The organism is Candidatus Krumholzibacteriota bacterium (assembly GCA_016931295.1).
Lineage (GTDB): Bacteria > Krumholzibacteriota > Krumholzibacteriia > Krumholzibacteriales > Krumholzibacteriaceae > JAFGEZ01.
In genome coordinates this window covers 57,548-115,218 of sequence record JAFGEZ010000004.1, presented here as the reverse complement: position 1 = coordinate 115,218, position 57,671 = coordinate 57,548, and the positions used below count along the sequence as shown (strand labels likewise).

39 protein-coding genes (2 of these 39 running past the window's edge) are annotated in these 57,671 nt (G+C 69.0%); 16 read left to right on the top strand and 23 right to left on the bottom strand.

Going from position 1 to position 57,671, the window contains the following annotated elements; genetic code table 11:
- Positions 1-988: the 3' portion of a 2,3-bisphosphoglycerate-independent phosphoglycerate mutase gene (locus tag JW876_02040; GenBank protein MBN1884290.1), read on the top strand. Its footprint begins 218 nt before the window's first position; 988 of the gene's 1,206 nt are visible here — the last part of the coding sequence; its start codon lies off the left edge, out of view; the stop codon is at positions 986-988.
- 17 nt (positions 989-1,005) lie between these two features.
- Here the strand turns inward: JW876_02040 and JW876_02035 are convergent, their stop codons facing one another.
- The 4 genes from JW876_02035 to JW876_02020 all read right to left on the bottom strand — a co-directional run bounded on the left by JW876_02035 (position 1,006) and on the right by JW876_02020 (position 4,717).
- Positions 1,006-2,403 (bottom strand): MBL fold metallo-hydrolase, encoded by a 1,398-nt coding sequence (locus JW876_02035; GenBank protein MBN1884289.1) that lies wholly within the window; start codon positions 2,401-2,403, stop codon positions 1,006-1,008.
- Between the two features lie 13 nt (positions 2,404-2,416).
- Positions 2,417-3,853 carry a glycosyltransferase family 39 protein gene (locus tag JW876_02030; protein ID MBN1884288.1) on the bottom strand — a complete coding sequence of 479 codons (1,437 nt, stop codon included), beginning with the start codon at positions 3,851-3,853 and terminating at the stop codon, positions 2,417-2,419.
- A gap of 179 nt (positions 3,854-4,032) precedes the next feature.
- Positions 4,033-4,362 carry a thioredoxin gene (gene trxA / locus JW876_02025; protein ID MBN1884287.1) on the bottom strand — a complete coding sequence of 110 codons (330 nt, stop codon included), beginning with the start codon at positions 4,360-4,362 and terminating at the stop codon, positions 4,033-4,035.
- Positions 4,355-4,717, bottom strand: coding sequence for a winged helix-turn-helix transcriptional regulator (locus tag JW876_02020; protein ID MBN1884286.1), 363 nt, complete (start codon positions 4,715-4,717; stop codon positions 4,355-4,357). Before JW876_02020 ends, trxA begins: the two co-directional genes overlap by 8 nt.
- A 137-nt stretch (positions 4,718-4,854) precedes the next feature.
- Here JW876_02020 and JW876_02015 point away from each other — a divergent pair, with 137 nt between their 5' ends.
- Both JW876_02015 and JW876_02010 read left to right on the top strand, forming a co-directional pair.
- Positions 4,855-5,742, top strand: coding sequence for a 4-hydroxy-tetrahydrodipicolinate synthase (locus JW876_02015; protein MBN1884285.1), 888 nt, complete (start codon positions 4,855-4,857; stop codon positions 5,740-5,742).
- A 1-nt stretch (position 5,743) separates the two neighbouring features.
- A complete protein-coding gene (locus JW876_02010; protein MBN1884284.1) occupies positions 5,744-6,538 on the top strand; it encodes a 4-hydroxy-tetrahydrodipicolinate reductase in 795 nt (264 codons plus the stop codon).
- Between the two features lie 97 nt (positions 6,539-6,635).
- Here the strand turns inward: JW876_02010 and JW876_02005 are convergent, their stop codons facing one another.
- Entirely contained in the window at positions 6,636-7,886 is a 1,251-nt protein-coding gene (locus JW876_02005; GenBank protein ID MBN1884283.1) for a DUF4097 family beta strand repeat protein, read from the bottom strand.
- 258 nt (positions 7,887-8,144) lie between these two features.
- Between JW876_02005 and JW876_02000 the strand changes: the two genes are divergently transcribed.
- Positions 8,145-9,887 (top strand): NAD+ synthase, encoded by a 1,743-nt coding sequence (locus JW876_02000; GenBank protein MBN1884282.1) that lies wholly within the window; start codon positions 8,145-8,147, stop codon positions 9,885-9,887.
- A complete protein-coding gene (locus tag JW876_01995) occupies positions 9,884-10,390 on the top strand; it encodes a GNAT family N-acetyltransferase (protein MBN1884281.1) in 507 nt (168 codons plus the stop codon). The genes JW876_02000 and JW876_01995 overlap by 4 nt, the downstream gene beginning before the upstream one ends.
- A 97-nt stretch (positions 10,391-10,487) precedes the next feature.
- On the opposite strand, the gene JW876_01990 is transcribed toward JW876_01995, so the two are convergent.
- Entirely contained in the window at positions 10,488-12,890 is a 2,403-nt protein-coding gene (locus tag JW876_01990) for a T9SS type A sorting domain-containing protein (GenBank protein MBN1884280.1), read from the bottom strand.
- A gap of 220 nt (positions 12,891-13,110) precedes the next feature.
- On the opposite strand from JW876_01990, the gene JW876_01985 reads away from it, so the two are divergent.
- Complete coding sequence (locus tag JW876_01985) at positions 13,111-13,986, top strand: hypothetical protein (GenBank protein MBN1884279.1); 876 nt, start codon at positions 13,111-13,113, stop codon at positions 13,984-13,986.
- A 36-nt stretch (positions 13,987-14,022) separates the two neighbouring features.
- On the opposite strand, the gene JW876_01980 is transcribed toward JW876_01985, so the two are convergent.
- The 4 genes from JW876_01980 to JW876_01965 form a co-directional block, all read right to left on the bottom strand.
- A complete protein-coding gene (locus JW876_01980) occupies positions 14,023-16,197 on the bottom strand; it encodes a VCBS repeat-containing protein (GenBank protein ID MBN1884278.1) in 2,175 nt (724 codons plus the stop codon).
- Positions 16,198-16,355: 158 nt separating this feature from the next.
- On the bottom strand, positions 16,356-17,630 hold the full coding sequence (locus JW876_01975) for a glucose-1-phosphate adenylyltransferase (protein MBN1884277.1): 1,275 nt from the start codon (positions 17,628-17,630) through the stop codon (positions 16,356-16,358).
- 132 nt (positions 17,631-17,762) lie between these two features.
- The gene (locus JW876_01970; protein MBN1884276.1) at positions 17,763-19,187 is read right to left on the bottom strand and encodes an insulinase family protein; all 1,425 of its coding nucleotides are present in this window, start codon (positions 19,185-19,187) and stop codon (positions 17,763-17,765) included.
- Positions 19,184-21,106 carry an insulinase family protein gene (locus JW876_01965; GenBank protein MBN1884275.1) on the bottom strand — a complete coding sequence of 641 codons (1,923 nt, stop codon included), beginning with the start codon at positions 21,104-21,106 and terminating at the stop codon, positions 19,184-19,186. Before JW876_01965 ends, JW876_01970 begins: the two co-directional genes overlap by 4 nt.
- 316 nt (positions 21,107-21,422) lie before the next feature.
- Between JW876_01965 and JW876_01960 the strand changes: the two genes are divergently transcribed.
- Positions 21,423-24,407, top strand: coding sequence for a hypothetical protein (locus tag JW876_01960; protein MBN1884274.1), 2,985 nt, complete (start codon positions 21,423-21,425; stop codon positions 24,405-24,407).
- Here JW876_01960 and citF read toward each other — a convergent pair.
- From citF to pyk, 3 genes are all read right to left on the bottom strand, one after another.
- Positions 24,404-25,942, bottom strand: a complete 1,539-nt coding sequence (citF, locus tag JW876_01955) for a citrate lyase subunit alpha (GenBank protein ID MBN1884273.1) — start codon at positions 25,940-25,942, stop codon at positions 24,404-24,406. The two genes, JW876_01960 and citF, sit on opposite strands and share 4 nt — an antisense overlap.
- Positions 25,943-25,981: 39 nt before the next feature.
- Positions 25,982-27,193 (bottom strand): HpcH/HpaI aldolase/citrate lyase family protein, encoded by a 1,212-nt coding sequence (locus JW876_01950; protein MBN1884272.1) that lies wholly within the window; start codon positions 27,191-27,193, stop codon positions 25,982-25,984.
- A 618-nt stretch (positions 27,194-27,811) separates the two neighbouring features.
- A complete protein-coding gene (pyk, locus tag JW876_01945) occupies positions 27,812-29,302 on the bottom strand; it encodes a pyruvate kinase (protein MBN1884271.1) in 1,491 nt (496 codons plus the stop codon).
- Positions 29,303-29,398: 96 nt separating this feature from the next.
- On the opposite strand from pyk, the gene JW876_01940 reads away from it, so the two are divergent.
- From JW876_01940 to JW876_01930, 3 genes are all read left to right on the top strand, one after another.
- Positions 29,399-30,514 carry a glycosyltransferase gene (locus JW876_01940; GenBank protein MBN1884270.1) on the top strand — a complete coding sequence of 372 codons (1,116 nt, stop codon included), beginning with the start codon at positions 29,399-29,401 and terminating at the stop codon, positions 30,512-30,514.
- A 24-nt stretch (positions 30,515-30,538) separates the two neighbouring features.
- Positions 30,539-31,546, top strand: a complete 1,008-nt coding sequence (locus JW876_01935) for an aldo/keto reductase (GenBank protein MBN1884269.1) — start codon at positions 30,539-30,541, stop codon at positions 31,544-31,546.
- Between the two features lie 403 nt (positions 31,547-31,949).
- Positions 31,950-32,519 (top strand): hypothetical protein, encoded by a 570-nt coding sequence (locus JW876_01930; protein ID MBN1884268.1) that lies wholly within the window; start codon positions 31,950-31,952, stop codon positions 32,517-32,519.
- 128 nt (positions 32,520-32,647) lie between these two features.
- Here JW876_01930 and JW876_01925 read toward each other — a convergent pair whose 3' ends face one another.
- The gene (locus JW876_01925) at positions 32,648-33,562 is read right to left on the bottom strand and encodes a hypothetical protein (protein ID MBN1884267.1); all 915 of its coding nucleotides are present in this window, start codon (positions 33,560-33,562) and stop codon (positions 32,648-32,650) included.
- A gap of 180 nt (positions 33,563-33,742) precedes the next feature.
- Here JW876_01925 and JW876_01920 point away from each other — a divergent pair, with 180 nt between their 5' ends.
- From JW876_01920 to JW876_01905, 4 genes are all read left to right on the top strand, one after another.
- The gene (locus tag JW876_01920) at positions 33,743-35,194 is read left to right on the top strand and encodes a response regulator (GenBank protein ID MBN1884266.1); all 1,452 of its coding nucleotides are present in this window, start codon (positions 33,743-33,745) and stop codon (positions 35,192-35,194) included.
- A 137-nt stretch (positions 35,195-35,331) separates the two neighbouring features.
- Positions 35,332-35,727, top strand: a complete 396-nt coding sequence (locus JW876_01915) for a hypothetical protein (protein MBN1884265.1) — start codon at positions 35,332-35,334, stop codon at positions 35,725-35,727.
- A 62-nt stretch (positions 35,728-35,789) separates the two neighbouring features.
- Positions 35,790-36,473, top strand: coding sequence for a hypothetical protein (locus JW876_01910; GenBank protein ID MBN1884264.1), 684 nt, complete (start codon positions 35,790-35,792; stop codon positions 36,471-36,473).
- A 58-nt stretch (positions 36,474-36,531) separates the two neighbouring features.
- Positions 36,532-37,068 carry a hypothetical protein gene (locus JW876_01905; protein MBN1884263.1) on the top strand — a complete coding sequence of 179 codons (537 nt, stop codon included), beginning with the start codon at positions 36,532-36,534 and terminating at the stop codon, positions 37,066-37,068.
- A 45-nt stretch (positions 37,069-37,113) separates the two neighbouring features.
- Here the strand turns inward: JW876_01905 and JW876_01900 are convergent, their stop codons facing one another.
- A complete protein-coding gene (locus JW876_01900) occupies positions 37,114-38,295 on the bottom strand; it encodes a reductive dehalogenase (GenBank protein ID MBN1884262.1) in 1,182 nt (393 codons plus the stop codon).
- Positions 38,296-38,507: 212 nt separating this feature from the next.
- Between JW876_01900 and iorA the strand changes: the two genes are divergently transcribed.
- Both iorA and JW876_01890 read left to right on the top strand, forming a co-directional pair.
- The gene (gene iorA, locus JW876_01895; GenBank protein MBN1884261.1) at positions 38,508-40,280 is read left to right on the top strand and encodes an indolepyruvate ferredoxin oxidoreductase subunit alpha; all 1,773 of its coding nucleotides are present in this window, start codon (positions 38,508-38,510) and stop codon (positions 40,278-40,280) included.
- Between the two features lie 41 nt (positions 40,281-40,321).
- Positions 40,322-40,903 (top strand): indolepyruvate oxidoreductase subunit beta, encoded by a 582-nt coding sequence (locus JW876_01890; protein ID MBN1884260.1) that lies wholly within the window; start codon positions 40,322-40,324, stop codon positions 40,901-40,903.
- A 110-nt stretch (positions 40,904-41,013) separates the two neighbouring features.
- Here JW876_01890 and JW876_01885 read toward each other — a convergent pair whose 3' ends face one another.
- The 8 genes from JW876_01885 to JW876_01850 form a co-directional block, all read right to left on the bottom strand.
- Complete coding sequence (locus JW876_01885) at positions 41,014-41,736, bottom strand: hypothetical protein (GenBank protein MBN1884259.1); 723 nt, start codon at positions 41,734-41,736, stop codon at positions 41,014-41,016.
- Positions 41,723-46,507: an efflux RND transporter permease subunit gene (locus JW876_01880; GenBank protein ID MBN1884258.1), complete on the bottom strand. Its 4,785-nt coding sequence runs from the start codon at positions 46,505-46,507 to the stop codon at positions 41,723-41,725. Before JW876_01880 ends, JW876_01885 begins: the two co-directional genes overlap by 14 nt.
- Positions 46,500-49,601, bottom strand: a complete 3,102-nt coding sequence (locus tag JW876_01875; GenBank protein ID MBN1884257.1) for an efflux RND transporter permease subunit — start codon at positions 49,599-49,601, stop codon at positions 46,500-46,502. The genes JW876_01880 and JW876_01875 overlap by 8 nt, the downstream gene beginning before the upstream one ends.
- A 25-nt stretch (positions 49,602-49,626) precedes the next feature.
- Positions 49,627-50,700 carry an efflux RND transporter periplasmic adaptor subunit gene (locus JW876_01870; protein ID MBN1884256.1) on the bottom strand — a complete coding sequence of 358 codons (1,074 nt, stop codon included), beginning with the start codon at positions 50,698-50,700 and terminating at the stop codon, positions 49,627-49,629.
- 22 nt (positions 50,701-50,722) lie between these two features.
- Positions 50,723-52,219: a TolC family protein gene (locus tag JW876_01865; GenBank protein ID MBN1884255.1), complete on the bottom strand. Its 1,497-nt coding sequence runs from the start codon at positions 52,217-52,219 to the stop codon at positions 50,723-50,725.
- Positions 52,220-52,268: 49 nt separating this feature from the next.
- Positions 52,269-55,601 carry a hypothetical protein gene (locus tag JW876_01860; GenBank protein MBN1884254.1) on the bottom strand — a complete coding sequence of 1,111 codons (3,333 nt, stop codon included), beginning with the start codon at positions 55,599-55,601 and terminating at the stop codon, positions 52,269-52,271.
- A 43-nt stretch (positions 55,602-55,644) separates the two neighbouring features.
- A complete protein-coding gene (locus tag JW876_01855; GenBank protein MBN1884253.1) occupies positions 55,645-56,529 on the bottom strand; it encodes an ABC transporter ATP-binding protein in 885 nt (294 codons plus the stop codon).
- A gap of 277 nt (positions 56,530-56,806) precedes the next feature.
- Positions 56,807-57,671, bottom strand: partial view of a hypothetical protein gene (locus tag JW876_01850; protein ID MBN1884252.1) — the 3' end only. 2,453 nt of this gene lie beyond the right edge of the window; the window shows 865 of its 3,318 coding nt (coding positions 2,454-3,318); its start codon lies off the right edge, out of view; it ends in the stop codon at positions 56,807-56,809.

Here is a 57,671-nt window from a genome sequence, read left to right as displayed (position 1 = left end):
CGGCTACGACCCGCTCGCGCCGGAGAACGACGCCGGCCGGGGCGTGGTCGAGGTGACGGGCGTGGGATACGAGCTCCTCGACGACGACATCGCGATCCGCGGCAACTTCGCCACCGTCGACGCCGGCGGCGTGCTCGTCGACCGCCGGGCGGGCCGGATCCCCCACGAGGAGGGGGTGCGCATCTGCCGGAAGATGCAGGAGGCGATTTCCGCGATCGACGACGTCGAGACGATCGTCATGCCCGTCCGCGAGTACCGCTTCGGCCTCGTGCTGCGCGGGCCCGGCCTCTCGCCCGAGGTCGAGGAGACCGATCCGCAGGCGACGGGGCAGGCGCCCCTGCCGCCGGCGGCATACGATCCGAAGGCGGAGAAGACCGCCGCGATACTCGCGTCCTTCGTCGAAAAGGCCCGCGCGGTCCTCGCCGACGAGAAGAAGGCCAACGCGATCCTGTTGCGCGGCATCTCGCGCAAGCCGGTCATCGCCTCCTTCCAGGAGAGATACCGCCTCGATCCCGTCGCCGTCGCCGCCTACCCCCTCTACCGGGGCGTGGCGCGGCTCTGCGGCATGGCGCTCGCCGAGACGGGCTTCACCGTCGAGGAGGAGTTCGAGACGGTCCGCTCGCTGTGGAAGAAGGACCACGATTTCTTCTTCGTCCACGTGAAGAAGACGGATTCGTACGGGGAGGACGGAAACCACGAGAAGAAGGTCGGGGTGATCGAGGAGGTGGACCGCCTGTTGCCGATGCTGCTCGACCTCGAGCCGGATGTGATCATCGTCACCGGGGACCACTCGACGCCGTGCGCGCTGAAGAGCCACTCCTGGCACCCGGTGCCGTTCCTGATCCGGTCGGCCGTCTGCGGCCCGGACGACGTCGCCGCCTTCCACGAGAACGCCTGCGACCACGGGGGCCTCGGGATCTTCCCGGCGACCTCGATCATGACCGTCGCCCTGGCGAACGCGGGGAAACTGATGAAGTACGGGGCCTGACCGCCGTCAGGCGCGGATCAGGGCCCGTCGGCGCGGAACCGGAAGGTCGCCGCGATCGCCTGGAGCGTTTCCATCCCCCGCCGCTCGGCCGCCTCGTCCTTGTTCGCGTTGACGGAGAGCTGGACCGTGTAGGAAACGCCGTCGCGGAGAATCGCTCCCCACGTCCAGATACCGCCCCCCGAACGGCCGCTCTCGGGCGTGAACTCCCACCGGCCGTGCGCGCCGACCGCTTCCACGCCGCCGATCGACACCGTCTCCGGCCCGGCGACGTGCATCCGGTGCCGCTTCGTCGCGGCGGTGTAGCGCGACACCTCGTCGTAGACGTCCTGCGTGATGACCTCGCTCCGCACCGTCGGCTGCCATCGGACCTCGATCTCGAGGTAGCCGTCCGCGGTGTCGGCGGCCCAGTCGATCCGTCCGCCCCTGCCCTCGACGGCCCCGTCGGTCGTCCGGAACCCGTCGGGCAGATCGAGCGTGAAGGGCGGATCGACGATCGCCTGGACGAGGCGCACGTAGACGGCCCGGACGTTGAAGGGGACGAGGTTGGCGAGGAGGTCGCCCTCGGTGCCCGGTACGGCGACGCTCGTCGCGACGTCGAAGGCCGAGCCGCCGCCCCTGATGTGTCTCTCGCAGAGATCGAGAAGGTAGCGGATGTAGTCGGCCGTCTCCCCGAGGACGCCGGGGCCGGAGACGAAACCGTTCCCCGGCACGACGCGCCGCGGGCCGGTCGCCTCGATCTCGCCGATAATCCGTAACCAGTTGGCGAGATCGGCGCCGTCGTCGCCGAGGTTCGGATGATAGCCTGCGGCGGCGAGCCCGCCGGTGAAGACGACGCGCTCTTTCGGCACGAAGACGACCGCGTCGCCCGCCGTGTGCCCCGGTCCGAAGTACCGCACGAGGACCATGATGCCGCCGAGGTCGATCTCCAGCATTTCGCCGAGAAGCGAGTCAGGCGGGGCGATCTCGACGTCCCGGAGCAGCGCCCACGCCTCGGGACGGTAGGCGCGGTAGTAGTCGAGGTAGACGGGCGAGAACCGGCGCAGATCCTCGGCCGTCTCGGGACGGGCGAGGATCGTCGCGCCCGCGTCTCGGAAGACGGCGTTCCCCCACGCGTGGTCCGGGTGGTAGTGGGTGTTGACCGCCCAGCGCACGGGGAGGTCGGTGACGCCGCGGATCGCCTCGAGCAGCTCCCGCGCGAGGGCGGGGGTGTACCGGGTATCGACGACGAGAACCGCCTCGTCGCCCACGACGAACCCGCTGTTGGCTCCGAGCCCCTCGGCCGCCGAGGGGCCGTCGGCCACCATGGCATAGACGTGCTCCGACACCCTGACCAGGCCGGGGCCGCCCGATTCCCGTCCGCACCCCGCCAGCACCGGCAGGATGGCCAACGCCAGTGCGATCGCTCGTCTCGTCATATCCACCCTTCCGTCATCGTTCGCCGCCCCGCTCCTCGGTGAAGAGCACCCAGTCGCCGGCACGATAGACCATCGCGAGGGCAACGGGGAATCCCGGCTTCCGCCGGAGGTCGGCCATGTCACGCATCGTCGTCAGCCAGAGCCGCCCGGGCTCGCGTTCGATCGCCCGGGCGAGGTCGTCGGGCGTCTCGATCGCACGCCGGTCGAGCGAGCGTCCGCCGTAGAAGAGGAGCCGCGCCGCGCCGATCTCCCCGGGCTGCCGGAAATTCGCCACGCTTCCGCCGGCGGGCAGGAGCCGCGCCGTCATCCCGGCGATCTCGTCGATTTGGTCGTCCACGCGCCGGTGCAGGTCGAGCGGCGTGATCACGATGAGCATCATGAGGAAGAGGAGGACCATGACGAGGACGCGATCGAGCGACCGGAGCCGCTCGCTGCCTCCCTGGCCGGTTTTCCGCCGTGCGGCGAGGAGGCGCGCCGCTTCCCGCGCCGCCATGATCGCGGCGGGCGGGGCGGCCGCGAGAAAGCGTTCGGCCCGCGCGCCGCCCGCCAAACCGAAGAAGATGGCGAGGAGCGCGGCGAAGACGAGGAGGAGGCGGTCGGCGCCCGCCGTTCCGCCCGCCGCGCGCGGCAGGCACGTCCGGATTGCCGCGGCTGCCGCGAGGATCGACCAGGGCAGGCTCGCCGCCCATGCGCGCCATGCGTCGCGGACGGCATCGCCGGCCGCGACGAGCGGGAAACCGCCGAGGCCGCCGCCCGCCCCCGCGCTCCAGGCGAGGCCGGCGGCGAGGGCTCCCGCCGTGGCGACGAGAAACGCCGGCCGCCCGAACGCCGCCCGGCGTCCCTGGTCGGCCGCGAGGGCGGCGAGTCCCGCCGGGAGGAGGAAAAGCCCGGCCGCGCCCGCCGAGAAGACCGCGCAGGCGACCCCCGCGCCCCACTCCCAGGCGCCGTCCGGCGCGGGAAGCCGCAGCAGGCCGAGAAGCGCGAGCGCGACGGAGAGGGCGAGGAAGACCTCCGGCGACGCGTGCGGCGCATACCTGCCGAAGAAGGGGCTGGCGACGAGGAGCAGGGCGGCGAGGAGCCCCGCGGCAGATCGGTCGTCCGCCGCCGCGGCCGCGGCGGCGGCCCGCACGAAAGCCACGGCGGCGAGCGCGAGGAAAACGAAGGGAAGCCGGACTGCCCAGCCGCTCGCGCCGAGGAGGCGGATCGACGCGGCCGCCGTCCAGAGGGGAAGCGGCGGCGTCCCCGGAACCGCCTCTCCGTCGAACCGCGCCGGCCAGAGGTTGCCCCCGGCGGCCTCTCGGGCCTGCTCGGCGAAGACCGCCTCGCCGGTGGCGGGGAGCGTGCCCTCCCAGATCCCCCATCCCGTCACGACCAGGGCCGAGAGGAAGAAGAGGAAGAGGAGAAAGGATCCCCGGCTGTCCTCCCCGGCGAGAAACGGCAACTCCTTCACGGCATCCTTCCCTTCCAGGCAGTTGCGCCCGGCCCGGGGCGCGTCGATGCGGGCCGTCGCGTGAGTATACCGCCCCCCGGCGGCGGCGCATACAAAAAATGCCCGGCCGGGCGTATCCGTGCCGCCCGGCCGGGCCGATCATTCTCCGTTCGTTGCGACCGCGGGGGCCGGGCGGAACGCTATCCGAGGTGCTTGTCGATGAACTTCTTGAGGATCTCCTTGGGCGCGGCGCCCGACATCGAGTCGACCTCCTCGCCGCCCTTGAAGACCTTGAGCGTGGGAATCCCCATGATCCCGTAGCGGATCGCGATCTCCCTGCTGTCGTCCGTGTTGAGCTTGACGAACGAGACGGCGGCGCCGTACTCGCCGGCAAGCTCGTCGAGGACCGGCGCGATCATCTGGCAGGGACCGCACCACGGGGCCCAGAAATCCACGACCACGGGAACGGTGCTGTCGAGCACCTCCGCCTGGAAGGTATCCTCGCCGACATGCTTGATGTTGTCACTCATCGTTTCCTCTCCTTGCGTCCGATTGCCTGACGCCGCACCTGCTCAGACACGAGAGCATGGTGGCGACGTTCTTCTCAGTGAGACGATAGTACGACCGGGGCATCTCCTTGCGGTTCATCACGATCCTGTTGAGCCGGAGGATCCGGAGCTGCTGCGAGACGAGCGACTGCTTGAGCCCCGTTTTCTCGCAGATCTGCGAGACCGTCAGCTCGCCGTCCGCCAGCAGGTTCACGATCCGCAGCCGGGCCGGACTCGACAGGGCCTTCAGGATCTCGGCGAACCGCTCGATCCGGTCGACGGGCAGCGGGCCGCTCCCGCTTCCCCGTTCCGCCTTTCTTGCGTCGTTCCGTTTCATATGAATATTATAATATCATAATATCAATACTTGTCAAGAAAAAACGTCCGGCGCTTGACACCCCCGGCGGGGAGCGCCTAGAGTCGAGGCGCGCCGGCCGGAACGGCCCGGCGAAACCGGAGAAGGAGGTCCCCAGCATGCTCCACGGTCTCTTCGTCGCCCTCGTCACCCCGTTCACGCGCGAGGGCGCGCTCGACGAGGCCCGGCTGACCGAGCTCGTCCGCCTGCACGTCGAGGCGGGCACCGACGGCCTCGTCCCGTGCGCCACGACCAGCGAGAATCCCGCCCTCGAGGACGCGGAATGGGCCCGCATCGTCGAGATCGCGGTCCGCGAGGCGGCGGGGCGCCTGGCGGTGTACGCCGGGTGCGGCACGAACTCGACGACCCGCTCGATCGCGAACATCCGCCGCGCGCGCGACCTCGGGGCAAACGGGGCGATGGTCGTCACCCCCTACTACAACAAGCCGACGCAGGAGGGGCTCTACGCCCACTTCTCCGCGCTCGCCGACGAGGGCGGGCTCCCGCTGATGCTCTACAACGTGCCGGGGCGGACGGGCGTCAACCTCGCCGCCGGCACCGTGGCCCGCCTCGCGCCGCACGAGCGGATCGTCGCCGTCAAGGAGGCGAGCGGCGACCTCGAGCAGATGTCGGAGATCGTCCGCCTCTGCGGCGACCGCGTGTCACTCCTCTCGGGGGACGACGGGATCGTCCTCGCCGTCCTCGCCGTCGGCGGGCGCGGCGTGGTGAGCGTCGTCGGCAACATCGTGCCGCGGGACATGCTCGGTTTGATCGACGCCTTCGAGCGCGGGGAGATGGCGGAGGCGCTCGAGCGTCATCTCCGCCTGCTCCCCCTCTGCCGGGCGATGTTCCTCGAGACGAACCCGATGCCCGTCAAGACGGCGATGAACCTCCTCGGGCGCGACGTCGGCGAGGTGCGGCTCCCCCTCGTGCCGATGCGCCCGGAGACGCGCGCGGCGCTCGCCGAGGCGCTCGCCGCCTACGGCCTCGAGCCGGGGGAGGCGTGAGATGGGCAAGCCCGTGCGGATCGCGGTCTGCGGCGCCCTCGGGCGGATGGGCCGCGCCGTCGCCGAGGAAGCGGCCAACTGGCCCGGGATCCGGATCGCCTCGCTCGTCGAGGCGCCCGAACACCCGGGGATAGGCGAGCTGATCGGCGGCGTCGCCGTCGCCGCCGACGGCCCCGCGATCCCCGGCGACGCGGACGTCCTCGTCGATTTCACCAGGCCGGCCTCGGCGGCGAAACACGTCGAGGCCTGCGCCGCGGCGGGCACGGGCGCGGTCGTGGGCACGACGGGATTCTCCCCGGCGGAGACCGGCGCGATCCACCTGGCCGCCGGGCGCATCCCCCTTCTCCTCTCCCCGAACATGTCGATCGGCGTGAACCTCCTGCTTCGTCTCGCCGGCGATGCGGCCCGCGCCCTGCCCGGCTTCGACGTCGAGATCGTCGAGATCCACCACGGCGGCAAGAAGGACGCCCCGAGCGGGACGGCGGCGGCCCTCGCCGCGGCCGTCGAGGAGGCGCGCCCCGGCCTGCGCCGCGCGCATGGCCGCGAGGGACTCACCGGCCCGCGCGATGCGGCCGAGATCGGCATCCACTCGCTGCGCGGGGGCGACGTCGTCGGCGAGCACACCCTCGTCTTCGCCGGCGAGGGGGAGCGGGTCGAGCTGACCCACCGCGCGCACTCGCGCCGGACCTTCGCCCGCGGCGCGCTCGCCGCCGTCCTCTTCGTCGCCGGCCGGGTTCCCGGGCTCTACAACATGCGCGACGTCCTCGCCGCGGCGGCGGCGGACACGAACGGGTGATCGCCGCGCCCGGGCGGAACGGATTGGACGCAACGAGGGCCCGGCGCTGCTCCCGGGCCCTCGTCACTGCGTCGGGTCGCTGTTCTCTCCGGGGTTCTCAGTCTCCCTTGCGAATGATCACGTTGCCGTTGATCGTCCGGATTTTCACGCGGTGCTCGCCGCCGTTGACCTCTCCCGTGCCGTAGATGTACTTGCGCTTCTGGCCCCACTTCCGCTTCCACTCGGTCGTGCGCTCGATCTTCATGTCGAAGTCGCTCTCGATGCGGCACTCGCGCCGGTGATTTTTCGTGTAGGCGATCTCGACGTCGAATTCCATCGAGAGCCCGGGGGGGACGGTGAGCTCGATATCGCCGCCCATCGATTTCAGCTCGACGTCGCGCTTTCCCTCGCCGGGATCGCCGACCATCGTCACCTCGACGTCACCGCCCATCGTCACCGCGCTGATCCAGCCGTCGACGGCGTCGAGCTCGATGTCGCCGCCCATCGTCTTCGCCTTGCAGAAGCCTCCCGCGCTGCCGACGTGGATATCGCCGCCCATCGTCATCACGCTCGCGCCCACCGGGGCCTCGTTTACCCTGATGTCGCCCCCCATCGTCGTCACGTTCACCTTCTCCGCGCGGCCGACGTCGATGTTGCCTCCCATCGTGCGGAGCGTGACGTCCCGGGCCGGATAATCGACGTCGAGATCGCCGCCCATCGAGGTGATCGAGACGTCGCGGTCAGGCGAGTGGCCCTTGCCGCCGCCTCCCGTGACGTCGGTGTAGGTGACGTCCCCGCCGAGCGTCGAGCCGGTGAGGTCGCCGACGACCCGTTCGATTCGCACGTCCCCGCCCAGCGTCTTCACCTTGCCGTCGACGCGGGAGTCGGCGACCTCGACGTCGCCGCCGTATGTCGTCATGCGGATCGTCCCGTCGATCCGCGAGAAGGTCATGTCGCCGCCGAGCGTGCGTCCGGTCAGCCGGCCCTCGATCCCCTCGCACGCGATGTCGCCGCCGTAGGAGCTGAACTCGATGTCGGTCTCACGCGGAACGCGGAGGACGATGTCGGCGTCGGCCCGGCACCGGTGCATCCAGTTGTTTGCCTCGATCTCGATCTCGAGGCCGCGGCGCTTCCTGTCGAAGTCGACGTCGACGTCCTCGCGTTCTGTGCCGGTGATCCGGACGACCGCCTCGGCGCGGTTCTCGTCCCATCCCTCGATCCGGATGTCGCCGCCGCATTTCATCGTGATCTTCACCGTGCCGCCGGGATCGAGGTCGAAGCTCTTCTCGACGTTCCGTTCCCGGCCGCCGCCGAAAACGATCGCCGGGACGAGCAGAATCGCCAGGAGGATCGGGAGTGCGCGTCTCATCGCCGTGGTCCTTTCGTGTGCGGGGGACGGAACGGGCCGGCAACCCGAAAGGGGCCTTTCGCCGGATCCGCGATCACCTTGCTCCACGTCACCGTTCCGTTCCCCCGTATCGTCGTGTCCTGTTCCATATCCGGATTACGGCCCCGGGCGTGAAGAGGTTGCATCCCCCGGGAGGCTTTCGCTTTTCGCCCGCCCGGGGCGCGTGGTACAATCCGCCCGCCGGGAAAGGAGCGCCGCGTGAAAACGACAAACGGAACGGTGCGGATCGGTCTCGCCCAGGTGAATCCCACGGTCGGCGACCTCGCGGGAAACGTCGGGCTCGTCGGGCGTCTCGTCGCCGAGGCGAAGCGGGCCGGCGTCCAGCTCCTCGCCTTTCCCGAGCTCGTCATCTGCGGCTATCCCCCCGAGGATCTCCTGCTCAAGCCCCGCTTCCTCGCCGACTGCGAGGCGGCGCTCGCGCAGGCGGCCTCGCTGGCGCGCGGGATCGCGCTCGTCGTGGGCGCGCCGGAGAAGCCCGACCACCGCGGCGGCCATCCGTACAATACCGCCGTCCTGCTGTATCGCGGCAGGATCGCCGCCCGCTACCGCAAGATCCATCTGCCGAACTACGGCGTCTTCGACGAGCAGCGATACTTCTCGGCGGGCGAGGCACCCCTCGCCGTCGATCTCGGCGGCCTCCGCGTTGGCCTCAGCGTCTGCGAGGACGTCTGGGTCGACCGCGGCCCGGTCGAGGCCCTCGCCTCGGATGCGGAGACGGGCGTCGTCGTCAACATCTCCGCCTCTCCCTACCACCGGCGGAAGGGCCCCGAGCGGGAGCGCCTCATGCGGCGCCGGGCGAAGGAGAACGGCATCTGGCTCTTCTACGTCAACCTCCTCGGCGGGCAGGACGAGCTCGTCTTCGACGGGAGCAGCGTCATCGCCGATCCCGCGGGCCGCACCGTCGCCCGCGGGCGGCCCTTCCGGGAGGACCTCATCGTGGCCGACGTCCCCGTGCCCGCGCGTCCCGCCGCCCCACGCGGCCGCCGGCCGCGCGCGGCGGCCCGCCCCGCGATCGTTCGCCTGCCGGCCCTCTACCGGCCGGCGCGCCGCCCGCCCCTCCGGCGCCGGCGCACCGGGCACCTCGCCCCCGTCGCCGAGGTCTACGAGGCCCTCGTTCTCGGCACCCGCGACTACGTGGACAAGAACGGATTCTCGCACGTCGTCCTCGGGATCAGCGGCGGGCTCGATTCGGCGCTGACGGCCGCGATCGCCGTCGACGCCCTCGGCCGCGACCGCGTGACGGGGGTCACGATGCCCTCGGGATACACGTCGGAAGAGACGCTGGCCGACGCGCGCCGCCTCGCCGCGTCCCTGCGGATCGAGCTGCTCGAGCTGCCGATCGGTCCCGCGCACGACGCCTACCGCGGCATCCTCGGCGACGCGGGGATCGCGGCGCGCCTCGATGTGACCGAGGAGAACATCCAGGCGCGGATCCGGGGGAACCTCCTCATGGCCCTCTCGAACGCGCGCGGCTGGCTCGTCCTTACCACGGGAAACAAGAGCGAGACGGCGGTCGGATACTGCACCCTCTACGGCGACATGGCCGGCGGCTTCGCCGTCCTCAAGGACGTCCCCAAGACGCTCGCCTGGGCGCTCGCCCGCGACCGCAACCGCCGGGCCCGGCAGGAGACGATCCCCCGCTCGATCATCCGCCGCCCCCCCTCGGCCGAGCTGCGCCCCGGCCAGTGCGACCAGGACTCCCTTCCCGCCTACCGGATCCTCGACCGCGTGATCGAGCTCTACGTGGAGCACGACCTCTCCGTGGACGAGATCGTCGCTCGCGGGATCGAGCCGGCGACGGCGCGGCGGACCGTCGACCTCATCGACCGCAACGAGTACAAGCGGCGGCAGGCCCCCCCGGGGATCAAGATCACCCCGAAGGCCTTCGGACGCGACCGCCGCCTCCCGATCACCAACCGCTACCGCGACCGCGGCCGGCGTTCGGGCCCGACCGGGCCATGAACCGGGCCGGCGGGATCGTCGAGGGGCGCTTTCCCCACATCCGCCCCTATCGCCGCGAGGACCACGGCGGCGTCGTCGCCACGATCCGCGCAACCTACGCCGACCTCGCCTACACGATGGACTTCGCCGCCTTCGACCGGGATCTCGAGGACATCGAGATGAGCTACCGCGACGGGGGTGGCGAGTTCTGGGTGCTCGACGACCACGGCGACGTCGTCGGCTGCGTCGGCGTCACGCCGGTCGACGTCGAGACGTGCGAGCTGCACCGCCTCTACCTCCGCCGCTCGATCCGCGGGCGCAACTGGGGCCGGCGGCTCCTCGAAACGGCGGTCGACTGGGCGCGGGAGGCGGGCTTCCGGCGGATGGTCCTCTGGTCGGATATCCTCTTCGCCCGTGCGCGCGAGGTGTACGAGAAGAACGGTTTCACCGCGACGGAGCGGACGCGGGCCGTCGACCCGGTCAACCCGACCAGCGTCGAACGGCTGTTCACGCGAAACCTGTGAGCGGGGAGAGGCCGGACGCCGTCGAGGCTCGCCCGGCGGCCGTCTCCCGCCGCGGAGGGCCGGCATGCGCCGGAAGGGAACGCATGCCGCCGCCTTGTCAGCGCAGCAGGATCATCTTCTTCGTCTCGCCGAACGCGCCCGCGTCGAGCCGGTAGAAGTAGACGCCGCTCGCCGCGGTCGCGCCGCCGGCGATCCGGCCGTTCCATTCCACGCGGTGCCTCCCCGCCGGCCGCTCCCCGTCGACGAGCGTCGCCACGAGACGTCCGGCGACGTCGTAGACCCGGAGCGAGACGCGCCCGGCCTCGCCGAGGTCGAAGGCGATCACGGTGCGGGGATTGAAGGGGTTCGGCACGTTCTGCGCGAGGAAGGTCGCGCCGGCCGGCGGCGGCGTGTCGCCGCCGGTGACGCCTTCCGGCGAGACCGAAGCGAAGCCGCTCTCGTTGCCGTGGACGTCGACGGCGGCGATCCGGTACGAATACCCCGCGTCCCACCGCCACTCGGCGTCGAACCACGCGGCCTCGCCGGGCGTGGCGACGAGGTTCTCCGGCGAGGGCTCGAAACCCGGATCCGTTTCCCGGTAGATCGCGTAGTGATGGAGATCGGGTTCGGCGTTCTCCTCCCATGCGAGGTTCAGCCCCTCGGGGACGTAGCTCTGCTCGGCGACCGCTCCGACCGGGGCGGCGGGGGAGAGGTTGTCCACCGAATAGCCGCTGTCGACGGGGGAATCGAAGAAGAGATACTGCAGCGGCGTATGGGCGGTGACCATGAAATGCTGCCATCCCGGATCGGCTCCCGTCGAGTCGTACAGGCTCACGGCCGTGAAGGCGTAGCTCTCGACGTACCGGGCGGGGACGGTGGCGAGCCATTCCCACGAGTACCCGCCGGAGCCGAGGCGCACGGCCGGCCCCTCGAAGCCGGGCGGCACGTCCGGTATCCCGCCGGCGGCGTCATCCCCGGGGGCCGTGACCGCCGCAACCGGGGCGGACAGCCGCCGCCACACCGAGTAATGGGTGATCTCGGTCAGCGGCAGGACGTCGCAGGCGCTCGCGTCCCAGTGGATCGTCAGCTTGCCCCCCTGGTCGCGCGGGACGTCGAGGACCCCGGCGATCAGCGGCTGGTCGGGCAGCAGTCCCGCGGGGGAGACGCGCCGCGCGTAGATGTCGTGGTTTCCGTCGCGGAGATCGTCCCATGCGACCATCGCACCGCCGTCGCCGTCGAGGACGAGCGCGGCATCCGTCTGATTCCCCTCGACCTCGCAGATCGCGACGCCGTCCGCGGTCCACCGCGCGGCGCCCGAGGCGGCGATGCGCTGCGCGAAGACGTCGTAGTCGCCGCCTCGCACGTCGTTCCACGTGACGTAGGCCCCGCCCTCGCCGTCGGCCGCGATCTCGATATAGTACTGCCCCACCGCCAGGGTGCAGACGGGCATGCCCGTGCCCGCCCAGAGGACCGTCCCCGCGGCGCTGACGCGCTGGACGTAGGCGTCGTAGTTGCCCGCGCGGCTGTCGTGCCAGACGACGATCGCCCCGCCGGCGCCGTCGGTCGCGATCCTTGGGTACTGCTGGTTCGCCGTCGTCGAGCAGAGGGGGACGCCGCTCGCCGTCCACAGGAGATCCCCCTTGTCGTCGATCCGCTGCGCGTAGGCGGCGTCGTGCCCGGTTCGGGGATCGTCCCACGCGACGATCGCGCCTCCCGAACCGTCGGCGATCATGTCGACCGACTCCTGGTCGGCGGCGGCCACGCAGAGAGGCGCGCCGCCGGCGGCCCATTGCGCGGCCCCCGAGGCATCGATCCGCTGGGCGTAGAGATCGTCGTTTCCGTTCCGGTCGTCGATCCACGCCACGACGGCCCCGCCGGCGCCGTCGGAGACGATCCGGGCGTTCATCTGGTCGTACTTCGCGTCGCAGACGATGACGCCGCCGGTTGTCCACTGCATGACCCCCGAGGCGCTCACGCGCTGCGCATAGATGTCGTAATCGACATCGCGGAGGCATTCCCACGCCACGATGGCGCCCCCGGCGCCGTCCGGGGCGATCCATGGCCTGTTGAACATGTCGGCGACGGCGCAGACGGCCACGCCGTCGGCTCCCCACAGCACGTTTCCGGCCGCGTTGACGCGCTGGGCGTAGATCTCGGGAGAGAATCCGTTCCGGTTGTCGCGCCAGACGACGATCGCCCCGCCGGCGCCGTCCGAAACGACCCGTTGAGAGTACTGCGCCCCCGTCGCGGTGCAGAGCGCGACGCCGTCGGCCGTCCAGAGGACCTCTCCCGTGGCGTCGATGCGCTGGGCGTAGATATCGTCGTCCACGCCGCCGCGATGATCGCTCCAGACGACGATCGCCCCGCCGTCGCCGTCGGGAATCATCTCGACGTATTGCTGCGTGCCGCCGGCCGTGCAGACGGGCAGGCCGTCCGGCATCCAGACCGCGCCGAGCGGCGGCGCGGCGAGAACCACGAGACACATGCCCGCCAGGATCGATGTCTTCCAGTTGCCGTTCATTGTCGTCACTCCCTGTCGAATCGTCCGTCGTCGCCGTGGACATGCCGATGCCGCATCCGGCGCCCCGCCGCGCGTCCCGCGTCGGGCAACACATTCTCATATTGTACCACATGTTGCGACGATTCCGGTTGACAGAATCCGGCTCCGCCCCCAGGATGTCTCGCGAGTTCGCCTCCTCCCGTGTTCGATCGAGGTCCCGGCACCCGGAAAGGATGCGCCGATGAAACCATCCCGGACGATTCTCACGGCGATCGCATGCATCATGCTGGTCGTCGCCGCCGGCTGCAGCGACGACGACACCGTCGGGCCCGCGCCCGAGGAGGCGCTCGACCGCCCGCCCATTCCCGAGCCGACGTACTATGCCGGCCCGGTTCCGGAGAAATCGATGGAGCTCGTGGTGAAGACGGTGAAACTGTCGACGTACATCGCCTCGGTCGACAGCGTCTGGCCCAGTCCCGGCTGGTGCTGCGACGGGCCCGGCTGCGATTTCCAGTGCAGATTCTCCGCGACGTACCCCGGCCCGAACCGGATGAAGCTCGTCGAGGGCGACACGATCGTCACGGCGTACGACTCGCTCTTCACGAACATATATTACACGTATCCATCAAGTTACGGCGTGATGAACTGCAACCAGCTCTCCGCGTCCCCCTACATCCAGCACGTCCGCTACTGGGTGCGGCTCGGCAGCGTCGAGCGGTACTCGGGAAGCACGTCGGTCACGGTGACGCGGTCGACGACGCGGGGCGTCGAGACGACGAAGGCCGAGGAGTTCGGGCGGACGATCGGGATGTCGGCCACCGTCTCGGGAGGCCTGTTCGTGAACTTCTCGGCGACCCTCAGCGCGGAGTTCTCCTACTCGTCGTCGACCTCCATCACGGTGAGCGAGGAGGAGACGGTGGAGGAGTCCTTCACGATCGCCTGCCCCGATAACAAGAACATCGTCTACTGCGTCTGGCAGCTGGTGGACGATTTCCGGATATTCGGCCCCGGCGGCGAGCCGTACGAGGATCCCAACTACCGGTTCACCCCCGGCACCCACAGGGCCGTCTGCCCGACGGCGGAGTTCGTGCCGATGACGACGTACTTCGACAACTAGCGCCCGGCGATCCGCGAACGCGCGCCGGCGCCGGCGCTAGTCGGCCGTCGTGTTCATCATGACCGAGATCGCGCCCGATGCCGGGTTGGTGACGGCCAGATCCGGGTCGCCGTCCCCGTCGAGATCCCCCGCGGCCATGCCGGCGGGCGCCGTGCCGCCCCAGAATCCGCCCAGGAACGAGAAATTCCCCGCACCGTCATTGAGCAGGATCGAGACGCATTCGCCTTCTCCGTTCAGGGAGGCCAGATCGGTGTCGCCGTCCAGATCGAAGTCGCGCGCGGCGATGCGATAGGGCCGGCCGTTCGTAGAGACCTCGCGCGCCGGATCGAAGGTCCCGTCGCCATGTCCCGTGAACAGCAGCACGCAGTCGGGGTACATGTGCACCGCGGCGAGATCGACGCGGCCGTCGCCGTCGAGATCCTCGACGACGAGGTACATGGTGTTTCCGTCGACGTCGAGCACCGAGGTCGCCTGGAAGGTCGCGTTGCCGTCGTTCGACAAAATGAACACCTCTCCCTGGTTCGCATCGGCCACGGCCAGGTCGGTGTCGCCGTCGCCGTCGAAATCGTGCCCGGCGATCGACGTCGGGTATCGCCAGTCGCCGAGGCCGTGCTCGCGGGGCGGATCGAATGTCCCGTCCCCCCCGTTCATGAGGATCGAGATGTACGTCGCCATGTAATTCGCCACGGCCAGGTCGGCATGCCCGTCGCCGTCGAGGTCGCACGCACAGGCGGCGTGGGGCGAGTCGCCGGCGTCGTATTCGACGGGAGGGTCGAACGTCCCGTTCCCGGCATTCAGCATGACGGCGACGGTGTTCTTCGGAGCGGAGCAGGTGACGACGAGATCCGCCTGGCCGTCGTTGTCCAGGTCGCTCGCGAAAATCGAACCGAGCGCGCCGTCGATCGGGTATCCGGGCCCCGGCGAGAAGGATCCCCTGCCGTCGTTCATGAACACCGACACGCCGTTCCGGCTTGCCGCGACGGCGAGATCGAGATCGCCGTCGTTGTCGAGATCGGCCGCCACGATCGATTCCGGCGATTCCCCCGCATCGTACCGCCGCCGGTCCGTCGGATAACGGCCGGTTCCGTCGTTGACGTAGATCACCATCGTATTGCTCGTGGCGTTGACGGCCGCGAGATCCGTCGCGCCGTCCCCGTCGAAATCGGCGGCGCACACCGAGCGCGGGCCGGCGCCCGCCTCGTACGCGTCGTGCGACGCGCCGTGATCCTCCGACCGGAAGATCCACAGGTCGTATGAATACGTATTGACCGAGATCAGCTCGTTTTGCCCGTCGTCGTCGAGATCGGCCGCCACGAGATCCCCCGGCATGGCGCCGGCGCCGAAGACGGTCGGCGCGCCGAACGTGCCGAGTCCGTCGTTCTCCAGGCAGAACAGGTACGGCCCGTTGAGATCGGCTCCCACCAGGTCCTCATCGCCGTCCGCATCGATGTCCAGGGAAACAAGGGCGGACGTGCCGTACGCGGATCCGCCTTCATACCCCACCGAGTCGGCGAACGTCCCGTTCCCCTCGTTCAGCAGCACGGAGATGCCTCCCATGAAGTCGAGCGTCGCGAGATCCTCGTGGCGGTCCCCATCGAAATCGGCCGTGCAGACGACCCCGGGTCCGGGCCGCACGTCATGGCAGGTCGTCGTGTCGAAGACGCCGTTCCCGAGGTTGTCCAGCACGCATACGTCGAGGCCCAAGCCCACGTACACGGCGTCGGGAATGCCCGCGCCGTAGACGTCGCACATGGCGAACGACGAGATATAGCAGTCGACGGAATAGTCGAGTCTCCTCGTGAACGTCCCGTTTCCCCTGCAGAAGTACGTCGAGATGGAGCGGGACGACCTGTTCGCCACGACCAGGTCCTTCACGCCGTCGCCGTCGATGTCGCAGGCGCTGATGCCGATCGGATCCTGCCCCACGTCATAGGTCCCGGCCTCGCGGAACAGACCGCGGCCGTCATTCAGGAATACCGAGAGGTCCTCGGAATCGGAGTTCGCCGTGACCAGGTCGACGTCGCCGTCGGAATCGAAATCCCCGGCCGAGATCCCGCACGGTTCATCGCGGACCAGGTACACGAGCCGCGTATCGAACATCATGAAGAAATCGTCCGGGGGAGACGGGTTCGGGGGCGCGACGGCCGAATCCTCGCTGCACGAGACGGACAGGGCCGCGAATGCAAGAATGCACGCAATGACAGGCTTCATTGCGAGCCTCCTCTCCGGTTCGCACGCACTATCAAAGGATCGTCGCGTCATTGTAGCACTGATTTCATAAAAGGTATCGTGGTTTATCTCGCGAACGCTCGCCGCCCGCCCGGCACGAAACCGACCGGCCGTTCTCAGGTGAGGCCAGTTGATCGGCCTCAGATCCGCAGGCCGTCCGGGAGGACGGCGCCCTTGGGGACGACGACGATGCCGTCGCGGATGTAGTAGCGCTCCTCGGGGTCGTCGTAGCGGTCGAGTTGGCGGCGGTTCTCGATGACGACGTCGCGGCCGATGAGGACGTTCTTGTCGACGATCGCCCGGCGGATGCGCGCGTTCGGGCCGATCCCCGCCCGAGGCTGCTCGGCGCCGCAGTCCTCCGCCCCCTCGTAATGGTCCGCCCCCATCACGAGCGAATCGGCGACGACGGCGCCGGGGCCGATCCGGGAGCGCACGCCGACGATCGAGCGGACGATCCTGGCGCGGCCGATCTGGCAGCCGTTGTTGATGATCGATCGCTCGATCGTCGCCTTCTCCAGCTTCGAGCCCGCGAGAAAGCGCGGATGAGTGAAGAGGGGCGAGCGCGGATCGAAGAGGTTGAACGCCGGATCGGGCGCGAGCAGGTCCATGTGCGCACGGTAGAACGAGCGGATCGTCCCGATGTCCTCCCAGTACCCGTCGTAGAGCCACGCGTTCACGCGGAGCCGCTCGAGGGCCTGGGGGATGAGCTCCCTGGCGAAATCGACCACCGTCGGCTCGCGATCGAGCGTCTCGCGGAGCGCCTCGGACCGGAAGACGTAGATCCCCATCGAGCCGAGGTAGGGCCGGCGGCGGGCCTCGCCGGCGGTGAGCCCGAGAACGCGCGTGTCGGTCTTCATCCGGCTGAGGACGCTCCGTTTTGGCTTCTCGCGGAACTCGACGATCCGCCCCGAGCGGTCGGCGCGCAAAATGCCGAACTCCCCGGCGCGCGACGCGGAGACCGGTTTGACGGCGATCGTGATGTCGGCGCCGCTCTCCCGGTGGTGCCTGAGGAACTCGCGGAAATCCATCCGGTAGAGGTGGTCGCCGGAGAGGATGACGACGTCGCGGCAGGGATAGTCGTCGAGGTGTGGCAGCGCCTTGCGCGCCGCGTCGGCCGTCCCCTGGAACCAGTCGCGCGAGGCGTGCGTCTGCTCGGCGGCGAGGATCTCCACGAAGCCGTGGCTGAAGTTGTCGAAGCGGTAGGTGGACGAGACGTGCCGGTTCAGCGAGGCGGAGTTGAACTGCGTGAGGATGTAGATCCGGTCGATCCCCGAGTTGATGCAGTTGCTCACCGTGACGTCGATCAGCCGGTAATTGCCCGCCACCGGCACGGCCGGTTTCGACCGCGTCTTCGTGAGGGGGAAGAGCCGCGTGCCGCGCCCCCCGCCGAGCACCACCGCCGTCGTCGATTCCATCCCGATCGCCTCCCGTTGATGTCTCCCCGCCATTCTACCCGGAACGAACGCGGGGCGCCACCCGTTCCAACCAAAAAAAGCGGGGACGCCGGCATCCGCCGGCATCCCCGCGACTGGCGTGTTCCGGCGGCGCTACTCGGCCTCGAGATCGATCGTGTCGACCTCGCCGAACTCCTCGAGTGGCCGGTCGAACTGATCGCGGTCGCCCACGACGAGGATGGTGAGCCGGTCGGGGTGCAGGTAGGTCCTCGCCACCCGGCGGATGTCCTCGACGGTCATGGCCGCGTAGGCGGCCATATCGCGCTCCGGCGTATCGAGCGGGCGCCCCTGGAAACGCAGTTGGACGAGTCGCCTGACGACCTGCGCCTTCGACTCGTAGTCGAAAACCTGGCTGTTGACGTAGGAGTCGACCGCCTTGCGGACCTCCTCCTCGGTCGGCCCCTCGTCGCGCATGCGCTCGATCTGCTCGATGATCAGCTGCATCGCCCGGCTGTACTCGTCGGCCTTCGTCTGCGCGTAGGCGCGGAAGACGCCGACGGTCCAGGGATCGGCCGAGTACCGCGAGCCGGTCGAGTAGGCGAGCCCCGCGTCGGAGCGGACCTTCTCGGTGATCCACGAGGTGAAGCTGCCCCCGCCGAGGATGTAGTTCATGATGTCGACGGCGCAGCGGTCCTCGTTGTTCGCGTTGATCCCCTCGTGTCCGATCGCCATGTAGGCCTGGTTGATGTCCTTGTAGGCGTAGTGCCACGATGCGGGCGGAAGCAACCGAAGGGGCGGGACCTCGGGGATCTCGGCGGCGCCCGGCGCCCAGTCGGCGAAGGCGCCGTTCAGGGCGAGGACGATCTCGTCGCGCGTGACGTCCCCGCTGATCCCGATGACCGCGCTCCCCGGCCTGACGTATGCCTCGTGGAAGGCGGCGAGGTCGTCGCGGGAGATCGCCGACACGCTCGCCGCGGTCGCCTCGCGGGCGTAGGGGTGGTCGCCGTAGATCAGCCGGTTGAACTCGCGGCTCACGATGCGGCGCGGCTGGTCGTTGCGCCGCAGGATCTCCTCGAGCATCGTCTTCCGCTTCATCTCGACCTTCTCTTCGGGGAAGGCCGGGTGGATGAGCAGGTCGGCGAAGATCCCGAGGATCGCGTCGAGATCCTTCTTCAGGCAGTTGAAGGAGAAGGTGGCGCCGAGGGCGCCTCCCTCGAACTCGATCCGGGCGGCGCGGAACTCCAGCTCGTCGTTGAGTCGGTCGGAGGGCCACGCCTCGCTCCCGCCGTTGCGCATCGTCCAGACGGCCATGTCGTTCAGCCCCGTCTTCTCCGGCGCGGGGAACCACGTCTTCACCTGGATGACGACGTCGACGACGGGGATCTCGTGATCCTCCACGAGGAAGCCCGCGAGGCCGTTGTCGAGCGTGATCTCGGCCACCTCGGGGGTCTTGATGTCGAGCGGTTCGTACTCGAGATCGCCCGGATGGGGGCGCGTGTCCTTCCCGGCGGGCGCCGGCGTCGCGAGTGCGAGCACCGCGGCCGCCGCCAGGATCGTGAAGAGGAGTCTTTTCGTCATTTCGATTCTCCCTTCTCCGCCCCGCCGTCATCGTCCTGGACGAAGCCGGCGGCCTTCGCTCGCTCGTAGAGCTCGAGCCCGAGCGCCTGCCGCTCCTCGTCCGACCGCAGGCTCTGGAACCGCTGCATGATCTCCATTCGCTCCGCCTGGTCGAGGCTCATCACGTAGGCCTGGATCGCCTGCATGTCCACCTCGGGCTCCCCGCCTCCGGCGGCGTCGGCGTCCTCCTCCACCTTGACCCGCCAGCCGACGGTGCGGTTGCGCTCGGTGAAATACGTGCCGGCGACGCGCATGACATCCTCGGCGGTGACCTCCTTGATCCGCTCGTACCGGTCGAAGATCTTCCGGTAATCGCCGAGATAGAGCTCGCCGAAGAGCACCTGGAAGGCGATCCCCAGGTTGGAGCCGAGCTGCCGGATCGTCTGGGCGTCGATCTGGTTCTTGATCCGCTGCAGCTCGCGTTCTGTCACCGGCTCGGTCTTCAGCCGGTCGATCTCGGCGACGATCGCCGCCTCGACCTCCTCGATGGTGTGCGGCGCCCGCGGCTCGGCCGAGACGATCACGAGGTTGTCGTAGCGGTTGCCGGGACCCGTGGAGCAGTTCGGCGGGTCGGCGGTGAGCTCCTGCTTTTCGTAGATCGAGGTGTACAGGCGGCTCGTCCGGCCGCTGGCGAGGATCTCGGTGATGACGTCGAAGACGACCTCGTCGGGATCGGGGTGGCTCGGCTTGTGCCACGCGAGCATCAGCCGCGGGTTGGCCGTGTGCTCGATGACCACGCGGCGCTCGCCCTGCTGTTCCGGCTCGCGCGTCTCGACCGGGGTCGTGGGCTCCTGGGCCGGGATGGGGCCGAAGTACCGCCTGGCGAGCTTTTTCGCCCGCTTGTAGTCGATGTCGCCGACGAGAACCACCGTGGCGTTGTTCGGCGCGTAGAAGCGGCGGTTGTATGCGGTCAGCTCCTTGCGGTCGATCGTGAGCAGGTCGCTCATCCAGCCGACGACGGGCCACTTGTAGGGACAGGCGGTGAAGGCGACCGAGTAGAAGGCCTCCTCGAGCATCTCGTCGGGGTCGTTCTCGCTGAGCCTGCGCTCCTCCATGACGACGTCCCGCTCGGACCAGAACTCGCGGAAGACCGGCTCGGCCATGCGGTCGCTCTCGAGATCGAGCCAGAGCTCGAGCCGGTTGGCCGGCAGGTAGGCGAAGTAGACGGTGAAGTCGTACGAGGTGCCCGCGTTGAGGAAGCGGGCGCCGTTGTTCATGTAGGTCTCCCACAGCTCGTCCTTCACCATGAACCGGCGCTGCTCGTCGAGCAGGCGGTGGATCTCGCCCCACGCCTCCTCGTACTCGAGGTAGAGGGCGAGGTAGTCGGTGTCGCCGTCGGCGAGCAGATACTTCATCGCGGCGAGGGAGTCGGGCATGCGCTCCATCGCGCGCACCTTCTCGACGAGCAGGGCGTTCTGGGCGGCCTTCGACGCGCCGAGCGCCTCGTTCTCCTCGTCGGTGAAGGTGGCGAGGACATCCCGCGAGAAGCCCTTGAAGACGCCGAAGCGCCATTCGCCGAGCTGCTTGCGGAGCTCGATCGTCCGCTCGCCGAGCTCGTCGGTCTTCTCGATGTAGGGGATCTCGCTGTCGTAGTCGGTCGTTCCGATCATCTTCGTGCCCTTGAACATCATGTGCTCGAGCAGGTGGGATATCCCCGTGACGTTCGGCCACTCGTTCGCCGAACCGACGTTGAAGACGACCGCGCAGAAGACCACCGGGGCCTCCGGCCGCTCGACGACGAGGAATTTCATCCCGTTGTCCAGCTCGAACTCCTTGACCTTCTCGACCAGGGTGTCGGCGGTCGCGGCCGTCCCCGCGAGAACGAGCGCGACCAGCGCGACGAGAACCGGGACGAAACGGCCCCTTCTCGATCCAGACATGCCTCCTCCTTTCGGAAGCCGTGCGCCGCGGCGAACGCGGCGGCGTCGACGCCGCCGGCGCCCCCCGCGGGGACGCCGCGGCGCGGTGCGAAGAACGCCGCCTCCAGGGCGCGGCGGGAACGGATATCCTAGCAGCACCGCCCGCTCCGGGCAACCGGATTCATTGCGATGAAACGTTTCCGCGGCGCCGGTTGTATACGTACGGACGCCCCGCCTGGCGCGGGCGGCATCTGCCTTGCGCCTCTTCGCGGGCCTGTGCTACGCTCTCGGAACCGACGAGCCGGATCGGCATCCGGCCGGGGAGGAAGGGAAACCGATGCGACGCGCCGGAACAGCCATCATACTGCTTGCCGCGATCCTCTGTATCGCCGCGGGCGCCCCGGCCGTCGAGCCGGGGATCCGCGAGACGAGCCGCATTCCCGGTATCGACGAGGAATACTGGCAGCAGCGGGCCGATTACGAGATCGACGTCTCCCTCGACCCCGCGGCGAAGATTCTCGCGGGCCGGGAGCGTATCCGCTACAAGAACAACTCGCCCGACACGCTCGAGCGCTTCTACCTGCACCTCTACGCGAACGCCTATCGCGACAAGGTGACCCCGCTGTGGCGCGATTTCCATCCCGGGATCCTTTACTTCTTCCGCGGGATCGACGAGAGCCGGCGCGGGTGGATCGAGATCGATTCCCTCGCGGTCGACGGCGTGGCCGCCGCCTTCACGGTGGACGGAACGATCCTCGAGTGCGCGTTCACCCGCCCGCTTCCCCCGGGCGCGACCGTGACGATCGACGCCGCCTTCCGGGAGAAGATCCGGCGGCGCACCGGTCGGGCCGGATGGTCAGGCTCGAACTTCGCCCTCGCGCAGTGGTACCCGAAGATGGTCGTCTACGACACGGACGGCTGGCATCCCGACCAGTTCAGGCTCGGCGAGTTCTACGGGGAATTCGGCGACTACGACGTCCGGATCACCCTTCCCGAACCCTGGGTCGTCGCGGCGACGGGGCTCCCGGTGGAGGGGGATCCCGGCTGGGACCGCAACGCGCCGCCGCGCGCGCGGGCCGGCAAGCCGGCCCGGGGCGGCCACCCCGGCGGGCATCCCGGGGGCCATCCCGGGGCACGGCCCGGCGGAGCCGCGCCGACCGAGGCCGCGGCATCCGCGGGCCCGCCGAAGACGGTGCGGTTCACCGCCGAGCGGGTGCACGATTTCGCCTGGGTGACCGACCCGACCTTCGCCGTGCAGGACACCCTCTGGCACGGGATCCGCGTGATGAGCATCTTCCGCTCGTGGAACGCGGCCTGGGCCGACACGACCCTCGCCCACACGCTGCGCGCCCTCGCGTGGCTCGAGAAGACGGCGGGGCCCTGCCCCTGGCCGCAGATCACCGTCGCCGACTCCCCCGGGCACGGGGGGATGGAGTACCCGATGCTCTGCATGAACGGGTACGTCGACGAGTCGCTCGTCCTGCACGAGGTTGCGCACAACTGGTTCTACGGCGCCCTCGCCAACGACGAGCGCGACGAGGCGTGGCTCGACGAGGGATTCGTGCAGTACCTGATGTTCCGCCGCGCCGGCGAGCGCGGAACCGGAGGCGGTCACGGCGCCTCCATGTGGGAGGGGATCTCGCGGCCCGTCATAGAGCAGCACCGCGACGGCTTCGCCGAGCGGACCGCGACGCCGCACCACGAGCTCGTCAACGGCGCGCACACCACCGTCTACCTGAAATCGGCCCTCTTCCTCCGGGCCCTCCGCTACAGGATGGGTGGGGAGGCCTTCGACGAGGCCCTCCGCCTCTACGTGGATCGCTGGAAGTACAAGCACGTCGACGAGGAGGCCTTCCGCTCCGTCTGCGAGGAGGTGTGCGGCGAGAGCCTCGGCCTCTTCTTCAAGGAATGGCTGCACACGACGAAGACCTGCGACTACCGTCTCGCGCGCTTCACCCGAGAGAAGACGGCCGGGGGATGGAAGACGCGCGTGCTGATCGAGCGGAAGGGCGAGATGATCATGCCCCTCTCGCTCGCCTTCCGGCTCGAGGACGGCAACACCGTCGTCGAGCGGATCGACGGGATGCCGCGGACGATCGACCGGACCTTCGATTTCCAGATCAGGCCCCTCTCGTGCGAGATCGATCCGGACAACGAGATCCTCGACACCTACGAGCTCGACAACCGCCTGCCGCGGCGCCGGTCCCTCGCGCTCGACCTTCGCCCCGGCGCGCCCTGGCCGCACGACGCCTACGAGTACCGCGTGCTGCCCTTCGGCTTCTACAACGACGTCGACGGGGGCGTCGCCGGTCTTCGGCTCCGCGGCTCCTACGACGGGTCGTACAACAACCTGACGCTGCAGGGCACGTACGGCTTCGAGAGCGGAAAGGCCGGCGTCTACGCCGCCTGGGAAACCCCCTTCGGCTACCTGGGAAAGGAATCGCGGTTCGGTGCGGACGTGTTCGTCCGCGAAGGCCGCCGGGGCGCGACGGCCCGGATCTCGACGATCCGCCGGTCCTCGCTCGCCGAGCCGCTGGCGAAGCACATCTCCGTCTACCTCCGCTACCACGAGCTGACCGATTCGGCCTACGTCTTCCCGTGGACCTACGACGAGGGACAATTCATCGAGGCGGGGCTGACCTTCGCCCTCTACCCGCGCACCGACATCGCCGACGGCGCCGTCCGCCTCGACCTCTCGCGCTCCACCTGGGGGAGCGACGACTCGTGGGAGCAGGCCGTCTTCGAGGCGACGCTCGTGCCGACCCGCCGCTTCCCCGGCCCCGTCGATCCCTCGCTGCGGCTCTGGTTCGGCCACAGCTCGATCGACCCGCCGCTGCAGGAGCGCTTCAACCTCGCCGGCGCGGGCCCGCTCGACAAGGAGCGCTATTTCTGGCTCAGGAGCGTCGGCGGCTTCCCGAAGGACGACTACGGCCGCTTCCACGTGCCGGGGGACGCGAACCTGCGCGGCTACTACGCCGGCGACTTCAGCTTCAAGCGCATCGTCGCCGCCAATGCCGAGCTCTCCATTCCCTTCCCGCTGCCCGGCGCGCGCCGCTGGCGCCCGCTTGGCGACCGGCGGCTCTACCTCTTCGGCGACGCCGGGTCGGTCCTCGACGCCCGGCCCCTCGAGGCGCTGCCCCCGGCGATGCGGGCGGGATTCGACGAGACGATCTTCGACGGCTTCCTCGCCGACGCGGGCGTGGGCATCAGGATCTGGCGCATCACCGTGGAGCTGCCCGTCTGGGTGAGCAATCCCGTGCTGAACGGGGAATCAAACGAGTGGGACCTGCGCTGGACCGTCGGGATCGACAGCCTCTTCTAGGGAACGAGCTGGCGGACGGCGTCGATCACGGTGCCGTCGCGATACTCGACGAGGCAGACGACCCGGTCGCCGAAGGTCGGCTTCCGCGGCTTCCCCGTGATACCGATCGCTATCTCGTGCAGCTCGCCGATCGTTTTGAGCGGCAGCGCGCTCCCCTTCAGGCGGTCGAGGATGTCCCCCCGGGCCGGGTTCACCGCGATCCCGTACTCGGTGACGACCACGTCGATCGTCTCGCCGGGCGTCGTGATCGAGACGACCTCGTCGACGATCGTCGGCACGCGGCCGCGTACGACCGGCGCGGTGACGATCGTGATGCCGGCGTCGCAGACGTCCTGGAAGCCGCCGATGCCGTGCAGCAGCCACCCGTCGGAATGGGTGTTGACGTTGACGTTGAAATCGACGTCGATCTCGGTGGCCCCGAGGACCGCCGCCTTCACGCGCGTCGCGAAGCAGCCCTTCGTGTGGTAGCAGTAGGAGGTGAAGGGGCTGGTCTCGACGTGGCGCGGGTTCTCACGCAGCGACCGCACGCCGTCGAGGTCGAAGCACTGCCCGTCGAGAATCCACCCGATGAGGCCCTCCTCGAGCATCTCGACCATGTACTTGTTGGAACCGCCGCGGGCGAAGTCGGCGCGAAGCCCCTTGCGGCGCATGATGTCGGCGAGGTACTTGATGAAGGCGAGCGATATCCCGCCCGCGCCGGCCTGGAAGGAGAAGGCCGGCTCCTCCATGATGCCGATCGCGTCGACGAAGGCGGCCGCGTACTTCGCGATCATCAGCCTCGTGGGCGACCGGGTGATGCGCGTCGTCCCCGAGATGATCTGCTCCGGGTCGCCGAGCCGGTCGACCGTGCAGACGTGATCGACGTTGCCCCCCATGATCGGCCACGGGTAGTTGGGGAAGGGCACGAGGTTGTCCGTCACGACGACGACGTTCTCCGCGTAGAGGGAGTCGGCGAGCCCGTAGGAGACCACGCCGCACGCCGAGGGCCCGTCGAGGCCGTTGACGTTGCCGTGCTCGTCGGCCTGCGGGGCGGCGATGAACGCGGCGTCGACGTGGATGTCGCCGTCCTGGATCGCGCGGTAGCGGCCGCCGTGCGAGCGGAGGATGCAGCAGCGGGACATCTTCCCGAGCGAGCAGGCCTCGCCGACCGGTCCGTTCATCGACCCCTCGATATGCGAGATCACGCCGCTCTCGACGTGGCCCACGAGCGGCTCGTGCACGGGGAAGAGGGCCGAGGGGGCGAGGGTCAGGTTCCGGAGGCCGCGTGCGGCGAGACGGTCGACCACCATGTTGACCAGGCCGTCGCCGTTCCTGAGGTGGTGGTGGAAGGAGACGGTCGCGCCGTCGGCCAAATTGCACGCCTCGATCGCCTCGTCGAGGGACGCCCGCAGCTTGTTCCCGTAATCGGCGACCGCCCGCACCGGCGGGGCGGCCTTCCGCCCGCCGCCGCGATCCGCGTGCGCCCCCGCGAAGGGGCGAAGACGGCGCCCGTCGATCTCCTCGGGGATCATCCGCCCCGCCGCGTTCCTGACCATCTTCATCGCTGACATCCTTTGGTCGTCGAATCCCCGCGCTCAGCCGGCGTCCCCCTCGTCGAGGAGGCCGAGGGCCCCGGCGAGACGCAGGATCTTCCGCGCCCGCATCTCGATGGGTCTGTCGATCATCTTGGACTTGATCGTCGCCACGCCGCTTCCCTTCGCGCGCGCCTCCTCGATGGCGGCGACGACCGATTTCGCGTACTCGATCCGCTCGGGGGTCGGCCTGAACACCTCGTGGATCGGCTCGATCTGCGAGGGATGGATGACGCCCTTCCCCTCGAAGCCGAGCATCATCGCCTCGCGCGTGCTCTCGACGAGCCCCTCGGTGTCCTTGAAGGCCGAGTAGACCGTGTCGATCGCCTGGACGCCCGCCGCCTTCGCGCCGAGGACGATGAGCGAGCGGGCGACGAAGCTCTCCGTCCCCTCCCGCGTCCGCTCGACGCCGAGATCGGCGGTGAAGTCCTCCGCCCCGAAGCAGAGGGCGCAGACCCGGTCGCTCGCGGCGGCGATCTCCGCGGCGTTCAGCACGCCCCGCGCCGTCTCGATGAGCGGCATCAGGAGACGCGGCTCGGCGATCCCGTGTTCCGCCTCGACGCGCGCGACGATCTCCTCGACGGCGGCCACGTCCCCGGCGCAATCGCACTTCGGGATCAGGATGGTGTCCGGGCCGGCGGGGACGATCATCCGGATATCCGCCGCGCCGTACTCGGTGGAGAGGGGATTGATGCGGACGATCCGCTCGGCGCCGGCGTAATCGACGGAGAGGAGCGTGTTCCGCACGAGAACGCGCGCGGCGTCCTTCTGGGCGGGCGCCACGGAGTCCTCGAGGTCGAGGATCACCGTGTCGGCGCCGTAGCGGCCTCCGCCGAACATGAGGTTCGGGTCGTTCCCCGGCATGTAGAGGCGCGTCCGGCGGAGCCGGTCGCGCACCGGCGACGCCACCGGCACCTTCCGCGCGGGCGGGCAGCCCGGTTCGGCCACGTCCCACAACCGCCTCGCCGCCGCCTCGATCCGCGCCATGATCACGTAATCGTAGGCGCCGTTGTCCTCGGCGACGAGATGCGCGTGCTCGATGCCGAGTTCCCGCAGCGTCTCCCCGGCTCGCTCGCGGATCTGCTCGCCGAAGAGCGCCTCGACCGTGCTCGTCGCCTCGATCGACACGCCGCCGCTCGTTTGCTTCTCGAGCACGACGAGAATGTCGCCCTTCTTCTCCCCGCTGCCCGTTCGGGCCGCTTTCGTCTCGCTCATGACCCTCTTCCTGTCTGTATCTTCCCCCGAAACCGCGGCGGGAGAACCCGCCCGCCGCCCGCGACGGCAGGCGGCCGCCGCGGCACCAGCCTACTGTAATGAATTCGCCTCCCCGTGTCAAAGAAACACGGCGCGGGGCGGCGCCAACATGCGGGGGCGTATCGTGTTGTCGGAGAAACGGTGTGCCGGAAACAAAATCCGGGGCGGGCTCGCTGCAAACCCGCCCCGTTCTTTCCGAAGGAGGTTCAAAGGATCTTGCTGCTCAGGCCACCTTCGGCAGGCCACTCTCGAGCCTATTCCCTTAACGATGGGGGGAACGCCCAGCGTCGGAAATACAGAGGGGAACCGCGGGCTCGTTATGGCTCTTGCGCTTCGCATATAAGCGCAAGTATCGTGCCAATGAGGCGTTCGCGTCGACGGCGCCCCGATGCGTCAAGCGAGCCCGTGGACAGCCGTGGAAAATGCACGCAGCCTCTTGCCATGATGCATGTTACGGCATGGGCCGCCGCCGAACGCTTTCCAGTAACCGCGCATGATGCGCGATCTTAGCATCGTCGTCCCACACCTCCGCCCATAAGGAATCTTGACAAACTCCCTGCAAGCGTAAAGATTCTTTCCCTAGATGTGAACGACGTGGACGGTGTTCGTCGGTGTCCGCTCGCGCGTCGGGATCCCGGCGGTGAGGACGATCGTCCCCTCGAATCCCGCTTCGCGCATCTTTTCCCGGACGACGGGAAAGACCGTTTCGGTGGCCTCGATGCTGCCCACGGGGATCGCCTCGACCCCCCAGACGAGCGACATCCGCCGGACGACGGGGAGAAAATCGGTCATGGCCACGACGGGTACGCCGGGGCGCAGTGCCGCCATGAGCCTGGCGGTGCGGCCGGAGTGGGTGAGAACGGCGATCGCCGACGCGCCCGTCTCCGCGGCGATCGTGGCCGCCCCCGCGCAGACGGCCCCGTCGAGATCGCCCTGCGAGGCGGGCGCGTACGCGGCGTTCTCGATCCGCCGCGTTCCCGCCCCGGCGGCGAAGGCCTCGATCCGCCGGACGATCCGGTCCATCATCGCCACCGACTCGACGGGCAGGTTCCCCATCGCCGTCTCGGCGCTGAGCATGAGGGCGTCCGTGCCGTCGAGGACGGCGTTCGCGACGTCGCTCGCCTCGGCGCGCGTGGGGCGGTCGTGATCGATCATCGATTCGAGCATCTGCGTGGCCGTGATGACGGGCACGCCGCGGGCGAGGCAGGCGGCGATGATGCGCTTCTGGGCGACGGGAACCTCCTCCGGCGGGATCTCCACGCCGAGATCCCCCCGGGCGACCATGAGCGCATCCGACGCCCCGATGATCCCGTCGAGGCGTTCGAGGGCCTCCCGCTTCTCGATCTTCGCCACGATGCCGGCGTGCGATTCGTGTCGGCCGACGAGTTGCCGGAGTTCCTTTACCTCCGCGACGTCTCGGACGAAGGAGAGGGCCACGTAATCCACTCCGAGCGACAGGCCGAACTCGAGGTCGCGGCGGTCCTTTTCGGTGAGGGCCTCGACACCGAGGCGCACGCCGGGAAGATTGACCCCCTTGCGGGAGGTGAGAACGCCCCCGTGCACGACCTCGCAGAGGACCTCGCCCCGCTCGATCGCCCGCACGACGAGATGGATGCTCCCGTCGGCCAGGAAGATCTCGTTTCCCTGCCGGGCGTCGCGCGACAGATCCGGGTAGTTCACCGGCACGCGCCCCGTCGCGGTATCGCCCTCGCCCGCGACGAGCCGCACCTCGTCCCCCTCCGCGAGGCGCAGAGGCTCCGGCCCGATGTCGCCCACGCGGATCTTCGGCCCGCTGAGATCCTGCATGATCGCCACGCGGTCGCCCACGCGCCGTACGATCTCGTAAACGGCGCGGTGCTCCTCGTATGTGCCGTGGGAGAAATTGAGCCTCGCCACGTCCATCCCCGCCTCGACGAGACGGCCGATCGTCTTCTCGTCGCTCGAGGCCGGCCCGATCGTGCAGACGATCTTCGCCCGTCTCACCGTCCGTTCTCCTCCCGTTCCGGCAGGCGGCTCCCTGGCGGCCGCGTCGCCTGATTGTACCCGCCCGGCGCCCGCCTGCACAGTCATTTCGTCGGAAAGCGGGGCGTTTGCATCGCCGGCCGCCATGTGCTATTCATAGGTGGTCGGCCCCGCAACCGGGGCCGGCGGAAACGGGGAGGCGCGGTGAAGCGGCGAGTGTTGCATGTCATCTATTCCCTCTACCGGGGCGGCGCCGAGCGTCTCATCGAATCGCAGGCATCCGCCTCGGGGGGCGACTTCGACTACACGGTGTGCGCGCTCGCCGGGGGCGGCGACCTCGCCGACGCCCTCCGCACGATCGGCGCGTCGGTCGTCATCCTCGGCAAACGCCGCCGCGGCGAGTTCGGCGCGATGCGGGCGCTCGTCTCGCTGATGCGCCGCGAACGGCCGGCGCTGCTCCACCTGCACAACGCGCCCGGCCTCGTCTGGGGCACGGCGGCGTCGATCGCGGCGGGGATCGGCGCCCCCGTCGTCGCGACGATGCACAACCCCTGGTCGCCGGCGGGGATGCCTCTCGCCTACCGCCTCCTCTTTCCCGTCGGCCTGGGCCGTGCGGCGCGGATCGTCTGCGTCTCGGAGGACGCGCGGCGCTCCTTCGCCGCCCGGTTTCCCCGCCGGACCGGGCGTCTCGTGACGATCCCCAACGGGGTCGCACTCGCGCCCTTCGGCGCCCTGCCGCCTCGCGAGGAGTGCCGGAGACGGTTCCGCCTCCCCGTGGGCGTCCCCGTGGTCGGCACGGTCGGCCGCCTCGTGCCGGTCAAGGAGCACCGTCTCCTTGTCGAGGCCTTCGCCTCGCTGCACGAGGCGCACCCGTCGGCCCATCTCGCCATACTGGGCGAGGGCGAGGAACGCGGGGCGATCGAGGACCGGGCCGCCGAGCTTTCCCTGAACGAGAACGTCTCGATCATCCCGGCGACGCCGGACGTGGCGACCTTCCTCGGCGGACTCGACATCTTCGTCCTCTCCTCGCGATCGGAGGGGATGCCGATGACGCTGATCGAGGCCCTCGCCGCGGGCGTGCCGGCCGTCGCCACGGCGGTCGGCGGCGTCCCGGAGGTGATCGAGGACGGCCGGACGGGCATGCTCGTGCCCCCGGGCGACTCCGGGGCGCTCGCCGGGGCGATCGCCGCCCTCCTCGACGACCCCGTCCGCGCCGCCGCGCTCGGCGGGGCCGGCCGGGCCGCGGTTCGCGAGCGGTTCGGGGCCGCGCTGATGACCGAACGGATCGAGGAACTCTACGACCGGCTCCTCGCCGGCTGAGGCCCGCGGGCCGGGAAGGACGACATGAAGACGAGACGACTGGGACGAACAGACATCGATGCCGCCGTCGTCGGCTTCGGCGGGATCCCCATCCAGGGGCTGTCGGCGGACGAGGCGGAGACGGTCCTGCTCCGCGCCCTCGACCGGGGCGTCAACTTCTTCGACACGGCCCGCGGCTACACGGACAGCGAGGAGAAGATGGGACGCGCGCTAGCGCCGCACCGCGACCGGATCTTTCTCTCCACCAAGGCGATGTCGCGCACGGCCGAGGCGATGCGCGGCGAACTGGAGACGAGCCTGCGCCGTCTGCGCACCGACATGATCGACCTCTACCAGCTGCACGCCGTCGGTTCGCTGGAGGTGCTCGAGACGGTCCTCGGGCCCGGCGGCGCCCTGGAGACGCTCGAACGGGCGCGCGAGGAGGGGAAGATCCGGTGGATCGGCGTGACCGGCCATTCCCGTCCGGTCCTCCTCGAGGCCGTCGAGACGGACCGGTTCGACACGGTCCAGCTCCCCTTCAACCCGATCGAGACCGAATGGTCCGAGGACGTCCTCCCCGCCGCCGCCGCCCGGCGCGTCGGCACGATCGGCATGAAGCCGGTCGCCGGGGGAGCGCTGCGGAATGTCGCCGCCTCGCTGCGGTTCATCCTCTCCGGCGGCATCGACGTCGCGATCCCCGGGATGGACGCCGTCGAACAGGTCGACGAGAACTGCGCCGCCGCCGACCCGCTCCTGGAGCCGAACGAGGAGGAGCTCGCCGCCCTCGCCGACGAGCGCGCGCTGTGGGGCGAGAAGTTCTGCCGCCGCTGCGGCTATTGCATGCCCTGTCCGAACGAACTCAACATCCCCTTCCTCCTGCTCATCGAGGCCTACTACGTCCGGTACGGGCTGACCGACTGGGCCCTCGCCCGGCTCGCCGGCCTCGAGAAGCGATACGCCGACTGCACCGGCTGCGGGGCATGCGTGGAGAAGTGTCCCTACCTGCTGCCGATCCCCGAGCTGATGGAGCGGGCGGCGAAGACGGTCGTCTAGCCTCGTGCCGGCCGGGGTGGAAAACCTGCCGCCCCGCGCGGGGGAGCCCGTCGCCCCGCGACGCGACGGCCGCGCGGAACGCTTTCGCCCGCAGGGCCTTGCCGGCGGCGGCTCGCCGCGGAGCAGGTTGCCCGCCGCTGGCACGCAACTTGTATTCTCCCCTGAAAAAGCTGTTGACACTCGCGCCCGGGTGGTAAAAGCTGTTTTCGAGGGGGTTGACGAAGACCCCGTGCGGGGCAATCCTTCGAATGCGCGGTCCGGCGGACCGCCATGCCGCTCCGGCATACGCCCTCTTGGACGAGCGGTGAAGGAGGTGATGAGAAGGCATATCTCGGTTTCTTCTCAACACCATACATGAAGGCGGAGCGGGCGCTCTTCGCCCGCGATGCAGGAGGGAATGCGTATGAAACGATTCTTACTGGTTGCCGTTCTTTTCGTGTTTGCCGCGGGATCGGCGAACGCCCAGCTTCCCCCGAAGCCCTACATCGGCCTCTACGCCGACGGCAGCCACAGCCTGTGGTGCGCGACCGGCGCGATGCCGTTCTACCAGGTCACGATGTGGGTGTGGGCCCTCTCGACCGACGACTCGCTGCTCTGCGCCGAGTTCGCAGTCTCCTATCCCGCCTCGGGGATCATCGCGTCGACGACGACGGCGAATCCCGAGTACTCGGTCATCCTCGGCGACCTCGGAACGGGCATGAGCATCTGCTTCCAGTCCTGCCAGTACGGCTGGACCTGGCTCTTCCAGCAGGCGCTCTTCGTGAACGAGGCCGACAAGAAGATGATCCAGATCGTCCCGCACGGCGCCTCGGGCGTCGTGCAGGTGGCGCCCTGTCCGGCGGGCGCTCCCGAGATCCTCGCCACGGTCTTCACCAATCTCTACGTGAACGCCGAGAGCGGAACGGATGTCGAGTGCGACCAGACGGGCGTGGAGCCGAAGAGCTGGGGAGCGATCAAGCGCATGCTCGAATGATCGGCAGACCAATCCCGACCGGAACGATGAACGGGGCGCCGCGGGGCGCCCCGTTTTCCCGTCCGTGCCGGCCGGTTCCGCTGCTGCCGGATCGCCGCCCGCCGGTTCCCGCCCGATCCTCGAGGACGTCAGGGCTCCTTTTCGCACGCGGCGGCGGCGATCCGCTCCACGGCGCGGCTCGCCAGGTCCTCCCGGGCGGCCGGATCGCCCTCGAACCCGGTCACGATCCCCAGCCATCCCCCGCGGAGAAAGACGAGCACGTCGCCGCGGTACCGGTCGGATCCCGCCGCGGCGAGCCAGCCGCCGGCGCCCTCGCGCCCGGCGACCGCCGCCCCGATCGAGCCGGTGTACCAGTCGAATACCGTTCGCGCCGCCTCGTCGTCCTCGCCGGGAAAGAGATACAGTTTCCCCCGCTTTTCGCCGGCGGCGTACAGGGCCACGAAGGCCGGAGGGAACTTCGCGCTGCCGAGGACGCCCTCGTTGATGAAGGTCTCGCTCCAGGCGACGAGCCCGTCGGGGGGAAAAACGTCGAGGGCCGCCGGCGGCGCACCCGCGCCGTCGATCCTCGCCGCGATCGCCCCGGCGAAAGCCCGCATGCCCGCCGCCGATTCGGGGCTTCCGTCGTAGGCGTCGATCTTCACGTAGCACCGGCCCCGCAAAAGGTGGAGGGAGTAGGCGTCGCCGAACGCGTCGTCGCCGATTTCGAGGACGTCGGCATCGGGCGATCGGAACTGCGTGAAGATGCCGTAGGCCATGAGCGGCGAGGCGTGACGGTAGATCTCCACCTTGATGCTCCGGCCGGCGTCGTCGCGGTATTCCTGCGCGGCGACCGCCTCGAACTCGTAGGAAAGGAAATTCTCCGCCGATCCGTCGATGTATTCCCAGAGGTCCTCCGGCCCGTAGAAGAGTGGTTCGCCGTCCGTCGCCCAGCCCGCGATCTCGCCCGCTTGCGGGAGAAGATCCCCGGGGCCGGATCCGGCCAGGGCCGGCGAGGCCGCCGAAAAAGCCGCGCAGATCGCCACCGCCGTTATCGTCCGTCTCATGTCGACTCCTTCCTGTCGTCCGCCCTCGGATGATTATACGAATCGGCGGCCGGCGGCGCCCGCATTTTCTGTCCGGTCAACAAACGGCGGATTTTCGTCTTGTCTTCGCATCGGGACGGCCGTATGCTCCTTCACGAAGCGGCCTGTCACATCACGACGGACATTGGACGAGGAGAGAGGATGACCGACGCACATGGACGGCCGGAGCGCTCGATCGCCTGGCGCGCGATCGCCGTCGGCCTCGGGGCGGCGGTGATCGTCCGCCTCGTCGAATCCTTCCTCGCCGCCGACGGTCCGCTCGCCGGGCGCTTTCTCGCCGCGAGCGCGCCCGCCGTGTGGCTGGGTCCCCTGGCGGCCGGACTCATCGCCGCCTTCGGCTATCTCTGGGGCCGGCCACGCCCCGCGGTCGCGGACGCGGCGGCCGTCCTTCCGCTCACGCCGGAGCCCTCCTCCACGAGGACGCGCGCCATCCTCGAGACGCGGAAGGAATCCGACGCCGGGGAGATCATCATCGAGACGCAGAAGCTCGAGGCGTCGGGCGCGCTCGTCGGCGGCATCACGCACGATTTCAACAACCTCCTCGCGACGATCATGGGGAACGTCTCCCTGGCCCAGCTCCACGCCGACGACGAGGGCGAGCTCGCCCCGATTCTCGCCGATCTCGAGAAGGCGGCCCTCAAGGCGCGAAAGCTCACGCGCCAGCTCCAGGCGCTCGCGGGAAACGGTCCGCCGTCCAGGCGGAAGGTGCCGGCGGGAAACCTCGTCACCGACTCGGCGGAGCTCGCGCTGCACGGATCGAACATCTCCTGCCACTACAGCGTCTCCGACGGGCTCTGGCCGGTCGAGGTTGAGGAATCGCTGATGCGGCAGGCCCTCAGCAATATCGTGATGAACGCGCGCGAGTCCTCGCCCGAGGGAGGGCGCATCCACATCGACGTCGACAACCTCCATGTCGCCCTCCAGGGTCGGCTCCCGGTCGGCGAGGGGAACTGGTGCCGGATCGTCGTCCGCGACCGCGGCCACGGCATCCCGCGGGAAAACATCGTCCGGATCTTCGATCCGAACTTCACGACGAAGGAGAAGGGAAGCGGCCTCGGGCTCCCCGCCGCGTGGACGATCCTCCGCCGGCACGGCGGCCACATCGAGGTCGACTCGACGCCGGGGGAGGGAACGGCGGTGACGATCTACCTGCCGGCCTCGCCGGGCGTCGATGCGCGTCCGCCGGTCGTGACGTCCCCGGTTCCGGGCGGCCGCATGAAGATCCTCGTCATGGACGACGACGACCTGATCCGCAAGGTCCTCGGCAAACTGCTCGACAACTTCGGCTACGCCGTCGAATTCGCCGGCCGTGGGGAGGACGCCGTCGAACTCTGGCGACGGGCGATCGAGGCCGGCTCGCCGTTCGATGTCGCGATACTCGACCTCACCGTCGCCGGCGGCATGGGCGCCCGCTCGACGCTCGAGGAGCTGCGGCGGATCGATCCCGGCGTGCGGGCGATCGTCACGAGCGGGTACGGGACCGACCCGATCATGCAGACGCCGAAATCCTTCGGCTTCCGCGGCTCGATCCCCAAGCCCTATCGCGCGGAGGACCTCCAGTCCGTTCTCGGCGCGGCGCTGAAGAAGGAGTGACCGGCCGCGTCAGTGCCGGGCGGCGCGAACGTCCGGCCGCGGAGCGCCCGACCGGTTTCGGCACGTCGGATGCGATTTCCGCGTGCCCCGTCCCCGCCCACGTGCTATATTACCCCTGTATTCATAAGGAGCGACGAATGGGTTTTCTGAAACGTCTCCTCGGGCTCGAGACGATCCCGGGAGAGCCCGCCCCCCTGACAGACGCCAGCTACGATGCGCTCGTGCCGGCGAGCGACCTCCCCTGTTTCGTTTACGTTTTCACACTGATGTGCTCCGGGTGCCAGGTGATGGGAGGGCTGCTCAACGAGATCGGCCCCGATTACGTCGGCCGGGCACTTTTCTTCAAGCTCGACGCCACCAAGAATCCGCGCACCGCGGCCGCGCACGGCGTGACGGGCGTGCCGACGGTCCTCTGCATCCGCGGCGGATCGGTCGCCGACCGCCTCGTCGGCCTCGTTCCCCTCGACGATCTGAGGGGATGGATCGACCGCGCCCTCGCCACGGGTGAAGCGGACGGAGCGGCCTCGCGCTGACCGGAGCGGACGCTGCACACCTCGTGGCGGCGGCGCTCCGGGCAACCAGGGAGGTTTCGACGGTGAGATCGATCGCCATCGCCGCGGCAGCGCTTCTGCTCGCCGCCGCCACGGCCCCCGCCGGGGCGCAGACGGACACACGGGACCAGTTCTTTCTCAAGGCCGATCTCGGCGCCGGGCTGCCGTCGATGCCGAACCTCTCAGACGAACTGGGGCTGCAGGGAGACGAATCGATCGGCGGCGGCTACTCCTTCGCGATCGCCCTGGGCCGGACCCTCGCCGAGCACGCCTGGGCCTTCGAGCTGCACTTCGGCGTCTCCTTCCTCCCGGAGTTCTCCTACGTCAACGAGTACGAGGATTTCACCGCCGATCTCACGCACTACTCCTTCGCCCTCGTCGCCAAGAAGAACCTGCTTCCCGAAAGCGACGTCTTTCGCCCCTGGATCGGCGCGGGCGCCGGCTGGGGCGTGACCAACCTCATCTCGGGCAGCGGCAAGACGCAGGGCGTCGAGCTGCTCGGTCTCGCGCAGCTCGAGATCGCCATGCGGGAAAACCTGTCCTTTCTTCTCGAGGCCTCCTACTGTTACGGACTCGCGGAGGACGCCTTCGAGAATCCCTTCCTCGAGAACATCGCCGGCGAGGACGCCGTCCTCCGCACCGACGGCGAGCCGCTCGAGGACCGCTACGCAGCCTTCGAACTCCGGGTTGGCATCCTCGTCTGGCTGCCGCCGCCCGAGGAGTTCTGAACCCGCCGCTGCCGGTGCATCGCGCGCCGGCAGCGCGCATCGCAATGGAGGGGGAATCGTGATGTACCTGTTCATCTGCCGCCGTGCGTTGACGATCCTCGCCGTCCTCGTCGCCATCGCCCCGTTCGCCGGGTGCGACGACGAGAAATCGATCGGGGGGTGCGACACCGAGACGGCCACGAGCGGCCTCGCCTTCACCGAACCGTCCGCACCGGACGAGACCGCCCGGGTGATGTACCACAGCGTCGCCGAGGTCGACCTCGGCGTCGTCTCCGTGGCGATACAGGATCTCGACGAGACGATGGACGGCCTCGGGATCGACGCGTGGTCGCGCACCGAGCTCTACCATCACAACGGCCCCTGCTGGCCTCCCTACGGGATCGTCTCCGAGATCGACACGCTCGCGAACGACGGCGAGGCGCTCCGCCAGGCGCTCCTTGCCCGCACCGTCGCGGGGCTCGAGGCGCGCGAGGGGACCGACGCGCGGTTCGGCGTCTTCTTCCTGCAATTCAACCAGGGCGGCGAGGATCTCTGGACCCTCTACTTCCACGAGCCGGCGGGAATCGCCGGCGAGCAGGATCTTCGATCGCCATGAGAGGGGCGGCAGCGATCCTGGCGGTCGTTTTCCTCGCGGCGGCCGCTACGTCCGGAGCCAGTCGGGGAGGGGCCTTGCCCTGAAGCGGGAGCCGTAGACGACGTCGTCGCCGAGGACGAGGGCGCGTCGCAGCGGGGGGGCGTGGACGGCGAGAGCCGCGACGAGGCGGTGGAAGGGGGTGCGGGGCTTCGACCACGGGCAGACCGCCTGGCAGATCCCGCAGGTGTACCCGGCCTTCCCCCAGTAACGCAGGCATTTCTCCTCGTCGAGCTTCCACTTGCGGATCCCGCGGACGATCGTCTTCTCCCCCTCGGGGATCGCCCCCGAGGGACAGTTCGTCGCGCACTTCCTGCACTTCTCGCAGAAATCCTGGATGCCGATGTCGACCGGCTCGTCGAGCGCGAGGGGCAGATCGGTCGTCACGGTGGCCAGCCGGAAATCGGCGCCGAGCGAGCGGCTCACGACGTAGCCGCAGCGGGCGAGCTCGCCGATCCCCGCGTCGACGGCGACCGGAACGGCGAGGACGAGGTAGTTGCGCATGTGATGGGCGCGCGCCGGCCAGCCGAGGGCGCGGACGAACCGGGCGAGCTGCACGGAGGCGAGAACGCTGTTCGCGTAGACGCGGCCCACCTCGAAGTCGACGGCCCGGCTCGCCCCGGTCGCGACGAGATCCTTCTCCTGCGCGAAGGCGAGCGAGATCGCGTAGCGGTGCGCCAACTCGACCGGCTCGCCGTAGCGGCCGCCCGCGTAGCCGGGGGGGATGCCCTCGAAGTAGGGGGGATTGACGTAGCCGCCGCCCTCGAAGAAGGGCCGCGCGCCGCGATGCGAGTAGACCCACTCGCTGCGCAGGGGCCCGATACGGACGTCGTCGGCGCCGAGCAGCCGCGCGAACGCCTTGATCCGGCGGGCGGCGTCGGCGGGGTCCCATTCGACCCGCTCGGTGGCCGGCACGCCGTCGACGCGATCGGGAAGGGCGAGGGCCGAGACGGGCACGAAATGCGCCTCGTAGATCGCCCGGGCCACCCGGTCGACGCCGGCGCCCCCCTCCATCTTTCCGGCGAGGAACCTGGCCAGCTCGCGGTCGATCTCCTTCTTCTCGGGGTGGCGCCCGTGGTACTCGCGTTCCCCGGCGCTCCCCGGAGCGAGCGTCTCGCGCGAGAAGACCGTGTCCCGCTCGTCGAAGCGGGCGATCTCGCCGACCTCTTCGTATGTGGGGCGCCGTGTCATCGTTCCTCCCGGACGGCAGCGAGGCATGATTCCATAATGCATTGCATTGTATGGGAATCCGCCCCGCGGGGCCACGGTTTTCGGCCCTTCGTCCGTATAATTATTAGTTGAATTTTTCCGGTTTTTCTCGTACCTTTGACGAACGATGCCTTGTCTTCACGATGACGATACTGTCTTACCGATACATCACATCCACCAGGAGGAACCCTGACATGGAGATGATGCTGTCCGGCAACGAGGCGCTCGCCCGTGGCATGTACGAGTTCGGGGGTGAGTTCGCCTCGGCCTATCCGGGAACGCCCAGCACCGAGATCCTCGAGACGATCGGCCGGTTCTTCAAGGACGACATCTACGCCGAGTGGGCGATCAACGAGAAGGTGGCGCTCGAGAACGCCGTCGGCGCGAGCTACGGCGGCGCCAGGTCGCTCGCCGCGATGAAGCACGTCGGCGTGAACGTCGCAGCCGATCCGCTGATGACCCTCTCCTACACCGGCGTCGGCGCCGGGCTCATCATCGTGAGCGCCGACGATCCGAGCCTGCACTCGTCGCAGAACGAGCAGGACAACCGGTGCTACGGCAAGTTCGCCTCGATTCCCGTCCTCGAGCCGTCCGACAGCCAGGAGGCGAAGGATTTCGTCAAGTACGCCTTCGAGATCTCGGAGGAGTTCGACACGCCGGTGCTTTTGCGCCTCACGACGCGGATCTCCCACTCCAAGGGGCTCGTCACGATCGGCGAGCGCGAGACGGTCGAGCACGGCGGCTTCGAACGCAACATCACGAAGTACGTCATGGTTCCCGGCCACGCGATCAAGCGGCACAGGATCGTCATCGAGCGGCTCGAGCGGCTCGCCGCCTACGCCGACGCGACCGAACTCAACCGCATCGAGTGGAACGGCAAGAAGGTGGGCATCATCACGGGGTCGGTCGCCTACCAGTACGCGCGCGAGGCGATGCCCGGGGCGAGCATCCTCAAGCTCGGCCTCGGCTATCCCCTGCCGATGAAGAAGATCCGCGAGTTCGCCGCCGAGGTGGGACGCCTCCTCGTCGTCGAGGAGCTCGAGGGCTTCTACGAGGAGCAGATCGCCGCGGCGGGAATCCCCGTCGAGGGGAAGAAGTTCTTCTCGAACTATCTCGAGCTGAACGTCGATCGCGTCCGCGAGGGGCTCGTCGAGGCGGGCGTCCTCTCCGCGGAGCACCTCCCCGCCAGCAGGGAGCGCGCGGAGGTCCTTCCCCGCCCGCCGGTCCTCTGCCCCGGCTGCCCGCACCGCGGCATGATGGTGGCCCTGCGCAAGCAGAAGGTCTTCACCACGGGCGACATCGGCTGCTACACCCTCGGCGCGCTGCCGCCGCTCGAGCAGATCGACACCACCCTCTGCATGGGCGCCTCGATCGGCCACGCCTTCGGGATCGAGAAGGCCGGCAAGACCGAAAAGAAGACGGTCGCCCTCCTCGGCGACAGCACCTTCCTCCACTCGGGGATCACCTCCCTGGCGAGCGTCGTCTACAACAGGGGCACGACCACCACGATCATCGTCGACAACCGCATCACCGCCATGACGGGCGGGCAGTTCAACCCGGCCAACGAACGGACGCTGATGGGGGAGGAGACGAAGGCGATCGACCTCGAGAAGCTCTGCCGCGCGCTCGGCGTCGAGCACGTCCGCAAGGTCGATCCCTACGACCTCGCCGGGACGGAGGCGGTCCTCGCCGAGGAGATCGCGCGAAACGAACCGAGCGTCATCATCACGACCCGGCCCTGCATGCTCTTCCCGAAGAAGGTGAAGGGCGTCGCCTTCCACGTCGTCGCCGACTCGTGCATCGCCTGCGGCGCCTGCTTCAAGGTGGGCTGCCCGGCGATCTCGGCGAGCGAAGAGACGAACGACAAGGGTCGTCCGAAATCGAAGATCGATCCCGCCGTCTGCACGGGCTGCTCGATCTGCGCGCAGGTCTGCCCCGCCGACGCGATCGTTCCCCCCGGGGAATGAGCGGCGGGCCCAAGACGAACCGACGGTGAAAGGAAACGACGATGAGCGACAAGACCACCAACGTGCTGATCGTGGGAGTCGGCGGACAGGGAGTGCTTCTGGCGAGCGAGATCCTCTGCGAAGTGGCGAAGGTGACGGGGCTCGACGCCAAGAAGAGCGAGGTCCACGGGATGTCCCAGCGGGGAGGCATCGTCACGAGCCACGTCCGTTTCGGCAGGAAGATCCACTCGCCCCTTATCCCGACGGGGACGGCGGACGTCATCCTCGCCTTCGAGATCGCCGAGGCCCTCCGGTGGATCCACGAGCTCGCCGACGGCGGCGCCTTGATCGCAAACAGCCAGCGGATCGTTCCGACGATCGTCTCGACGGGCACGTTCTCCTACCCCGACCATATCGAGGAAGCGCTGAAGAAGCGCGTGCCGAAAGCGACGGTCGTGGACGCCTTCGCGCTCGCCGAGAAGCTCGGCAATTCTCGGATGGTGAACACGATCCTTCTCGGCGTCCTCTCGCGCTCGATCGACATCGAGGAGTCGACGTGGCTCGACGTGATCGAGCGGATGGCCCCGAAGGGAACGGGAGAGATCAACAAGAAGGCCTTTCTCGAAGGGCGCGCCGTCGAGTAGAAGCCGCCCGGGAAACGACCGCACGGAGCGCCGCCTCGCGGCGCTCTTTTTTTTGCGCCGCGCCTGCGCCGGCGCGCCTCGCCGGTCGGGGATCCGTGCCCGCGCGCCGATCAGACGAACTTCTCGCGCTTCTGCAGGTTGAAGAGGCCGGCGAGGAAGGAGACGACCGCTCCCGCCGCGAGGAAGATCCGGTTCTTGAGGATGACGTCGGCCCAGACGGACTCGTTCATCCCGTCGGGGAGCCGGAAGGGATTGAGGAAGACGTTCCACCGGCTCGCCCCGATCTGGCCCGCGGCGAAGAGGAAGCCCGCGGCCAGGACGATCATGATCACCGCCGTCCCGTTCCCCGACCGGACGACCGTCGAGAGCATGAATGCGACGCCGCCGAGGAAGAAGATCGGGAACATGAGCTCCCAAACCATCGCCCCGACGTCGATCGGCGCGAGGGCGAGCTCGGCGAAGAGGGCGAGGGGCACGAGGAGCGCGAAGACGATGGCGTAGATGAGAACGAGGCGGACGAGCCACACCTTGTACCGGTAGTCGGGGATGCCGAAGAGGATCTCGATCATCCGCGTGTCGACGTCCTGCTGGATGCCGAAGACCGTCGGATAGAAGACGAGGAGCAGCCCGGGGAAGAGCAGGAGATCGTAGACCGTGCCGGCCGTCGGCACGGCCTCCTCGCCGAAGATGTTGATCGCGGTCACGCCGAGGTAGAAGAGGACGGCCCCGCCGAGGAAATAGACGAACTTCCCCGCGAAGACGATCTTCAGGTTGTGGCGGACGATCCGCCGCACGAGATCGATGGCGTCCGCGATCCGTTTACCTGCCGGCATGGGGCAGACTCCCTTCCGCGCCGCTCCCGCGAAGCAGCCAGATGTAGGCGTCCTCGAGGCTCGGCCGGGCCCGCTCCGCCGCGGCGTGGGGCTTCTCCCCGGCGAGGACCCGCGCGCGCACCATCGCCCCGTCGCGCATGTGATGCACGACGCGGTGGCGGGCGAGGAGCGCCTCGAACTCGGCGGGGGGCACCGTCACCATCCACACGCGCCCCTCGGCCCTCTCCGTCATCCGTGCCGGTTCGCCGAGGTAGCGGAGAAGCCCCTCGCTCAGGACGGCCACCAGGCTGCACGAGCTCGAGATGTCCTCGATGATGTGCGTCGAGAAAATGACCACCCGCTCCCTGCTCAACTCGACGAGGAGGTTGCGGAAACGGATCCGCTCGCGCGGGTCGAGCCCCGCGGTGGGCTCGTCGACGACGAGGATCCGCGGCAGGTGGAGCAGGGTCTGGGCGATCCCGATCCGCTGCTTCATCCCCCCGGAGAACGCGCCGATCCGCCGGTTGGCGTGCTCGTCCATGTGGACCGCCCCGAGGACGTAGTCGACCCGCGCGTCGCGGGCGTCGCGATCGACGAGCCCGCGGAGGATCGCCTGGTAGTCGAGGAACTCGCGCGCCGTCATGTTCTCGTAGGTGCCGAACTCCTGCGGGAGATAGCCGATGAGACCCTGGAGCTCCTCGCGACGCTCCGCCGTGTCGATCCCGTTGATGAAGACCTTGCCGTAGCTCTGCTCGAGAATCCCGCAGACGACACGCATGAGCGTCGTCTTCCCCGCGCCGTTCGGGCCGAGCAGACCGAACATCCCCCGGCCGATCTCCATCGAGACGCCGCCGAGCGCCCGGAAGGGCCGCCGCGGCCGTCCGAGAAGGGGCAGCGCCCAGACGGCTCGGTAGACGGCGAGCCGGATCCCGGCGAAACGGCCGACGATGAGATCGAAGTCGACGCGTCCCGATCGCACCCGCCCGGCGAGCGCGTACACGCCGAGGGCGCCGAACCAGAGGACGGCCGCGAAGACGACGGCGGCCCGCGATTCCCAACGCGTCCAGAAGAAAACGAGGTTCGCCGCCGGGAACGCCCAGAGGAGGAGCTCGCGAAAGAGGCGGTCGATCCGTTCGCCGCTCGCGCTCCGGGCGGCGAGACCGGTTTCGATCGACCGCCAGGCGCGCCACGCCAGTGCCCAGACGGCGTGGGAGAGGAGGAATATCCAGAAGCCCGACACGAGGTAGACGTAGACGAAGTAGGCGGCGAACGCGAGCAGCGGCGCCTCCCAGCGAAGCCCGCCGGGGATGCGCGACGTGGACGTCCCGCCGCCGTTCTCGCCGGCGATCCGCGCCCCCTTGCGCCACTCGCGGACGAAGCGCGTGGGCCGTTCGTAATCCTTGGCGAGGTTGCGCACGCTGACGACCACCTCGTCTTCCGCGGGAACGAGCTCGGCCCGCGCCCGTCGCAGGCTCGCCAGAACGAACCAGGTGCATCCCGGCACGAGGAAGAGCAGGGAGAAGATCGCGGCGATCCGCCAGAGGAGCGAGTCGATCCGCGCCCAGGCGAGCCAGACGCCGCCGGCGAAGAGGACGGCCTGCAGCAGAACGAGCCGCCGGTCCCGGCGATGCATCCACTCGAGCGTGTTCTCGAGCCCCGAGTAGGCGACCGGTATGAGGACGAGCGTGAAGACCGTCCCGAAGGCGAGCCCGCCGATGATCGTGATCGCGAAGGGAGCGCCGAGGATCGTCGCCTGCTCGATCTTCCCCATCGCGAGGGGGATCATGCCGACGATCGTCGTCACCGCCGTGATCATGATCGGCCGGAGGCGCGCCTGCCCCGCCGTCATGAGCGCGCGGGCGCGGCGGTATCCCCGCCCGCGCAGTATCCGCGTATAGTCGATGAGGATGATCCCGTTGTTGACGACGACGCCGAGGAGGATGAGGAGCCCGGTCATCGTGTACATCGAGACGAGGGGGGTTCCGGTGAGGATGAGCAGGACGAAGGCCCCGACGCCGGCGAGGGGGATCGTGAAGAGGATGACGAGCGGGGCGGTGAGCGACTCGAAGACGGCGGCGAGGATCATGTAGATCAGGATGAAGGCGACGAAAATCAGGAAGAGGAACTCGCGGTACTCGGGATCGCCGTGGACGATGTCGAGGGCGACGCCGTCGGGGAGGCGGAGCCCCGCGACGAGTTCGTCCACCTCGCCGCGAGCCGCGCCGAGGAGTGATCGGGACTGCATGACCTCCGAGGCGAAGTCGTAGCGCACGGTGACGCGCTTCTCCTGGTTGAAGCGGTTGATCCGCGGCGTGCCGAAGGCGTAGACGAAGCGGGCGATCTGTCCGAGCTCCACCGTGCCGCCGTCCGAGGTCGCCACGGAAAGACTGCGGAGTTCGTCGATCGTCTTGCCCGCCGAGCCCCCCTCGGCCGCCACCTCGTCCGTGCGGATGACGATCGGTATGCGCTCCCCCGCGCGATGGAGGACGGCCGAGGCGCCGTACTCGTCGGTGAAGGCCGCGAGCTCCCGCCTGATCCCGGAGAGGGCCACGTTCCGGTCGCCGGCGACGGCGTCGTCGAAGAAGAGGTGCAGCTCGGGGCTGTTCTCGCTCGCGTCGTGCGAGGCAGACGAGACGGTCGAGAGGTCCTCGAGGTAGGAGACGAGATCCTCGGCGACGTTCATCAGCACGCCGAAATCGTCCCCCTCCACGTGGATCTCCTCCGTTGTCGCCGCTCCGCCCAAAAGACCCCCGGCGCCCCCCGCGCCGCCGCCTCCCCCGCCGACCACGTGATAGCCCGTGGCCGAGGGATTCTCGCCGATAGAGACATCGCCGCCCCGCAGCTCGTCCGTGCGGCTCTTGACGTCCTCCTTGACGGCCGCGTAGGTGTAGCGCCGCTCCTCCCAGTAGCCTTCCTTCAGGTCGATCTGCAGCATCGCGCTCCCCGCCTCGACGCGCGTGAGGAGCTGTTCCCGCTCGGGGAGATCGGAGAGGCGTTGCTCGACGTCGGCGATGGCCGCGTCGGTGGCCTCGAGCGTCGTCCCCTCCGGCATCGTCACGTAGACGTCGATCTGGTTCGGCTCCTCTTCCGGGGCCGAAGCCGCCGTCATGCCGATGGCGAGGGCGAGCGAGAAGAAGAAGGCGACGACGGCGAGAACGATCGTCCGCGCCGGGTGGCGCAGCGCCGTCTTGAGGAGCGTCGTGTAGGCCTGCATCAGCCGGTTCCGCCTGGTGACGATGCGGAAACGGGCGTGGTCGACGCCGCCGCGGCGCGAGAGGAAGCCGTGGGTCACGACGGGCACGAGGAGCAGGGCCACGACGAGGGAGACGAGGAGGGTGGAGACGACCGAGACGGAGAGGTGGGTGCCGAGCAGGCGGATCTCCATCCTCTCCGAGAAGACGAAGGTGAGAAAGACGGTGACGGTCGTGAGCGTGGCGGCGAGGATCGACCGCCAGACCTCGCCGGTGCCCCCGGCAACGGCGGCCGTCACGTCGCCGCGGTTGAACGAGAGGTGCCGGTAGATGTTCTCGAGGACGACGATGCTGTTGTCGAGCAGCATTCCCACGACGAGCGCGAGCCCGACGAGGGTGAAGAGGTTGATCGAGATGTCGGCGGCGTAGAAGAAGTTGAAGGCCGCGAGGATGGACACGGGGATCGCCAGCGCGATCGTGGCGACGAGCCGGACGTTGCCGAGGAACATCCAGAGGACGAGGACGGCGAAGAGCCCCCCGACGACGGCGAGCTGGACGACGAGATCGACGTTCTCCCGCATCGCCTCGGCCGCGTCCGTCTCGACGGCGAGCTCGACGCCGAGGGAGGCGAGATCGCGGTTGATCTCGCCGATCGTCTTCTGGACGCGCCCGGACAGGTCGATGATGTTGACCTGGCTCTCGCGGGTGACGGTGATCGTGACGGCGTCCTTGCCGTTCACCCGGCTGATGCTCGTCTCCTCCTTCGCCCCGAGCCTGATCTCCGCGATGTCCCCGAGGCGGACGTCCCCCTCGCCGCGGACGACGAGATCCTCGATGTCGCGGACGTCTTCGTACGACGAGGAGACCGTCACGAACCACCGCTCGGCCCCGTCGACGGCGAGCCCGACGAATGCGTCGCTCGGGCCGCCGCCGTTGACGATCGCGGCGACGTCGGCGGCGGTCACGCCGACCGCGAGACAGGCCGTCTCGTCGAGGAGGATCTCGACCGCCTCCTCGCTCCCCCCGGCCACGCCGACCGCGGCCACGCCGTCGACCCCCTCGATCCGGGAGACGACCCGCTGCTCGACGACGCTGCGCACCCGGTCGACGCCCCCCTCGCCGAGCGCCTGGAGGGTCATGAGCTGCTCGTCGGCCATCGAGAAGTCCAGCGGCGCGGAAACGGCGACGTCGTAGCCGTCCGGCAGGGAGGCGCGGACGAGGTTCACCTTCTCCTCGAGCCGGAGGTAGGCGTACTTCATGTCCGTGCCCTGGAGGTAGGAGATCATGATCCCGGCGCTCCGCTGCCGGATGCGCGTCTCGATGCTCTCGATCCCCTCGAGGGTGCCGATCGCCCCCTCGACGGCGAGCACGGCCTGGCGCTCGATCGTCTCGGGGTCGGCGGAGGCGCGGCTCGAGACGCTCACGACGAGCATCGGCAGTTCCATGCTCGGGATGAGTTCGACGGGGAGCTGCCGCCACGAGACGACGCCGAGGAGAACCGCCCCGGTGAAGATCATGGCGACGAGTGTCCTGCGCCGGATGGCGCCCTCGATGATGCTCATCGGCTGGCGGCGCGCCGCGGGCGCGGCCGGTCTATTCACCCCTTCCGAGGCCGTCGATGACGTGGTAGACGCAGGGGATCACGGCGAGGGTCAGGAGGGTCGAGGTGACGAGCCCCCCGATGACTGCCACCGCCATCGGGGCGCGCAGCGAGGCGCCCTCCCCGAATCCCAGCGTGAGGGGGAGGAGGGCGAGGATCGTCGTCACGCTCGTCATGACGATCGGCCTGATCCGCCGGACCCCCGCCTCGACGATCGCGTCCCGTATCGACATCCCGCCGCGCCGGAGTCCGCCGATCGCGTCGACGAGGATGATCGAGTCGTTCACGGCGATCCCCGCGAGCATGATGATCCCGATGTAGGCCATCACGTCCAGCGTCCGCCCGAGGAGGAGGAAGGCGAAGACGGCCCCGACGCCGGCGAGCGGGATCGTCAGCAGGATCGTGAAGGGGTGGCGGAGCGATTCGAACTGGGCTGCGAGGACCATGTAGACGAGGACGACCGAGAGGACGAGGGCGAAGCGGAGCGACCGGAAGCTCTCCTGCCGCAGCAGCTCCTCGCCGGTGATCTCGAGGCGGTATCCCGGCGGCAGGTCGACGTCCGCGGCGATGCGCTCGCGCACCCCCGCCACGAGACGGTCGAAGGCGCGGTCGTCGGACCGGTCGGCCGTGACCCGCCCGACGCGCTCCTGGTCGCGCCTGCGTATCTCGCGCGGCGCCTGCCCGAGACCGATGTCGGCGACCTCGACGAGGCGCACCTCCCCGCCGCCCGCCCCCTCGAGGACGATGTCGCCGAGACCGTCGATCCCCACGTCGGGCTGGCGGAGGACGATGGGCGTCTCCTCGCCCCCGCTCTCCCACTCGCCGGCGTCGGTGCCGTCGAGGCGGTTGCGCAGCTGCGAGGCGATCGAGCCCACGTCGACGTCGAAGTGCCCCGCGCGGCGGCGGTCGACGGCCACGCGCACCTCGGGCCGCCCTTCCTCGAAGCTCGTCGCGACATTGGCGAGCCCGGGGATCGCCGCGAGGATCTCCTTGATCGACCGGGCGAGATCGGCGAGAACGTCGAGATCGGGCCCCCGCACCTCGACGACGACGGGCGAGGACTCCGTGCCGAGCGTCGTCTGGAGGGCCGAGCGGTCCTGGACGAACCGCCCATCCACCTCGGGGATGTCCCCGATCATCGCGTCGATCGCCGCGGTCATCCCGCTCGCCGCCTCGCCGCCGGCGGCCGTAACGATCCGGATCACCGCGGTGTTCTCGTCCTCGAAGACCGACGTCTCGGTGCGGATCATCCCCGTTCCGGGACCGACCCGGCTGTAGATCGAGGTCACCTCGTCGCCGAACCGCTCGCGGATCATTTCCTCGACCGTCTCGACCGCCGCGGCCGTCCGCGCGAGGGTCGTTCCCTCGGGAAGCGTGAGCTCGAGGGTGTACTCGCCCGTCCCGGAGCCGGGGATGAACTCGCTCCCGACGAAAGGCAGCAGCGCCGCCGCGCCGGCCACGAGGAGCGCCGCGAGGCCGATGACGAGACGGCGCCTGTCGAGGAGCGCGCCGAGCAGGCGCCCGTAGCCGCCGAAGCGGATCGATCGCGGCGCCGCCGCCGGGCCGCCCCGGAGAAAACGGCCGGCGAGCATCGGGATGATGAGGACCGCCACGACGAGGGAGGAGACGAGGGCGAAGGCGACCGTCCACGCCTGCTCGCGGAAGAGGGCGCCTGCCGCGCCGTGCAGGTAGACGATCGGCAGGAAGACGACGATCGTCGTGATCGTCGAGGCGGTGATGGCCCCGGCCACCTGGCTCGTCCCCTCGATCGCCGCCTCGCCGGCCCCCTTCCCTTCCTCCCGCCGGCGCAGGATGTTCTCGACGACGACGATCGCGTTGTCCACGAGCATGCCCGCCCCGAGGGCGAGACCGCCGAGCGTCATGATGTTGAGGGTGAGGCCCGTGAAGTACATGAGATTGAAGGTGGCCACGATCGATATCGGTATCGCCACGCAGACGATCGCCGTGGTGCCGATGCGGCGGAGGAAGACGTAGAGGACGGCCACGGCGAGAAGGATCCCGAAGAGGAGGGCCTGCTTGACCTCGTCGATCGCCCCCGTGATGTAGGCCCCCTGGTCGCGGACGACGACGAGCTCGTAGCCGGGGAGGCCCGCGCGGAGGCCGTCGAGCTCCCCGATCACGGCCCGCGCCGCCTGCACCGTGTTGAACCGCGTCTCCTTGTAGACGTCGAGCCCCACGCAGCGCCTGCCGTCGACGCGGACGATGCTCTCCGGGTCGCGGTTGCGCAAACTCACCCGTGCGACGTCCTCGAGGTAGACGGGCACCCGGCCTGTCGACCCCGCCGCGGCATTCCCCGCCGGGGCGCCGCCTCCCGCGGCCGCCTCCGGCGAAACGTAGGTCACGACGGCGTTTTCGATGTCCTCGATCGATTCGAAGGTCCCCATGCCCCTGATCACGTACTCGCGCCCCAGCTCGACGATCGAGCCCCCCGTCGCGTCGGCGTTCATCGCCTCGATGCGGCTCGCGATCGCCGACGTCGTCAGTCCGTACGCCTCGAGGAGGTAGGGATCGGTCTCGACGACGACCTCCCTCTCCTCGTCGCCGGAGATCTCCACCTCGGCGATCCCCTCGATGCGGACGAGCTCGCTGCGCACGTGCGACTCGGCCGCGCGGCGAAGGACGTCCATGTCGTCGATCTCGGGGTGCAGCAGGGCGAGGGTGACGACCGGCTCGGCGTTCGGATCGTGCTGGGTGATGACGAGCTCCTCGACGTCCTCCATGCGCGACACCTGCGTGACCGCCTTCTGGAGGTTGAGGAACGCCTCGTCCATGTCGGCGCTCCACGAGTACTCGACGGTGACGCGCGAGGCGCCGACGCGGGTGACCGAGGTGACCCGGACGACGTCGGCCTGCTGGGAGGCCGCCGCCTCGAGCCCCTCGACGAAGCGCTCCTCGACCTCCCCCGGCGGCATCTCGGCCGTCTCGAGCTCGACGAAGAGCCGCGGGGAATCGAGGGCGGGAAAGAGGTCGATCCCGAGACGGGTGAAGGAGATGTAGCCGAGCAAAAGGATGCCGAGGGCGATCATGACGACCGCCACCGGGTGCCGCACGGAGAATGTCGCGATGCTTTTCATCAGGGTTCTTTCCCTCGCCGGCCGGTTACCGGACGATCTTCACCTTGGCGCCGTTGCGGAGCGTCTCGAATCCCTTGACGACGACCCGCTCGTTCTCGGCGAGCCCGTCGACGACCTCGACGTGGGTGGGATTCTCGAGGCCCGTCGTGAGGCGGCGTCTCCGCGCCGCCCCCTTCTCGACGATGTAGACGACCTTGCCTTCCCGCTGGGAGAGGATGATGTTTTTCGGAATGACGATCGTGCTGTCCCGGCGGGCCGTGACGACCTCGGCCCGGACGAACATCCCCGGGCGGAAGCGGAGATCGGGGTTCTCGACGACGATCGACGTGGCAAAGGTCCTCGTCGCCGGATCGATCGCCGGCCCCACCCGTTCGACCGTGCCGGCGAGCGTGTCCCCCGATACGGCGTAGCTCGTCACGCGAACGTCGAGCCCGCGTTTCACGCGATCCAGGTCCTTCCCGGGCAGGGCGACATCGAGGACGAGCCGCCGGAAGTCCATGACCGACGCGATCTCCGTCCCCGCGTCGACCCGCACGCCGGGCGTGCGGTACGGAAGGGAGGTGAGCACGCCGGCGATCGGCGAGGTGACGGTGAGCTTGGCGAGATTGATCCGCGCGTTCCCGTACGCGTACTTCGCGTTGAGCCAGTTCTCCTCCGCCTGGTTGAGCTCGGTGAGGGTCACGCCCCCCTTCTCGTAGAGGGAGCGCTGCTTCTCGAGCTCGCGCTCGGCGTTCTCGAACGCGAGTTTCCTCGCGTCGATCGCGATCGAGTTCTCCTCCTCGGGATTCTCGAGCCGGACGAGGGCCGCCCCCGCCTCCACGCGGTCCCCCGGCGCCCATGCCCGGCCGGTAACCGGGTTCTTCAGCAGCCGGTAGTTGCCCGCCTTCTCGGAGAGGAGCTGCGCCTCGCCGATCGCGGCCGCCGTCCCGGTCGCCTCGATGAAGGTCTCTATCGAGCCGGGGCGTATCTCCTCGACGGAAACGGATACGGCGATCTCGGTCGCCTCCTCATCCCCCGATCCGCCGCAGGAGGCGAGAAAAAGGGCCGCGGCGACCGCGAGAAGCCCCGCCACGTGCAACGTCCTGGTTTTGTGGGTCATCTCATCCTCTCTTCGCGGAGATTCAACGCAGCGCCCGCGCGTCGACGGCGGGGCGTTCCTTCTCGAAATCCCAAAGGGACGTGATCTTCATCTCGAGCAGGGCGAGGCGGTAGTCGATGAGCGCCTGCGTCTCGTCGAGACGCGCCTGCGTGAACTGCGTCTGCTGCTGGCTGAGGTCATAGCTCGATATGTCGCCGTTCCGGTAGTTCTCGAGGGCGATATCGTAGGTGAACCGGGCGTTGCGCACCTCGATCTTCTTCAGCTCGATCTGGCGGGCCGCCGCCTCGACGTTGCGCCAGGCGGAGCGGATGTCGATGACGATGTCCGTCTTGAGCTCCTCGAGATCGATCTCGGCGTCGCGCAGGCTCGTCTCCGCGGCGCGGATCCCCGATTTCTTCGCCCCCCAGTCCCAGATCGGGATCTCGAAGGTGATCGCGAAGCCCCGGTCTTTCTCCGGCTCGTCGTAGACGTCGGCCAGCTTGCCGCTCGTTCCGAAGGTGCCGTAGGAGAGCTCGAGCGCGCCCTCGAACTCGTTGTCCGCGCCCGCCTGGACGACGTCGTCCATCGCGCTTTGGAGGGCGATCGCCCGCTGGCGCAGCTCCATGCGATGGGAGAGCCCGTACGAGAGGGCCTGCTCGTAATCGACGGAGACCGGCTCGTACCCGATATCGGCGGCGATCTCGATCTCCTCGTCGATGGGGAGGCCGATCAGCCTCTTGAAGCCGTCGAGGCGCGACTGATAGGTGACCCGGCTCGTCTCGATGCTCGAGCGGGTCTGGGCGAGCCCCACCTCCTCCTGGTAGAGGGCCTCGAGGGCCATCAGGCCCGCGTCCGCCTTCTGCCGGGCGATCCCGTAGCTCTCCTCCTTGGCGGCAAGCTGCTCCTCCTGGATCGCCAGCTCCTCGCCCGCCTTGTAGACCCCGTAGAAATCGTTCATCACGTTCGACTCGAGCTGGAGCACCGCGATCGCGTAGGAGAGCTCGGTGTTCTCGAGGGCGAGCTCGAGCCGCCTCGTATCCATCCTCGTCGCGTTGTAGGTGAAGAGGGGCTGGCGGTAGTTGAGGCTGAGGCTGTTGCTGTACGAGATGTCCGTCTCGTCGGTGAATCCGCTGTAGGAATCGCGGTAGCTGAGGTTGTCGGCGAGGTAGAGGGTGCCGTCGGTGAGCTTGATCGGCTGGCTGATCGTGAAGGTCCCCGACGACGTTGTCGTCCGCGTATCGTAGAAGGTCGAGAAGAGCTCGTTGAAGTTCGTCCGCTCGCTGTAGTCGATCGGCGTCACCGAGAGCGAGAAGCTCGTGCGCAGGCGCGCACGCTGCCGGTTGAGATTCTCCTGGCTCCGCTCGAGGGCGTTCTGCTGCCTCCTGATCGTCGGACTGTTCGACATGGCGATCTCGAGCGCCCGCGCGAGGTCGATTTGCTCCGCCCCTCGCGCCCCCGGCGCGGCGGCGACGGCGATCGCGATCGCAAGAAGCGCGGCGGCTCGCCGCCGGCGGCGTATCGTGTGCCTGTTCGGTCTCATGTCTCCTCGCATCCGTCTCGTGTCCGCCGGGCGACGCGGGCGCCGGGCGTCACTGCCTCACCCATTTCACGGCGTCGGCGAAGACGCGCCCGCCGTCCGTCTCGTCGGTCAGCTCGACGCGGGCCTCGCCGGCCGAGAGGTACCAGGAGCCGAGGAAATTCCAGCCCTCCTCGGCCTTCTGCGCGTCGAGGGACACCTCGTCGATGCCGTCGTCGTGGTGCACGAGATAGCTGTAGCTCCCCGCCTGGGTCCGGTTGGCGCGGCGGCCCCTGCCGAAGGGCGACTCCACCGAGCCGACCCAGGCCCAGACGCCGTGGACGCCGCTCTTCTCGATCGTCCCCGTCCAGGAGGCGCGGTTGCTCCCGTCCCCCGCCCGGACGAAATGGGCGGAGAGGACGTGCCTGCCGTAGAAGGTGGTGTTGATCCCCTTCTTCCAGACCTCCGGCGCGCCGAAGCCGATCCCTTCGTACTCGTTCTCCTCCTCGCCGCGCCCGCGGCGCAAAAGCCGCCGGAGCAGCCCGGCGCTCCGCTCGCCGGTGATCGAGAATCCCGGATCGAGGTCGTCGACGACGATCTCGCCGGGCTCGGCGAGCGCCGGCATGGCGTCGAGGACACGCTCGCCGTCGAAGATCCCGCCCGATCCCTCCTCGAAATCGTCGAAGTTGCGGATCATCGCCGCGGGAAGATTCTTCGAGACGAGGGTGTTGACGGTCATCCGCCGCGGCTGGAAATCGAGGACGAACCCCACCTCCCGGGCCTGTCCCCCCTCGAGGAAGATCGTCCGTTCGACACTCTCCTCGTCGCCGCCTCCCGGCGGGCCGAAGAAGCCCCGCCCCCGTCCGCGCGCGGTGAAGGTCACGACGACCGCGCCGTCCGCCGGCTCGTCGTTGCCGACGACGAAACGCACCTCGTAGCGCGTCCGGTCGTTCTCGTCGACGACGGTATAGGAGCGGACGCCCGCGAGGATGAAGCCGGGGAGGTCGCGCCCCCCGTACCACCGATCGATCGTCGCGGCGAGATCGATGCCGAAGCGGCCTTCCATCTCGTCGGACAGCAGGTCGGCATCGATGCCGCCGAACCGCCCCGCCTCGATCGCTTCGTCGACGAGGGCGGCGAAGGCCTCCTCGCCGGCGTGCCGCTGGAGAAGGAGAAAGAGCTGGCGCCCCTTCGCCCGAAGGGCGTCCGGGGCTGCCGCGCGCTTTTCCGGATCGGCCACGAGATCAGCGAGGCTCGTCTTCGCGAGTTCGAGGTTGGTCTCCTCCTCGCTGCTCAACCCGCCGAAGAAGCTCGTGAACGGGCTCGCCTCCCCCTCGATCCGCCCGGCGATCCACGATTCGAGCGCCACGTCGAGAACGGGCCACCGCCCGGAGCCGACGTGTGTGACGTGCGTGTAGTACATCGGGAAGGCGTTGAAGATGCGGTTGTTCTGGTACAGATCGTTCATGAAGCCCCGCTCGCTCAGCTCCCCGGCGAGCACCCGCCCGGCGAACCGCGTGAACTGCCGGCTCTGCTCCTCGGCGGGGGTCAGCTCCTCGGCCGGTCCGCGGCGCCTGCGGCCCATCTGCCGCTTGAACATGTTGAAATCCGCCTCCTGCACGAGGAGGCCCCGCTCGGGCAACAAAACGATCTCCGGCTGGATCGTCTCGCGCTGCATCGACCAGAGCCGCTCGCGGGCGACGAAGGTGACGGGGACCTCGACGATCGTGTACCGCCGGTCGGGATAGGAGAGGCCGAGGAGCCGCTCGTAATCGGCCCGGACCTCCCGGACGAGCTCGGGCAGGGTGTCGCCGACGGCGTCCATGTACTCGTCGAACCAGTCGTTCCCCTCCCGGATGCAGAGGGCGTACCGGAGGGAATCGACCTCGATCGCCCGCTCCTCGAACCGGCCGATCGCGAGGGTGAGGCCGTCGAGCGGACGTTCCGGCTCGAAGAGCCAGCGCCCCTCCCCGCGCTTTTCCCTCGCGCCCTGCGAGACGGAAAGGAGTTCGGGCCTCGTCGTCACGTCGAGGCGGTAGCGGGCGAAGCCGGCCATCCTCGTCTCGGGCCGCGCCGGATCGTACGGCATCCCCGCGCGCGGATACCACCCCGCCTCGGGGGTCAACAGCACCCAGGAGGGGGTCACCCAGGCGTGGCGCTCGCCGATGACGAACATCGCGATCCGGAACCAGGGCTCCCGCCCCTCCTCGCCCGTGTCGAGATAGCAGGCGCCGTCGTCGATCGCGCCCCCGTATTGGACGACGAGGGAGTCGCGCGCGCCTGGCGGCAGGGCCGCCGGCGGCGTCACCGAGAGGACGTGACGGTCGCGCGTGAAGGCCGCCTCGCGGCCGCCCCGTTCGACCCCGCGCACCTCGAGCCCCGGGTTGAGCGTGAAGAGATAGCGCTCGATCGGCCGGTCGCCGTCGTTGGCGAGCAGGATCGCCGCCTCGCAGTCGATCCGGTTCCCCTCGTGGACGAGGGAGAGATCGCACCGCTCGACTGCGGGCGCGGGTTCGCCGGCGAGCTCCGCCGTCAAGGCGCGCATCGCCTCGCGGGCCGCGGCGGCCCGGCGGAACCGCGCGTCGTGCATCCCGGCGGCGGCGACCGCCGCGGCGAGGAAGAAAAGCGCGAGGACGCCCGATGCGACCGTCGCCGCGCGCGACTGGGAGAGCCGGCGGAGCCTGAGGGAGGTGGCCGCGATCCCGGCGAGGCCGAGCAGCAGGAAGACGCCCCGCTGCAGGACGAGTCCGAAGGGATCGGCGAAGCCGGCGATCCCCGACCTGACGAGGGGCAGGTGCAAGCCGAGCAGGTCGAAGAGGCCGTGCTGCTTGGGACCGAGCCAGAAGAGGGAGATCCCGATCACGCCGAGCAGGAGAACGAATGTGACCGGCTGGTTCCGGACGACCGTCATGAGGAGAAAGGAGAAGCCCAGCGTGAAGACGATCGTCGGAAGGGCCACGAGGAGCGGGTAGACGATGTACGCGGAGGCCACGAAGGGCCCGCCGGAGAAGGCGATGTTGAAGACGGCCGACATGACGAGGACGACGAGATCGAGCAGGGCGAAGACCACGAGGATCCCGAGGGTCTTGCCGGCGACGTAGGTGACGTTCGGCATCGACCGCATGTAGACGACCTCGGTGGTGTCGAGCTTGCGGTCGCGTTTCAGGAAGTCGGCCGAGAGGAAGACCGCCACGATCGCCTGCACCACGTTGAGGTAGAGGATATTGATGAGGGGGATCGTGGTGCCGAGACCGCGGAAGACCCACGGCTGCCCCCAGAACCCGGTGAAGAGCCCGAGGCTCATGAAGGCCAGGATCGCGAGGGCGGCGAGGGAGAGGATCCGGAAGAACCAGCTCCTGAGGAGAAGCCTGATCTCGGCCTTCGCCACGGTGAGGAGGGTATACACGTGAAGCCTCCCGTTTTCGTTCCCGCCCCGGAGCCGGCCCGGCTCACTGCGGCGTCAGGAATTCCATGAAATAGACGTACGCGTGCTCGAGGTCCGGATCGACCGGCTCGGCGGGCGCCCCCTCGGGAGGATTCTCCGCGACGATGTCGACCTCCCAGCCCCCCGCGGCCGGGACGGTCGAGATCACCGGGTAGCGCTCCTTGAGCGCCTCGAGCTCGCTGTCGATGGCCGTCACGCGCCAGGCGTGCCCCTTCGCCTTCTCGACGAGTCCGTCGGGGGGGCCGTTGTAGACGACGCGCCCCCTGTCGAGGAGAGCCATGTCGCGGCAGGTGCTCGAGATGTCGCCGACGATGTGCGTCGAGAGGACGATGACGATATCCTTGCCGCTCAGCCCGGAGAGAAGGTTGCGGAACCGGATGCGCTCCTCGGGATCGAGCCCGGTCGTCGGCTCGTCGACGACGACGATTCGCGGCTCGCCGATCAGGGCCTGGGCGATGCCGAGGCGCCGCTTCATCCCGCCGGAGAGCTTCGAGGCGAAACGGTCGCGCGCCTCCCAGAGCCCCACCTGGTGGAGCATCCCGTCGACGGCCTCGCGCCGCTTCCGCCCGTCGCGCAACCCGGCGAGGGCGGCGATGTAGTCGAGGAACTCCCACGTGCGGATCTTCGGGAAGAAACGGAAGTCCTGCGGGAGGTAGCCCGTCATCGCGCGGACGGCGCCTCGGTTGCGGGCGAGGTCCATCCCGTCCACCTCGACCGTGCCCGCGGTGGGCTCCATCAGGGTGACGAGGATGCGCATGAGAGTCGTCTTGCCGGCGCCGTTCGGCCCGAGGAGCCCGAACATCCCGTTCGAGATCGCGAGGTCGACGTCGGCGAGGGCGCGCGTGCCCCCCTTGTAGACCATCTCCAGGTCCCTGATACGGATATCCATACGCCCTCCCGGTGAGCCTGACCTTCTCCTCGTCGACCGGTGATCTGGCCGGTTACACGGGCCGGCCGCGCCAACGTCCGCCTGTCAACCGGTACGGGAGCCGGCGCCCGTTTGTTGCCCGGCAACCGCGTGGCGGCGTCTTCCCGACTGTACTCCCTGGCGGCCAGGGACACAAGCGCCTTGGCGATGGATGCCGTCCGATCGGTCGCCGCGAATCGATACGATCCCATCCAGGGCTGACCGGCCGGATGTCCGCGACGGAACGCCGGCAGGCCGGTCAACGCGTCCCATCGTCCACCGGCACCCACTTGACGGCGTCGGCGATGATCGGCCCGTGCGTCGACTCGTCGCTCAGTTCGACACGCGCAGGCCCCATGGAAAAGGAGTACCGTCCGAGCAGTATCCATCCGTCGTCGCGTCGATACGGCACGATTTCGACCTCGGTCGTGCCTTCACCGTGCGCGAGGAGATACCGGTAGGGCTTGTCGTACATGAACGGGTCGGAAATCCCGATTCCCGCCCGCATCCGAGGCAGATACGAGTAGACGTCATAGCGTCCTGAACGCGGGAGGGTTGCGTTCCAGGAAACGCCGCGCTCGCCACGCCCCGCCCGGATGACGCATGCCGACCTGACGATCCCGCCGTAAAAGGCCCGGTCGACGACGAACGTCCAGCGCCGCGGCGAGTCGTTCCGGGCCAGGCAGACATATCCGCGCCCGGTGTCCTCGTCGCGTCTCCACGGCAGCAACCGACCGGGCAGGCCGGTCTCCGCGCGTTTGATCTCGAATCCGTCGTCCTCGTTATCGACGATGATTCCTGCCTCCTCGCCCGTGATTTCCTCCAGGCTGACGGAACGGCTCCCATCGAGGATCTCTTCCGGATCTTCGACCGTCCCGTCACGCGGAAACCAGGCGATCGTCTCGGGAAGGTTGCGCGAAACCAGCGTATGGACGAGCACGCGGCGGGGACGGCGCGAGACGAGCATGCCGAATTCCTTCGCCTCTCCGCCGTCGAGACAATACCGTCGAGCGAAACGGTCGCGTCCACCGGAGAGCACCTCGACCTCGATCATCCCACCGACGGCTCCCGTGTTGGCCGCGCAGATCCGGATATTGTACAACTCGCGATCGCCCCGCAGTGCT

What these genes read in the sequence shown, in the direction of transcription:
- JW876_02035 (MBN1884289.1), bottom strand. Translation starts at nt 2,403, where the DNA reads ATGACGAGACGAGCGATCGCACTGGCGTTGGCCATCCTGCCGGTGCTG.
- trxA (MBN1884287.1), bottom strand. Translation starts at nt 4,362, where the DNA reads ATGAGTGACAACATCAAGCATGTCGGCGAGGATACCTTCCAGGCGGAG.
- JW876_02020 (MBN1884286.1), bottom strand. Translation starts at nt 4,717, where the DNA reads ATGAAACGGAACGACGCAAGAAAGGCGGAACGGGGAAGCGGGAGCGGC.
- JW876_02015 (MBN1884285.1), top strand. Translation starts at nt 4,855, where the DNA reads ATGCTCCACGGTCTCTTCGTCGCCCTCGTCACCCCGTTCACGCGCGAG.
- JW876_02010 (MBN1884284.1), top strand. Translation starts at nt 5,744, where the DNA reads ATGGGCAAGCCCGTGCGGATCGCGGTCTGCGGCGCCCTCGGGCGGATG.
- JW876_02005 (MBN1884283.1), bottom strand. Translation starts at nt 7,886, where the DNA reads ATGAGACGCGCACTCCCGATCCTCCTGGCGATTCTGCTCGTCCCGGCG.
- JW876_01995 (MBN1884281.1), top strand. Translation starts at nt 9,884, where the DNA reads ATGAACCGGGCCGGCGGGATCGTCGAGGGGCGCTTTCCCCACATCCGC.
- JW876_01990 (MBN1884280.1), bottom strand. Translation starts at nt 12,890, where the DNA reads ATGAACGGCAACTGGAAGACATCGATCCTGGCGGGCATGTGTCTCGTG.
- JW876_01985 (MBN1884279.1), top strand. Translation starts at nt 13,111, where the DNA reads ATGAAACCATCCCGGACGATTCTCACGGCGATCGCATGCATCATGCTG.
- JW876_01980 (MBN1884278.1), bottom strand. Translation starts at nt 16,197, where the DNA reads ATGAAGCCTGTCATTGCGTGCATTCTTGCATTCGCGGCCCTGTCCGTC.
- JW876_01975 (MBN1884277.1), bottom strand. Translation starts at nt 17,630, where the DNA reads ATGGAATCGACGACGGCGGTGGTGCTCGGCGGGGGGCGCGGCACGCGG.
- JW876_01970 (MBN1884276.1), bottom strand. Translation starts at nt 19,187, where the DNA reads ATGACGAAAAGACTCCTCTTCACGATCCTGGCGGCGGCCGCGGTGCTC.
- JW876_01965 (MBN1884275.1), bottom strand. Translation starts at nt 21,106, where the DNA reads ATGTCTGGATCGAGAAGGGGCCGTTTCGTCCCGGTTCTCGTCGCGCTG.
- JW876_01960 (MBN1884274.1), top strand. Translation starts at nt 21,423, where the DNA reads ATGCGACGCGCCGGAACAGCCATCATACTGCTTGCCGCGATCCTCTGT.
- citF (MBN1884273.1), bottom strand. Translation starts at nt 25,942, where the DNA reads ATGGTCAGGAACGCGGCGGGGCGGATGATCCCCGAGGAGATCGACGGG.
- JW876_01950 (MBN1884272.1), bottom strand. Translation starts at nt 27,193, where the DNA reads ATGAGCGAGACGAAAGCGGCCCGAACGGGCAGCGGGGAGAAGAAGGGC.
- pyk (MBN1884271.1), bottom strand. Translation starts at nt 29,302, where the DNA reads ATGACTGTGCAGGCGGGCGCCGGGCGGGTACAATCAGGCGACGCGGCC.
- JW876_01935 (MBN1884269.1), top strand. Translation starts at nt 30,539, where the DNA reads ATGAAGACGAGACGACTGGGACGAACAGACATCGATGCCGCCGTCGTC.
- JW876_01930 (MBN1884268.1), top strand. Translation starts at nt 31,950, where the DNA reads ATGAAACGATTCTTACTGGTTGCCGTTCTTTTCGTGTTTGCCGCGGGA.
- JW876_01925 (MBN1884267.1), bottom strand. Translation starts at nt 33,562, where the DNA reads ATGAGACGGACGATAACGGCGGTGGCGATCTGCGCGGCTTTTTCGGCG.
- JW876_01920 (MBN1884266.1), top strand. Translation starts at nt 33,743, where the DNA reads ATGACCGACGCACATGGACGGCCGGAGCGCTCGATCGCCTGGCGCGCG.
- JW876_01915 (MBN1884265.1), top strand. Translation starts at nt 35,332, where the DNA reads ATGGGTTTTCTGAAACGTCTCCTCGGGCTCGAGACGATCCCGGGAGAG.
- JW876_01900 (MBN1884262.1), bottom strand. Translation starts at nt 38,295, where the DNA reads ATGACACGGCGCCCCACATACGAAGAGGTCGGCGAGATCGCCCGCTTC.
- iorA (MBN1884261.1), top strand. Translation starts at nt 38,508, where the DNA reads ATGGAGATGATGCTGTCCGGCAACGAGGCGCTCGCCCGTGGCATGTAC.
- JW876_01890 (MBN1884260.1), top strand. Translation starts at nt 40,322, where the DNA reads ATGAGCGACAAGACCACCAACGTGCTGATCGTGGGAGTCGGCGGACAG.
- JW876_01885 (MBN1884259.1), bottom strand. Translation starts at nt 41,736, where the DNA reads ATGCCGGCAGGTAAACGGATCGCGGACGCCATCGATCTCGTGCGGCGG.
- JW876_01875 (MBN1884257.1), bottom strand. Translation starts at nt 49,601, where the DNA reads ATGAAAAGCATCGCGACATTCTCCGTGCGGCACCCGGTGGCGGTCGTC.
- JW876_01870 (MBN1884256.1), bottom strand. Translation starts at nt 50,700, where the DNA reads ATGACCCACAAAACCAGGACGTTGCACGTGGCGGGGCTTCTCGCGGTC.
- JW876_01865 (MBN1884255.1), bottom strand. Translation starts at nt 52,219, where the DNA reads ATGAGACCGAACAGGCACACGATACGCCGCCGGCGGCGAGCCGCCGCG.
- JW876_01855 (MBN1884253.1), bottom strand. Translation starts at nt 56,529, where the DNA reads ATGGATATCCGTATCAGGGACCTGGAGATGGTCTACAAGGGGGGCACG.